Below are 57,671 nucleotides of genomic sequence, written 5' to 3' on the forward strand. Positions count from 1 at the left end.
TTGATCCATATCAGCAGGATAAATTTAAAATATATTCAGAAGCTTGGGGAAAAATAATTCCATCATGTGGAGGTAACCTTATCGGTTATTTTACCCCTAGTGAAGGCACTAATTATGAAGCCTTTGGTATTATTTCATTCTTAGATTCAATTCCGAAGTGCATAACTTAGATTAGTTTGAAAAGTAGTCAGTTGAATATATTATCACTACTTTTCCTCCGACAAGAGATGCAAATAATGAGTTTGATTTCCATCCGGTATTTAAATAAATAAAAAAATTCAATAGCGAAATATCAACAATGAAAATTTACAATCTATGTTTATATCCTTAGTAATAAACAGTTAGAATCTTAAAAATAAGACATAAAAAAACCCCAGAGACTAGCGCCTCTGGGGTTCAAGCTTAGCTAAAAAAAATTATTTCTTAGCAGCTGCTTTTTCTTCTTTTACTTTTTCAATAACGCCTTCAGCAATACTACTTGGACAAGGCATGTAGTGTTTGAACTCCATAGAGAACTGACCACGACCTGATGTCATTGTACGTAGTGAACCGATGTAACCAAACATTTCTGAAAGAGGTACATCCGCTTTAATACGCACACCCGTTACGCCAGCTTCTTGACCTGCGATCATACCACGACGACGACTAAGATCACCGATAACATCACCTACATGAGCATCTGGAGTAAATACATCTACTGCCATGATAGGCTCAAGAAGTTGTGCGCCTGCTTTAGGAATAGACTGACGGAATGCACCACGAGCAGCAAGTTCAAATGCTACTGCAGATGAATCTACAGCATGGTAACCACCATCTGTAAGTGTGATTTCAACATCTAATACTGGGAAACCAGCTAGAACACCTGTATCCATCATGCTCTTAAAGCCTTTCTCAATCGCTGGGAAGAACTCTTTAGGAACGTTACCACCAGTAACCTTTGAAGTAAATACGAAACCAGTACCTGGCTCACCTGGAGTGATTGTGTAATCAATTTTACCAAATTGACCTGAACCACCAGATTGTTTCTTATGTGTGTAGCTATCTTCAATTGTTTGCGTGATAGTTTCACGGTAAGCAACTTGAGGCTCACCAACGATCAAATCAACACCGTAAGTACGACGTAAGATATCTACTTTAATATCTAAGTGAAGCTCACCCATACCAGACAAAATTGTTTCGCCTGAATCGATATCTGTTTCAACTTTAAACGTTGGATCTTCTGCAACCATTTTACCGATAGCAATACCCATTTTTTCAGTTGAACCTTTATCTCTTGGTGTTACAGAAATAGAGATCACTGGATTAGGGAAAACCATTGCTTCTAGAATAATAGGATGTTTTGGATCACATAACGTATGACCTGTTTGTACATTAGTTTTCATACCAACGATAGCGATGATGTCACCCGCTTTTGCAGAAGTAAGCTCATTACGTTGATCTGCTTGCATTTCAACCATACGGCCAACACGCTCAGTTTTACCTGTTGCAGCATTCATAATAGTATCACCTTTCTTAAGTGTACCTGAATAGATACGTACAAAAGTAAGTGCACCGAAACGGTCATCTGTAATTTTAAATGCTAACGCTTTAAAGGTTTCCTTTTCAGAAACGATTGCGTATTCACCCGTAGCTTCACCTTCTTCATCTGTAAGCGGTTGAGGCTCAACTTCATTTGGAGCAGGCAGGTAATCAACAACAGCATCAAGGATGTTTTGTACACCTTTGTTTTTAAATGCAGAACCACAGTACGTAGGGAAGAATTCCAATGTACGTGTACCCTTACGAATACAACGTTTGATATCTTCAATAGAAGGCTCATCACCATCCATGTACGCTTCTAATAAATCATCATCTTGCTCAAGAGCAGTATCTAATAATTTTTCACGGTACTCTTCAACAAGATCAACCATGTCAGCAGGAACATCTTCAATGACATAGTTTTCTGGAAGACCACTATCATCCCATATCCATGCTTTACGAGTAAGCAAATCAACAACACCAACAAACTTATCTTCAATACCGATTGGTAATACCATAATTAATGGATTAGCCGCTAGTACTGTTTCTGTTTGTTTAACAACTCGTAAGAAATCAGCGCCGATACGGTCTAATTTATTAACAAAAATAATACGTGCAACACCAGATTCATTTGCATAGCGCCAGTTAGTTTCTGATTGAGGCTCTACACCACCAGATCCACAGAACACACCAATACCACCATCAAGTACTTTTAATGAACGATATACTTCAACAGTGAAATCCACATGTCCAGGAGTATCGATAACATTTAAACGATGCTCTTTCCAAAAACAACTTACAGCTGCAGACTGAATAGTAATACCGCGCTCAGCTTCCTGTTCCATGAAATCAGTAGTTGATTCGCCATCATGTACTTCACCCGTTTTGTGAATTTGGCCCGTCAATTTAAGGATACGTTCTGTTGTCGTAGTTTTACCCGCATCCACATGCGCGAAAATACCAATATTTCTGTATTTAGTTATGTCTGTCATTTTTTATACTCTGTTAGTAAAAATCGTAGTCAATATTCCGCGCGCATTATACCCAAGCTTAGAGTTAAACAGAACACAGAATTTATAAAAAAGTAAAATATGTTGATTTTTTCAACAGGATTTGTATAAATATGTACAAATAAGTTGAAAAACAAGCAATAAAACTATTTTAGTAGCATACAACCTTTATTGTGGGATCACAGCTAATGCAAATAAAAGTGAAAATACAAATGTTGTTAATGCAGTGTTTTTTAACTGCTCATTAAAAATGAGGCCGTTTTTAGGAATATCTTGCAACGTTCTATGCAATGCGATTGCTGTTTTGATTAAGGGGCTTATCACCAATAAAAAGATATATTGCCAAATATGCGCCGTTTCTAAACTGTAAATATAACCGATTGACAATAATGGCGCCATACAAATTAAAAATAAATGGTATTTAAAAGCAAAATCTCGACCAAACAGCACCACAAGTGTGATTTTATTCGCCATTTTATCTGTTTCAAAGTCGCGCATATTATTAATATTTAATACCGCCGCAGAAAATAAACCAATACTACAAGCCGGGTACAGCGCCATCCAATTAAAACTTAAATCATAAAGGTATAACCCGCCTAATACGCCAAGTAAACCAAAAAAAAGAAACACTGAGATATCGCCCATTGCGCGATATCCATAAGGATAACGTCCCATTGTGTATGTAATAGCGCCAACGATAGCAAGAATGCCGAGTGTTAAAAACAACATCCAGCTAAAAAGGTCATTGCCCAAAGCCAACCATAACAAACTAAAACCTGAAATTAGGGTAATAGATATCGTAATAATAATTGCCTTTTTCATGCTTTTTAATGAGATCTCTCCCTTTTGCATTCCACGCTTAGGACCTAAACGTTGTACAGTATCGGTTCCCGCTTTAACATCGCCATAATCATTCGCTAAATTAGACAAAATTTGCAATAACAAAGCCGTACTAAGCGACAAGATAAAAATAAAAAAATTAAAAATATGCGCCTGCAACGCAAGTGCACCTGAAATTATAATTGAAGAGCTTGCCAGTGGTAATGTTCGTAAGCGCAGTACACTGATCCAAACAGAAAATTTATTCATCTAAATATCCAAAATTAATACGCTAAATTAGCTATAGGGGTATAATCGCGTTACATTAACAAACATCAATCTATAAATATATAAATCCTCTATGCAAAACATTCAACTACATTTTAAATTGTGCATGCAAAACATCCGCAAAGCATTAGAAAACATTGCAATGACGAGAGGAAACATCCCGACAGAAAATATATCAATAGATCTTCAACCCTTACACTTGTTGACCATATTAAAAGCTCAGCATAGTATCTACCCAGCTATTTATTGGCACGATAAAGAACAGCAACAAAGTTTCCTTTGCTTTGGTAGCATCGAGCGCCTCCAACATATTCCAAGTGCTACAGGAGACGCTTTCTATATTGGAGGGTTGGCTTTCCAAAGCGAAGCAACACAGTGGCCCAACTTCCCAAATACCCTTTTTATTCGGCCCGCATTAGTTTTTAAAAAGGAACATAATAAATACACATTAACTTGTCATTTTAATGGCACATTTAGTGTCCAAGAATGTTTACATTTATTAAATAAATTAAAGCAACCATGTGCACTAAAAAAAATAAATAACCACATATTAATGCGCCAAGATATACCCTCAAAAAAACAATGGGGGACACTCGTTAAACATGCAATGCTTTGCCGAGAAGAAATGCCTAAGGTTGTATTATCCAGACAAAGTACCCTACATTGTAAGAATTCAATCAATAGCACTGATTTATTACACCAATATCAACAAGCGAACCCTAATAATTTCCTTTTTAGTTTTCAATTCGCAGAGAAACAGGTGTTTATAGGCTGTTCTCCTGAGCGCCTATTTAGTAAAGAAAAACAACAATTAAAAACAGAAGCCCTCGCGGGAACAGTGCTTAGAGGTGCAACCCCAAGTGACGATTTGCAATTATTACAGCAACTATTAAATGATAAAAAAATAAAACGCGAAAATGAGCTGGTACAACATTATATTGTCTCTGGATTACAACATCTTAATGCTCATATTAAATGTGGCTCACCTTATGTTTTACAATTACACAAAGTGCAGCATCTTTGCGTTCCTATTCAAGCAACTTTATGTAAAAAAACCAGCACAAAAACCTTATTAGAAACTTTACACCCGACCCCCGCCGTTGCAGGATTTCCCAAACAAACGGCCTTACAATTTATTAAAGAGAACGAACCTTACGTTAGAGGCTGGTATGCAGGCACGGTCGGTTATATAAACGCCCAAAAAAGTGATTTTAGTGTCGCGATTCGTAGCGCATTAATTTCGGATAAAAGTATCCAATTATTTGCGGGTGCAGGACTTGTTAAGGGGTCTAAAGCAAGACAAGAATGGCAAGAATTAGATAATAAAATTCAGACTGTTTTAGCCCTTTTATCACATTTAGAAGAGAATTAATGACGCAATTTACACATAACACTTCGAATATAAATTTATTGTGGGCGAAGCTGTGCATCGAAGAGCTGGTTCGCCATGGTGTAACTGAATTTTGTATTGCGCCAGGCTCTCGCTCAACCCCTTTAACCTTAATGGCGGCGTCTCACCCAAAGATAAAAGTACACCTACATTTTGATGAACGTGGTTTGGGTTTTTTTGCCTTAGGCTTAAGCAATGCAAGTAAAAAAAATGTGGCGATTATTAGCACATCAGGCACTGCTGTTGCTAATTTATACCCAGCAATCATTGAAGCAAAGCAAAGCAACATTAACCTTATCGTTTTGTCTGCGGATAGACCTCCTGAATTACTTGATTGTGGTGCGAATCAAGCCATTGACCAACATCGTATATTTTCTCATTACCCGCTTTTCTTTGCTCAAATACCCACGCCGACACTGAGTATAAGTCCGCGTTTCCTATTAACCACAATACATCAAGGCTTACAAGCTCAGCGACAACAACAAGGTCCTATTCATTTTAATTTCCCCTTTGCAGAGCCTCTTTATCCTCAAGATAATAACCTTAATTACGATGCTTATTTAGCTTCTCTACAAGATTGGCTAACACAGACTAAACCGTTAACGCAAACACTCTCGGTGCACAGTAAACTACTTGAACATGTTGAAATAACAAATAAAAAGGTTTTAATCGTTCTAGCGCGTATGCATAACCCAGAAGAAAGCATGCAAATCGCTCAGTTTGCATCCAACATGAACTATCCTTTACTTGCTGACATACAATCATCACACGCTGGAAATATAGAGAATTTACATGCTTATGACCTATTATTAGCCCATAAAAAATGGTCGTTACTTTTAAATGAAGCAGATATAATCATTCAATTTGGAGGACAATTACTCAGTAAAAGTTTGAATGATTTTATTGCATCTTTTCATGGTAAATATTGGCTTGTTTCTTCCGCAATGGGCCGTATTGATGCAATGCATCGAGTAGATCTTCGTTTTCACTGTGATACTATGCAATGGTTAAAAAAGTATATACCTGCAACGAAACAACTTAACCAACATTGGTTAATCAACATAAAGCATAAACATAAACAACTTAATAAACATATTTTACAACCTTTTTTAAAGGATCTGCCCTTTAGTGAAATAAGTATCGTCGCACACTTAGATAAATTGTTAATTAAAAATTCACTCTTATTTATCGGCAATAGTATGTCGATTCGACTTGCAGATATGTTTATGAATCAGCAAAATTGCCAAATTTATAGCAACCGTGGCGCCAGTGGTATTGATGGGCTGATAGCGAGCGCCATCGGTGTTGCTAAACAAAAAAACAAAAGTACGACCTTATTACTCGGAGATACTTCTTTTTTGTACGATTTAAATTCTTTAGCGTTATTAAAAAAACTTGAGCAACCTTTTATCATTATTGTACTCAATAATGATGGTGGTGCTATCTTTAACCTTTTACCAGTACCCAAAGCGCAAAGAAAAGAGTTTTATCAGTTACCTCATGGGCTAGATTTTGCGGCGAGTTGCCAACAATTTTCGATTGATTATTACTGCCCGGATAGTATAAATATATTTATAAAAAATTATCAACGCGCTTTAAAAGGGTCGCTATCACTTATAGAGATCCGAGTTGAAAACGAACAATGCGCCCAACAACTTAAGCAACTTAAGGAGTTAATTTACAATGCCTCTTTTTAGCCAACAATACGGTGACAGTAAAGCACCGACCCTGATTTTTTTACATGGTTTTCTTGGCAATAGCCACGACTGGGAGCCCATTATTGCGCACCTTAAACATCATTTTCATTGTGTTTGCATTGATCTTCCTGGACATGGAAAATCCATCGTACAAGAAAGTGCAGACGGTAATGGTTTTACGCATTCACATCGATTAATTAACGATGTTATAAGCCAACTAAAAATACAAAATTATAGTTTCATTGGTTATTCTATGGGGGGACGTATAGCCCTCGATTATGCCCGAACACAAAAGGATAAACGCCTAAAAAGGCTATTCTTGGAATCAACCCACAACGGGCTAAGCTCTAGTAGTGACAAAGAACAACGTTTCATTCATGATGTTCAATGGGCTAAGCGTTTTGCAACTGACCCACTTAGTCGCACTATAAATAGTTGGTATGAACAAGATATATTTAAAGATCTTAGTCATCAAGAAAAAAAAGTAATGGTACAAAAGCGTATCAATAATTATGGCGTTCCGCTCGCAGCAATGTTATTAGCCACCAGTTTAGGTAAGCAGCAAGATACCTTCGATTTTTTACAAAAAACGCATCTTCCTATTTATTATTTATTTGGTGAAAAAGATACGAAATTCAAAGAAATAAGTTTAAATTTTGCATCGACAAAATATATTAAACGCAAAGAATTTATTGGATCAGGACACAATATTCATTTATATAATCCTCTACAATATGCGAATTTCATCATTCAATGTTTTAACAAAAATAATTAAGCATGGTTTTATAACAGCAAAACGACATACACTTTACGAGTGAACAAATATATACAACTTAAATTAAGACAACAAAGCAGAGACCTCATGACAGATTTAGATTTTTATGCGCCAATTAGTTGGCAAAAAAGTGAATTAAATTTTAGCGATATTCTTTATCATAAAGCCGATGGAATTGCTAAAATAACCATCAATCGCCCACAAGTACGTAATGCTTTTCGCCCTCATACGGTGAATGAAATGATGCAAGCATTACAAGATGCTCGTTACGATGCTTCCATTGGCGTCGTCATTTTAACAGGCCAAGGTCCTCTCGCGTTTTGCTCCGGTGGAGATCAAAGTATTCGAGGCGACAGTGGCTATAAAGATGAACTTGGTGGAGGAATGCACCTTAATGTTTTAGACTTACAACGTCAGATTCGAACTTGTCCTAAACCCATTATTGCGATGGTAGCTGGTTACGCGGTAGGAGGGGGCCATGTTTTACATATGATGTGCGATCTTACTCTCGCTGCAGATAATGCACAATTTGGTCAAACAGGCCCTAAAGTCGGCTCTTTTGATGGTGGATGGGGCGCAAGTTATATGGCACGTATCGTAGGTCAGAAAAAAGCCCGTGAAATTTGGTTCTTATGTCGCATGTACAATGCCCAAGAGGCATTAGACATGGGTTTAGTAAATACTGTCGTACCTTTAGCTGATTTAGAAAAAGAAACTGTAAAATGGTGTCGAGAAATACTACAAAATAGCCCAATGGCACTACGCTGTTTAAAAGCTGCTCTCAATGCAGATTGTGATGGGCAAGCCGGTTTACAAGAATTAGCAGGTAATGCCACGATGCTCTTTTATATGACAGAAGAAGGCCAAGAAGGGCGTAACGCTTTTAATGAAAAACGTAAACCTGATTTTAGCCCTTTTGCTAGAAATCCATAGGAAGTAATTAATTAAAAATCTATTAATAGATAAAAACTATCAAATTAATTGGTTTAAACAATTCGATTCTGCCTATATTTTCCTGCATCATCTTTGTATCAAAATGATGCAACCCTTTTACTAAATAGGAAATTCACATGGTATTAGTAACAAAACAAGCTCCCGACTTCACAGCTGCAGCTGTACTTGGTAATGGCGATATCGTAGATGATTTTAATTTTGCAAAATTTACAAAAGGTAAAGAGGCCGTTATTTTCTTTTACCCTCTCGATTTTACTTTTGTATGTCCTTCTGAATTAATCGCTTTTGACAAACGTTTTGGTGAATTCCAAGCTCGAGGTGTTGAAGTTATTGGTATTTCCATTGATTCTCAATTTACACATAATGCATGGCGCAATACAGCTATCAATGATGGTGGTATTGGTGCGGTTCAGTATCCTCTTATCGCAGATGTAAAACATGAGATTTGTCAAGCATACGGTGTTGAGTTTTCTGATGCTGGTGTTGCATTACGCGGATCGTTCTTAATTGATAAAAAGGGTGTTGTTCGCCATCAAGTTGTTAACGATCTTCCTCTTGGACGTAATATTGATGAAATGTTACGTATGGTTGACGCTCTACAATTCCATGAAGAGCACGGTGAAGTTTGCCCTGCACAATGGACTAAAGATAAAGCAGGTATGGACGCAACCCCACAAGGTGTAGCTAAATATCTAAGTGAAAATGCTGACGCACTATAATTAATTTCTAATTAATCATAGAAACTAAAAATAGCCTAACTAAGGTTATTTTTAGTTTACATATATCTATAATTATCCTGTTTTTCTCTCATATCTTTTCTATCAAAAAAAATCATATTGTAACTTACCTTTTCTCAAATTTCTTTATATACTGCTTTAGCAATAGAGTACTTTATATGTAAGGAAATAACGCTTTATGCAGATAAATTACCATGATCTACAAACAGAAACACTCCACAATCTAATTGAACACTTTATTCTTCGAGAAGGAACTGATTATGGTGAACAAGAGATAAGCTTAGACAAAAAAAAGCAACAAATTTTACATCTACTAGAAAAAGGAGATATTGTTATTCTCTATTCAGAATTACATGAAAGTATTACTCTAATCACGAAAGATGAGCTTAATAAAAAATAACATTACAAAAAAACAGCCTTACTATTTAAATATACAAGGCACCAAAACTTAAAGTAATGTGTACTTTTTATTAAACGATGCAATTAATTCTTACTTTTTTTGTGGTTTTTGACAAAGCTCTAATTTATGCAATAAGAACAAACTATAAATGTTATTTGTAGGGGTGAAAAGAGATATAATCAAGCTTCAGTTAAAATCGCGTTAATCTCTTTCCATAATAATGAGAAATAGCCGTTTAGCTATTCATACCACTAAGGGAATTTTATGATAATTACAAAACCTCAAACCGATCCAACGTTAGAATGGTTTTTATCACACTGTCACACCCATAAATACCCAGCCAAAAGTATGCTTATCCATGCTGGTGAAAAAGCAGATACACTTTACTTTATCGTTAAAGGCTCAGTTGCCGTTGTCATTAAAGATGAAGATGGCAAAGAAATGATTTTATCTTACCTTAATCAAGGTGATTTTTTAGGTGAATTGGGCCTCTTTGATAAAAATCAAGAACCCACCCGTAGTGCATCGGTGAAAGCCAAATCTGCATGTGAAGTCGCCGAGATTTCCTATAAAAAATTCAATCAATTAATAACGGTTAATCCTGAAATCTTAATGCGTCTATCGCAACAAATGGCAAACCGGTTACAAATTACTAGCCAAAAAGTAGGTAATCTTGCTTTCTTAGACGTAACTGGGCGTATTGCCAATACACTTCTTGATCTTGCAAAACAACCTGACGCAATGACTCACCCTGATGGTATGCAAATCAAAATTACACGCCAAGAGATTGGCCAAATTGTGGGCTGTTCACGCGAAACAGTTGGCCGAATATTGAAAATGCTAGAAGAACAAGGGCTTATCTCTGCTCATGGTAAAACTATAGTGGTTTTTGGTACACGCTAGAAATAAAAAGCAGTTATGAGCGATATTTTTCAAACTTTTAACTGCTTTAAACCCTCTCTTGAGATTTTATCTATTCCTACCTAAAGAAAATGACTATCAAATTGGTCAGTGATGAGGATGTAAGGGTGAATTTAATACAGCTAAATAATAGACCGAGAAAGAAACTTTTTTTTAAAACGCCACTTCAAATTATGGCAGAACACATAACCGCACTTGCGGCTTAGCGGTTATGCACTTCAAGGTTGAATCTGCCGCATTAAAGTCTTTAATTTGATTGTGTAATCTTGTTCGCTCCAATTGAGTTGAATACTTAAATTGAGGTGCCTGGCTGGCATCTGGTAAGGTAATTAATAATATATTTTTCGCTCCGGCACCCATTAAACGAATAAGTGCACTACTAAAATCTGCCTGAACATCTTATGGGTTTCGATGATAATTCATAAAATCATTTAAACCAAATTCCAAGGTAAATAATGTGTTTTCTGGATGATAGTTTTTAGCCATTTTCATATAGGTTAAGTAGGATGTTACTGTCCATAGACTCCAGTGAGAGCGATGTATTCATTTTGTCCAGCCGCGCCACCTACAGCCCAATTATATAATGGGATGTTTTTTGCTTTTGCTAAATATTCAGTCCACACAAAACCATTCGTAAAATGTCCCAAAAACCATGCATTACGGTTAGGAAATGTCCATTGAGAGCCATTATAAACGTTTCCCGTATCCGATAAACTATCACCGAATGCAACTATTCTATTTATTTTACGTACATTAGCGACTTCATCATTAGTCCAAATAGAATCATTATATGACACACCATGATCAGCAGCAAAATAAGTGATATCCGCCGCATCATAATCAACATTTAGTGTTTCTTCACAACGTTTTTTAATTTTTTGTTGCGCTTCATTGCTATAGAACATATTTTTTAATGAAAGAGAAGACCACCAATAACCAGAAATCGTATAATAACTACCATCCTTATTAAGCGCCCACTCCCAATCAGTAGCAGGATCATCGTGATCAGTATATGGACGATACCAACAACGAATATATGTATACGTTTCAGAATGCTGAATCTTATACACTTGTGCGTCTGTAATATTTTTAGGTGTTATAACGACTTCCGTTGCAAAAGCACTTGCTGAAAAAATAAATAGCAAGGTAAGTAATATTGTTATCTCTACAAACACCGCGGTAACTCGCGTTACATCCTGTGTCTGTGGGGTCGCATTATAGGGATCTAAATCACATTGGCAAGTGTTTATTTTGGTTACCTATAAATAAAACACTGCTTGATTACTTATCGTACAGAACCATCAAAATATAGTACGTTTTCTATACATTCACCCTAATTAATGCAAGAAAAATTTAATTTGAATCACTTTCTCTTACCTATTAGTGATTTAAATTAAAAATAATACGATAACCAAAGACAAATGGCTCAATTCATATCTTTATTTGCACTAAATTCTGCTTGCATTCTCTCTATTTTTTCTTGAACGTCCATCCACAAAATTTCAACACATTCAAGTTTGTCTTTTATCTCACCCTGCTCTTTTAAAAGAGCCGTTAATTCATTTTTTTTCTGCATTTCATAAAGTGAGCTTTCTACCAACGCATTTTCTATTTCAGTTAAACGTTGCGTATATCTCTCCATATCTTTTTCCGCTACGTTCAATTGTTTCTTACACGGAGTCAATTTTTGACGAAAAGCGGCGTCTAAACGTTTTTGATCTTTTCTACTTATATTATCCACAAGCACTTTCTTGTTATTATTTTCTGCTTGTTTTTGTATGCGTTGCTGATCTGACAACCACTTATGATAATCATCTAAATCGCCCAAAAAAGGCTCTACTTTTTTATTATCAACTAAATAAAGCTCATCAGTTGTGGTGCGTAATAAATGTCTATCATGGGACACAACAACCATGGCTCCCGAAAACTCTTGTAATGCGAGCGTTAAAGCATGGCGCATATCTAAGTCCAAATGGTTAGTTGGCTCATCAAGCAAAAGTAGATTAGGTTTTTGCCACACTAATAAGGCCAAAACTAAGCGCGCTTTTTCACCACCAGAGAAGGGGGCGACTTTATCCAATGCTTTATCACCTTGAAATCCAAAACTACCCAAAAAATTACGTAACGTCAGCTCTTTCTCCCCAGGAGCTAGACGCGCTATATGTTGCAACGGTGTTTCATCTAAGCGTAAGAACTCTAATTGATGTTGTGCGAAATAACCTATTTTAGCGTTAGGATTAATTTCTAACTTTCCTGATACGGGTTGTAATTCATTGGCAAGAAGTTTGATTAAAGTCGATTTTCCCGCACCGTTACGCCCAAGCAAACCTATTCGACTACCCGGTACCAAATTTAATTTAATTTGATCTAAAATTAAAAGATCATCATAGCCAGCACTGACCTTTTCCAAAGTAAGCAGTGGCATAGGTAATGAGTCTGGCTCTCTAAAGGAAAAACTAAATTGATTATCAACATGAGCAGGCAGTAATTGCTCCATCTTTTCTAATGCTTTAATTCGACTTTGTGCTTGTTTTGCCTTGCTTGCTTTATATCTAAAACGGTCAATATAACTCTGCATATGTTGCTTTTGTAGAGCTTGCTTTTCATATGAGGCCTGTTGTTGCGCTAATTTCTCAGCGCGTTGCCGTTCAAAACTTGTATAGTTACCAGTATATTCATGAAATTTATTTTGCTCAATATGAATGATTTTATCTACGATGCAATCGATAAAATCGCGATCGTGAGAGATAAGAATCAGCGTTCCAGAATATTGGCGTAACCATTTTTCCAGCCAAATAACGGCGTCTAAATCCAAATGGTTGGTTGGCTCATCCAATAATAATAAATCAGAAGGGCACAGCAAAGCCTGCGCCAAATTTAAACGCATGCGCCAACCACCTGAAAAGTCGCTCACATTACGTTGTTGGGCCTGCTCTAAAAAACCTAATCCAGCCAGCAACTCGGCTGCGCGTGACTCAATCGTATAACCACCCGCGTTATCGAGCAAACCATGTAATTCTGCGATCTTAGTGCCTGCATTTTCGGCTTCTGCTTTACTTAGCTCTTCTTGTAAACGCCGGAACTCATGATCACCATCAATAACATACTGCAATGCATTTTTATCTAACGCCGGTGTTTCCTGTGCAACACTCGCTAAACGCCATTGTGCTGGAATAGTTAAATCACCACCATCAACTTGTGTTTCTTGTTTTAATAAAGAGAAAAAACTCGATTTTCCACAACCATTAGCGCCCACAAGGCCAACTTTCTGCCGTGGATTAATTGTTGCACTCGCACCTGTAAGTAAAGGTTTACCACCACGCATAAATTCAATGTTATTTGCAACAATCATAAATTAAGTTTCTCGACTAATAAGGATAAAAAAATACAGGGATAATAACGCAAAATAACACGATAACCACTGAAAATAGTTAATGATTTCGTTACCATCAAAATGTTCATCATCAATTCAGAGAATAATATGGCATTATCTAAAAACAAAAAACGTTTTATAGCTGGAGCTCACTGTCCAAAGTGTAATGCACTTGACACGATTGCATTGACATTAGAAAATGCAGTTGAAACGTTGACCTGTGTGTCATGCGCTTTTACACAAACGCAAACTCCAAAACAAGCAACCGCCGCAACACGCCAATTTGAACAGCTAATAGGTGTATTTGATGCAACAGAAGAAAGTGAGAAAAACGAATGAAAATTAAAAAAGATTTAGTGGTATCAATCCATTTTGGCGTCACTGAAGTCGATGGAAATACACTCGACAGTACAGAAAATGGAGCGCCACTTGATTTTATTCAAGGTGCAGGCTACCTTGTTTCTGGTTTAGAAAAAGAACTTGAAGGAAAAATGGTCGGCGATAAATTCGATGTAAAACTAGAGGCAAAAGATGCGTATGGTGAATTCAGAGAAGACTTAGTGCAACAAGTACCTCTTGATCTATTTGAAGGAGACGAAAAAGTTGAAGTCGGCATGTCCTTTCAAGCCGAGACAGATCAAGGCCAACGCACGGTTGAAGTTACAGCTGTCTCTGATGATATGGTAAGTATTGATGCAAATCATCCTCTTGCGGGTATGTCTTTACAATTTGTTGGTGAAGTTGTTGCTATCCGCGAAGCGACTGAAGAAGAGCTTGCACACGGACATATTCATGAAGCAGACTCAAGCTGTTCTAACCACGAGACACAAAATGAACATCAATGTTGCGGTGGAGATCATAGTAAACACACAACAGGTGAACATTGTTGCTCCGATGAGTCGACTAAAGAAGAAAAAAAGAAACACATTCTTGCTGTGGAAACTGCCACTAATTTACGTTTGATGTAAACGTTGCATTTTAAACTGCAACGTTTACACATTGTGCGTAACAGTAGCCTCAGAATAAGGGTTAACGGCATTATGATAGCAAGCTAAAATAACCGTTCTAACCCGTTTAAAGTCATATTTCTTATCTAAGTTTTTATCGCCTTTATCAAATTCAGTTAAACGTTCTCGACGAGAAAAAAAAAGTACACGTCTTTTCTCTGCTTTAATTTGTTCAGAGGAAAGTTGTTTATCTTCTTTTTCAGCCTCTTCTGATTGTACAATCGTTTGCTTTGAGGGGGTTGAGTGCGCACTTTCCTGTTCGTCACGTAATTTTGTATATGCAGATATAAGCTGTGTTTTAGGAATAATCGGCCGCATGACATTATCATGTTGCATCGCTTCGGTCGCCGGATGAAAAGGGATCGCAATTGCAGAAGGCAAGTACGCATTTATATTCGCCATTACGAATTAAACGCTAGTATCTATCAATGTTCCCAACATCTCATCAGCCGTTCGGATAACATTAACAGAGGACTTAGCTTGAAATTCTGCTGTTTTTAAATTTAGCAACTCGTTATTTAAAGAAGAAGATTGTGACCTAGCTATGTCTATTTGTGCAGAAGGTAATGCCCCGCTATTACTTTTTTTTTCTGTAGACTCTCTACTTATTTTAGAACTTGCTTCATTTAATTGCATAGAGGCATTTCGAAGACCTGAAAGACCCGAATAAAAAGCAGACTGAACATGCATAATAAACCCCTTACTTAATAAAAACCAACACGCTTAAAATTGTGTTTTTTACAAAAAACAAAAAGGCATCGTACAAACTTTAACCGATCAGAATGCTTTTATCAAGCGACAAAAATACTCTCTTTCACTAATAAAGGGGGCATGCGCTGATTTTTCAAAAATCACTTGCTGACTATGCGCTAATAAAATTTTAATTTGGGTTATACCTTGCTTAGGGATAAGTGCATCATAGGCACCAAATATAGATAAGCAAGGTTGTTTTATTTGAGTAAAACACTCTCTTAAATCAGTTTCTTGCAGCAAACATAAGCCCCCTAACAAAGCAGCTTCATTAGCAACAAATGAAACGCCTAATGAACCTTTCATAGATCTAATATCTTCTCTTGCCGTACTTGGTCCCTGAGTTTGAAAACTCATAAAGCGCTTTAACGTTTTATCTTTATTTTTTTTTAAATTCATTTTGAAGTTTTCAAAGATAGCGCTATCTACTCCTTCAAACGCGTTTTCACTCACAAACTTTAACGCACTGCACACCTGAATTAATTTTTTAACTTTATGAGGATACGCATAACTAGCATAAGTCGCCAACAAACCACCTAATGACCAACCACACCAAATAGCTTGATCCGGCACGACTTTCACTATCGCCTCTAACATAGACGATAATGTATATGTTGATAATGCGCTACTACTCCCAAAACCCGGCAAATCAATTAAATGCACACGAAAATGCTGCCCGAGTGATAATTCAACTTCTTGCCAAATAAAACTATTTGTACCCCAACCATGCAATAAAACAAGATCTTCGCCTTTACCCAAAATACGACACGCCACAACTTGATCTATACTCACTTTTACTCACTTTTCTGATTAATCTCATTACTCTAATACATAGCATTAAAATAGTAGCCATGACTATTAATCGGTACATTATATAGAGAGAATATGTATATATCTGTACTATATAAAATATTAAATCACCTAAGCGCATACTTTTTACCTGCACAATGCCTCTTATGTCGACTGCCTAGCCAGCACGAATTGTTGTGCCAATATTGCCGAAACTTCTTACTTAAACAGAGATCATATTGCTTACACTGCGCATTACCATTAACACAGACAGAAGCTTATTGTGCTCAATGCATGCACCAAAAAGATACTTTTACACAAATTTATGCCATTAATGACTATAAAAAACCTTATCCCGTATTAATTAAGAATTTTAAATATAAAAAAAATTTATTAAATGGGCAACTATTGGGTCAATTACTGTGTTCATCTATACAACAAAACATAAGTAAAAAGCAAATTTCCCAGATTAACTTTTTAATTCCTATTCCATTACACCATCAACGCCTTCAGCAACGAGGCTTCAACCAAGCCCAGCTATTGGCCGACGTGATTGGAAAGGAATTATGCATTCCTATGCTTACTGAGGCCGTACAACGCATTAAAAATACCACTGCACAAGAAGGCCTTAATGAACGTGAAAGACAAACAAACGTAAAGAATGCCTTTAAATTAAACACTAAATACCAATACGCATTAAAAGATGCTTATGTTGTCATTATCGATGATGTTGTCAGCACCGGATCAACTGTCAAAAGCTTATGCTCTATTCTTTTACAAGGAGGCGTTAAACGCGTCGACATTTGGGCTATTTGTAGAACAGCACGTCAACCTCAAAAATCGAAATAATCTCCACAAATAACATTTATTTTTCTGGTACAGACAAAATAAAGTGCAAATCAAAAAAGTCCTTTTTTACATCTTAAATTTGCATAGGTATAATGCTTGAGTAAATGACTCAAGATTAAGGGTAAAATAATGATAAAGATCACTACTGTTGCACAAATACATTTTAAAAAATTACTCGAAACTCAGAATGAAGGCACTTGTATTCGAGTTTTTGTAATTAACCCAGGCACAGCAAAAGCAGAATGTGGTGTCTCATACTGCCCTGTCGAAGCGATAGAAAGCAGTGACACACGTTTAAATTATGATGGCTTTGATGCTTTAGTCGATAAAATAAGTGTTCCTTTTTTAGAAGATGCTTTTATTGATTTAGTCGAAGAAGATACGGGGACGCAACTTACTTTAAAAGCGCCCAATGCAAAAATGCGTAAAGTTAAAGATGATGCACCTTTACAAGAACGTGTCGAATACGTCATTGAAGTACAAATCAACCCCAAGCTCGCTAGTCATGGTGGTTTTATAAAACTCGTTGAATTGACTGAGGATAACGTCGCAGTCATAGAATTTGGGGGCGGGTGTAATGGTTGCTCTCAAGTAGACCTTACGTTAAAAGATGGGATAGAAAAAGAATTACTCGAAGAGTTTTCTGGTGAACTGCATGCTGTAAGAGATATTACCGAGCATCAAAGCGGAGATCACTCTTTTTATAAATAAGAAAACAAATGAATAATATGCTTTTTTATACATACCCCTAGGGCGCTGACAAGTAAATTAGTACAAAAACAAGGTAATTACCCATTATTTTCTTGTTTTTGTGCTATACCTCAAAATAATACGAGCATTTTATAATCAAATCGAGTAGACTGCGCGTCCCTCGTAACAAGATCCGTATGGATCCTTACGAGACATTCAGATTAAACCTACTACGCAGTAATGGATCATAATTCAAATTTGCGAAATATTAAATAGTTCAACTCCAGTTGCAACTATTGAGGTGACGTAGGTATAGGCTGAATTTAGTGCGTTTATGCACCGCTAAAACGCAGAATTTACACGAAATCATGAGGCCTCAATGTCAGAGTCAAATATCACACAAGAAGAAATCAGTTTTAATCAGTTAAACTTACCTGAAGCACTACTACAAGTTGTGTCCGAAATGGGTTACGAAACGCCTTCTCCTATCCAAGCTAAGTGTATTCCACACTTATTAAAAGGTGAAGATGTTTTAGGTTTAGCACAAACAGGTACCGGTAAAACAGCAGCCTTTGCTTTACCATTACTTGCTAATATCGATCTTTCATTAAATTATCCACAAGTATTAGTATTGACACCAACACGTGAACTTGCAATCCAAGTTGCAGAAGCATTCCAAAGCTACGCACGTCACCTACCAGGTTTCCACGTGATGCCTATCTACGGTGGTCAAAGCTATAACATTCAATTTAAACAATTACGTCGCGGACCGCAAGTTGTTGTGGGTACACCGGGTCGTATTATGGATCATCTTAAACGTAAAACATTAGATTTATCTAAATTAAGTACTCTCGTTTTAGATGAAGCAGATGAAATGCTACGCATGGGATTCATTGATGATGTTGAAACCATCATGAAAGAGATGCCTGAAAAACATCAAACTGCACTTTTCTCTGCAACCATGCCTGATCAAATTAAACGTATTACTAAACGTTACATGAATGCACCGATTGAAGTAAAAATTAAAGCTAAAACATCAACAGTTGAAAATATCGAACAAAAATGTTGGATTGTGCGTGGTGTCAACAAATTAGACGCACTAACTCGTATGCTTGAAACTGAAGAGTATGATGGCGTAATAATTTTTGCACGTACTAAAACAGCAACGGTCGAACTTGCAGAACGCTTAGAAGCTCGTGGTTACCGAAGCTCGCCATTAAATGGTGATATGAATCAACAAACACGTGAACGTACTATTGCACGCATAAAATCAGGTGGCTTAGATATTTTAGTCGCAACAGATGTTGCTGCACGCGGTCTAGATGTTGAACGTATTAGTTTAGTTGTTAACTACGATATTCCAACAGATACAGAATCTTATGTACATCGTATTGGTCGTACAGGCCGAGCTGGGCGTAAAGGTAAAGCGATTTTATTTGTCGCACCACGTGAACGTCGTTTACTAAAAGCAATTGAACGCGCAACGCGCCAAGAAATCGCTATCATGGAATTACCAACACGTGATGAAGTAACACAAACACGTATCGAGAATTTCCAAAAACAATTAATGAATATTTGTGAAAGTGAAGATTTATCTTTCTTCCGTAACTTATTTTCACAAATTGAAAAAAATAGTGAGCTTAGTGAGCTCGATCTTGTTTCTGCATTGTTGTTCATGGCACAAAAAGAAAAACCTTTACAGCCAGTTGAAGAAAAATTTGTAGAGCCCCGCACACATGAACGCAGTTTTGATCGTGATAGTCGTGGACGTGGCAGAGATCGTGGTGATCGCAGCGATCGCAACAGTCGTGGTGATCGCGGTTCTCGCGGTTCTCGCGAACGTAGTACAGATGCTGAACCATCGGCTTATCAGCAATTTTATGCAGTACTTTAGGTAAACGAGAACACATGCGCGTACCTTTACCCGCAGCAAGAATAACAACACTCAGAGACATATTAACAACCTCAAAAAATAAAAGAGAAGATAAAAAACTATTTTAACGGACTTTTAAAGCAGAGCGAATAATAATGTTTAATTTAACTGTCGAAAAGCACGCTTTTTCTGCATAATCTTAACCCTTAGCGGGTAAAAAAGGCATCTTTCATGAAACAAAAAATATTACAAGCAATGCACGTGTTACCAACAATTGATATTAATATGGAAATTAAGCAACGTGTTAACTTTATAAAAATAAAATTACAACAAGCGAAGAGTCATGCTCTCATATTAGGCATCAGTGGTGGTGTTGATTCAAGTTGTGCGGGTCGACTTTGCCAATTAGCTATCAGCGAACTTAACCTAGAATATAAAACAAATGCATATCAATTTATTGCTGTACGTTTGCCCTACGCGCAACAAATTGATGAAAAAGAAGCACAAATTGCTATACAATTTATCCGCCCTACACATTGTGTAACCGTCAACGTTCAAACGGGAACCGATGCTATTCATCAAGAAACGCTCAACAGTTTACGCCACAACAATATTGATATTCAAAGGGTGAACTTAGATTTTGTTAAAGGTAATGTAAAAGCACGCATGCGCATGATAGCCCAATATGAAATTGCAGGCATAATGGGAGGTCTCGTCGTCGGCACCGATCACAGTGCGGAGAACATTACGGGTTTCTATACTAAGCATGGTGATGGTGCTTGCGATCTTGCACCTTTATTTGGCTTAAATAAACGTCAAGTTCGTGCACTTACAAAGCAACTTGGCGCCCCACAAATACTGGTTGAAAAAGTGCCAACCGCAGACTTAGAAGAACAACGACCACTTCTTGAAGATGAAGTCGCATTAGGTATGACCTATCAACAAATAGATGATTTTTTAGAAGGTTTAAGCATTCCTCTCGATATTGAAAATAAACTCATAAAATTATACCTTACAACCGAGCATAAACGCCAAAGCATCCCTACTCTGTACAATTTAATAATACAGCTAAATAATAGACCGAGAAAGAAACTTTTTTTTAAAACGCCACTTCAGATTATGGCAGAACACATAACCGCACTTGCGGCTTAGCGGTTATGCACTTCAAGGTTGAATCTGCCTAGGATAACGAATTTAAAGCAAAGGTTAGACGCTCGTATCAATAGTAGACTTAAACCAATGTAATATATTTAAAATGAAGCAAACAATGTATACGTTCGTATCTGCTTTATATCACGTCTTCATTTAATGAATCGACTTACTTTTATGTTTTTAAAGTCATTTTACTGCAAAATATTTTGTTCTAGACAAAATAATGAGAGTCATTATCAATAAAATTCAGGTTGTATCATTAATTAAAGTAAAAGACTAGCCAGAGTAAACAAGTTAATGCTAGATTGGAAAACATTAAACCTTTTCCACACATTTTATGAGTCTATTTTCTTATACTAACGACATAATAAGAACAACAATAAGAGTGATAAAAGGTAATAACTCAACAATTAAGGATTTAAAAATGATGAAAAAAGTAGGATTAATTGGTTGGCGTGGCATGGTTGGCTCTGTATTGATACAACGAATGTCAGCTGAAAATGACTTCTCAACCATGGAGCCTGTTTTTTTTAGTACATCCCAAGCTGGACTAAAGGCACCCTTGCATGGACAACCAGAAAATATTCTACAAGATGCATATGCACTGAAGAGCCTCAGTGAAATGGATATTATTCTGACCTGCCAAGGTGGAAAATACAGCGATGACATATACCCTAAATTACGTGCTCAAGGATGGAATGGATATTGGATTGATGCGGCATCAACATTACGCATGAACGATGACGCATTGATTGTCCTAGATCCTATCAACAATAAAGCAATACAAGAAGGCCTACAAAACGGCATTAAAACTTATGTAGGTGGTAATTGTACTGTTTCTCTACTGCTGATGGCATTAGGTGGCTTATTTGCTAAAGATCTTATCGAATGGGTTGCACCACAAACGTATCAAGCGGCATCTGGCGCTGGCGCGCGTAATATGCGTGAATTAATCGCTCAAATGGGCTCTATTAATCAATGTGTTGCCGAGCAGCTGGCCGATCCTGCTTCTGCTATTTTAGAGATAGATAGAAAAGTAGCACAGCACCTACGTAGTGACCTTTTACCTACAGAACAATTTGGTAGCCCTCTTGCAGGTAGTTTGATCCCTTGGATAGATGTTGAAATGCCATCTGGTCAAAGTAAAGAAGAATGGAAAGCACAAGTAGAAGCGAATAAAATTTTAGGTAAAAATAAAGACATCATTCCTATTGATGGTTTATGCGTACGTATTGGGGCGATGCGATGCCATAGCCAAGCTATCACAATGAAGTTGAGAAAAGATATCTCAATATCTACCATTGAAAAAATACTCGCCGAACACAATGAATGGGTAAAAGTAATTCCTAACACTCGAGAAGCATCGATTAAAGAATTATCTCCAGCGGCGGTTACCGGAACATTAAATGTACCTGTCGGGCGTATAAGAAAATTAAGTATGGGCGCACAATATGTGAGTGCTTTTACCGTCGGAGACCAATTATTATGGGGAGCGGCAGAGCCTCTACGACGCATGCTCAATATATTATTAAATCAATAACATAAAATATAAAAAAGCTCCTGATCATTAAGGAGCCTTTAAATAGGTGTTTTTAACTTTCACCTGTTTTAGCGCGAGCTAATAAATCTACCGCAGCGGCTTTAACTGCTTTTCCTTGATACAGTACATAATAAATTTGTTCACAAATTGGCATTTCAATCTGTAAATTCTTCGCTAAATTATATACTTCTTCAGTATTACGATATCCTTCAACCACTTGCCCGATTTCTTGCTGTGCTTCAATAATACCTTTACCTTTCCCAAGTGCTAAACCAAAGCGACGATTTCGAGATTGATTATCCGTACAAGTTAACACCAAATCACCTAAACCAGCCATCCCCATAAAAGAAGCCTCTTTAGCTCCAAGTGCTACACCTAATCGCGTTAATTCAACTAAACCTCGCGTTATCAACGCAGTGCGAGCATTCGCACCAAAACCAAGTCCATCGGCTAATCCCGCACCGATAGCAATAACATTCTTAACCGCGCCACCTAGTTGCACAGCAATAAAGTCATCGGAAACATAAGCTCTAAAATTACTTTTATTATGTAATAAATCTGCGATTTCTTGAGTGAATTTAGTTTGAGATCCCGCAACAGCTACCGCTGTCGGTAATCCTTTTGCTACCTCAAGAGCAAAAGTCGGCCCTGAAATAACGGCTAAAGGGTAATCGTGACCTAATACATCATTAGCCACTTTTTGTAATAATCGACCCGTTTTAGCCTCTAACCCCTTCGTTGCCCAAGCAATACGATGCTGAGCAGTTAAAAAGGGTTTGATCTGCTCTAAAACCAAACCAAATACATGGCTAGGAACAACCAATAAAACGGTCTTCGTCGACATCAAACACTTTTCTAAACTCTCTTCAACCGTTAATAATTCAGGAAAAGAAATTCCAGCAAGAAAAGCCTTATTTTCTCTATCTTTTTGTAAACGATGAACATGAGTGGCCTCATGCCCCCAGAGTGATACTAAATGTCCGTTTCTAGCCAAACATACAGCAAGAGCAGTACCGTACGATCCTGCCCCTAAGACTGTAATGGCTTTCTGATTTGCCATGAATACCTACTTATTAAATTAAGAGTCTAATTTAGTACTTTCTGCCGTTTCTGCTTGTTTTTGAGCAATCGCATTTTGAAATAACGCATCAAAATTAACGGGCGCTAAATTCAATTGAGGGAACGTGCCACGAGTCACTAAATTTGCAATAGCTTCACGAGCATAAGGGAATAAAATATTAGGACAAAATGCATTTAAACAATGTGCCATTTGAGCGCCTTCTAGATGTCCTACTGTGAAAATACCCGCCTGTTGGACTTCACACAAGAAAGCGACATCATCACCAATTTTCGCTGTTGTCGTCAGAGTTAATACAACTTCATAGACATTGTCTTCTAGTTTTACATTTTTTGTATCAATATCCATTGAAACTTCAGGCGCCCATTCTTTTTTAAACATCACAGGAGAGTTTGGACACTCAAAAGAAATATCTTTGATATATACACGCTGGATAGTAAATTCAATTTGTCCTGCTTTTTCTTCTTTTTGATCTGACATGTTCATCCCTTATTTATTTTAATTATTAAATTTTAATATTATTAAACACAATAATAGACTTCACTTTTACGTTGAGATGTACAGTGACAAGCCTCGCAAATGTAGTAAAATCAACATCATTAATATTTTATTTTTATCTAAAGAGGATTTATATGTTAATTGCTAAAAAACCACTTTTATTATTAATCATGGATGGTTGGGGATATCGCCCAGACATGCCCGATAACGCAGTAGCAAATGCTCGAACCCCTGTCCTTGATAAGCTTTGCAAAGACTATGCAAACACCCAAATATCAGCTTCGGGAATGGATGTTGGCTTACCTGATGGACAAATGGGAAATTCAGAAGTAGGTCACACAAATATTGGTGCAGGTCGCACGGTTTACCAAAATTTAACCAAAGTGACGAAATCAATTAAAGATGGTGATTTTTTTACAAATGACGTATTAGTTTCTGCTATTGATAAAGCCGTACAGTCCAACAAAGCAGTACATATTATGGCTCTTGCCTCTCCAGGTGGTGTACATAGCTTTGACGAACATATTTTAGCGGCGATTGAACTAAGTGCAAAACAAGGTGCTAAAAAAATATTTGTACATGCCTTTTTAGATGGCCGCGATACGCCACCGCGCAGTGCAGCCTCTACTTTACAAAAATTTGAAGATAAATATAAAGCACTTGGTGTAGGTCGCACCGCAACATTAATTGGCCGTTACTACGCATTAGATCGAGATACACGCTGGGATAGAGTGCAAGAAGCTTATGATCTATTAACGTTATCAAAAGCCGATTTCCATGCTGAAAATGCATTGCTGGGTCTAGAAAATGCATACACTCGCGATGAAAATGATGAATTTGTTAAAGCGACTGTTATTGGTGAAAAAGCCGCCATTGAAGATGGCGATACATTATTATTTTTAAATTTCAGAGCGGATCGTGCGCGTGAAATATCGTATGCATTTTGTGATGCCAATTTCAATGGATTTAAACGCGAAGCTACGCCTAATATCACCTTTGCCACACTCACAGAATACGCAAAAAATATTCTAGCGCCTGCGGCATACCCAAGTGAGTCGTTACAAAATACTTTAGGTGAATGGTTAGCCGATCATAATAAAACGCAACTGCGTATTTCAGAAACAGAAAAATATGCACACGTTACCTTTTTCTTCAATGGTGGCATTGAAGATGAGTTTAAAGGCGAAGATCGCATACTCATAAAATCACCAGCCGTGGCAACTTATGATCTGCAACCTGAAATGAGTTCAGAAGAGCTAACTGAAAAATTAACAAAAGCTATACGTAGCCAAAAATATGATGTTATTATTTGTAACTATCCAAATGGTGACATGGTTGGTCACACCGGTGTCTATGAAGCTGCAGTGAAAGCTTGTGAAGCCGTTGACCATTGTATCGGTCAAGTGATTGAAGCATTAAAAGAGGTCGATGGTGAATGTTTAATCACTGCGGATCATGGCAATGCTGAACAAATGATAGATCCTAATACGGGCGGAATACACACAGCGCACACTAACTTACCGGTTCCATTTATTTATGTGGGTCGTAAAGCCAGTATGACTGAAAATGGTCGCTTATGTGATATTGCACCGACCATGCTCAAATTATTGGACTTAGAGATCCCAACTGAAATGACTGGTAAAGCACTTATTTCATTAATATAAACCTGACAACACAGTATTTAGTTATTTTACTCAACTTATTAAAAAAACTTGTTAAAATTTCTAGATACTGACTTTTTATTGGATAAGTGTATAACATTAATGATTGATCTACGCTCTCAAAATTCTTTGCAAACAAAAACAATATCTTATATTCATTTGTTTTTATTTTTGTTTTTATTTTTATCCACACCCCAAACCTGTGCGAATCCCATCCCCACCCGTGCTCTTCGCGCAGCAGATTCGATTCGAGCTCGGTACCCGGGGATCCTCTAGAGATTTAATATTAAATATATTGAGCCTGCGTTCCTGCTGGCACTCGACAGACAGCCCGAACTGATCACCGAAGCGCTGAAAAATAACATTATGCTGGTCAGCCCCACCACGCTACTGGTGGCGTTACGTACCATTGCCAACCTGTGGCGCTATGAGCACCAAAGCCGTAACGCGCAGCAGATTGCCGATCGCGCCAGCAAGCTGTACGACAAAATGCGGCTGTTTGTGGACGATATGTCCTCGGTGGGGCAAAGCCTGGATCGCGCGCAGGATAACTACCGCCAGGCGATGAAAAAACTCTCCTCCGGGCGTGGCAATTTGCTGGCGCAGGCGGAGGCGTTTCGCAGCCTGGGGGTGGAAGTTAAACGCGAGATTAATCCGGAACTGGTGGAGCAGGCTACCGCTCAGGACGAAGAGTTTCGTCTGCGTGAAGGCGACGGTAAGCAAAATAGCCGCAATGAAGACAACGATTTAGCGGCGAGTTTATCCCCCGAAGCGCAGCCGGCGCGTTTCTTTCACGGTGGTTGAAACGTAGGGCAAATGCGCCCAATCTGTTACACTTCACGAACATTTGACTGATTAGCAGGCTCAATATATTTAATATTAAATCGTCGACCTGCAGGCATGCAAGCTTGGCACTGGCCGTCGTTTTACAACGTCGTGACTGGGAAAACCCTGGCGTTACCCAACTTAATCGCCTTGCAGCACATCCCCCTTTCGCCAGCTGGCGTAATAGCGAAGAGGCCCGCACCGATCGCCCTTCCCAACAGTTGCGCAGCCTGAATGGCGAATGGCGCCTGATGCGGTATTTTCTCCTTACGCATCTGTGCGGTATTTCACACCGCATATGGGTGCACTCTCAGTACAATCTGCTCTGATGCCGCATAGTTTAAGCCAGCCCCCGACACCCGCCAACACCCGCTGACGCCGCCCTGGACGGACTTGTCTGCCTCCCGGCATCCGCTTTACAGAACAGCTTTTAATAAAAGATTTCGCCAAAAATAAGACAACAATAGCGCGTGTCCTTTTTACTCTGCAACCAATGTCTCTATACGATAAAAACCTTTCTCTTCTTTCGCTAATAATTTTGCTAGATAAGGGAGAGATTGGCGCATATCTGCCATTAATGTCCATGGTGGATTAATAACAATCATGCCACTTGATGTCATCCCAGTTTCGCCTTTATCAGCTTCGATACCTAATTCAAAAAGCTGTATATTTTTAATTCCAGACCCTTTTAATTCTCTTTCCATTGCTTTTATCGCAATACGGTTTACAACGGGATACCAAAGAGCATAAGTTCCTGTAGAAAAGCGTTTGGTTGCTTTTATTAATGTTTCTACAACGTCCTGATAATCTGTTTTTATTTCATAGGAAGGATCAATCAAAATAAAAGCACGACGTTCTTTAGGTGGGATATTCGCAATTAAACCTTGTAAACCATCTTGTTTCGCCATTTTGATGCGTCGATCTGAGACAAAATTTTCACTCATATTTGTAAATTCGTTGGGATGTAACTCAAATAAGAACAATCGGTCCTCATCACGTAACATTTGTTGTGCAATACTCGGCGAGCCAGGATAGTGTTTCAGATCTTTTTGGGCATTAAATTCAATAACTTGCTCCATATAGTTACTAACTGCTGGAGGCAAATCTTGACGTTCCCATAAACGCTTAATGCCGTTATTTGCTTCTTTAGTTTTAAGAGCTTGTTCTGAATACAGGGAATATGCACCACAGCCAGCATGCGTATCCAGATATAAGAAAGGTTTATCCTTTTTCAATAAATGATTAAAAATAGCAACAGAAACAGTATGTTTTAAAACATCTGCAAAGTTTCCTGCATGAAAAGAGTGACGATAGCTGAGCATAGATCATTTCCAAAATTGATAAGTATAATGCTTTTTCCTTGTTTACACTAAAATAAAAGCGTCTTAATGTAAGCGACATGTTATTCTTCTTCCTCTATTTATTTTCCATTCGGTGGACTCCAATGCGACCTGAAACTTTGAACCCCATAGAAAAACGCACCGCAATATCACTATCTCTCGTCTTTGCCTTACGTATGCTTGGGCTTTTTATGATCATGCCAGTTTTTGCTATTTATGGACAACACCTGACGGGGTACTCCCCAATATGGGTTGGCTTTGCCATTGGAGCCTATGGTTTAACACAAGCTCTATTACAAATTCCGGCTGGTATGTTATCCGATAAATTTGGACGCCGTCCGATTATTTATGGTGGACTATGCCTATTTGCATTAGGCAGTTTAGTCGCGGGGTTTTCAGATAGTGTTTATGGTGTTACAGCTGGTCGAGCACTACAAGGCGCAGGGGCTATCGCAAGCGCGATTTTAGCACTCGCTGCTGACGTTACTCGCGCAGAACAACGCCCAAAAGTAATGGCTATGATTGGCGTCAGCATTGGCATATCTTTTGCAGTTTCTATGGTCGCTGGCCCTATACTCGCACCTATCATTGGCTTGCAAGGTTTATTTTTCATTACCGCAGCAGGTGCATTATGTGGTATTGCTATTGTACACTTCATGGTACCAAATATTATTAATAAGGCACCACGAGGCGAGACAGTTGCTATCCCTCAACAATTAAAAGCCTTAATTAAAGACCCTCAATTACTACGTCTTAATTTAGGTATTTTAATTCTACATATGACATTAACGGCTATGTTTATTACATTACCGTTACAATTACAAACGATGCTATTAGCACCGGCAGATCACTGGCATCTTTATTTGCCCGCTTTATTGTTCTCTTTCTTATTAATTATTCCGATGTTAATCATATCCGCTCGAAAAGATATGAATCGTCAATTTTTTCTGTTTTCTATTCTATTAATGGCGGGTAGTTTAATGGCAATGGGTAGCACAACTAATTCATTATTTGCTATGTTTTTATGCGTGATGTGTTATTTTACCGCCTTCAATTTTTTAGAAGCATCACTTCCTTCATTTATATCAATGCTTGCTCCTGCAGGAGCAAAAGGTAGTGCCATGGGAATTTATAGTACTTTTCAATTTTCAGGAGCATTTTTAGGGGGGATTTTAGGAGGTATTTCCTATAAACTATTAGGTAGTAGCGGTTTGTTTTATTGCTTGTCAATATTAATACTACTCTGGTTTTTTATTGCTTGGGGTATGCTTAATCCAAGCAAAATTCGTACCCATAGCTATACTACTGATATTAAAGATAATGATCATGCTAACGCCCTCAGTGAAAAACTTGTAACACTACCAGGGGTATTAGAAGTCGTATTTTTTATCGAAGAACAAACAGTTTATATTAAAGTGAATAATACAAAATTCAATAGTGATAAAGCCAAAGAAATTTTAGTTAACTAGCATAAGAGCGGAGAAAGAAAATGTTTAACCGTAGCATCAACAAAGTAATTTTAGTGGGTAATCTTGGTAAAGATCCTGAAATGCGTTACATGCCCAACGGTAATGCAGTCGCAAACTTAACGTTAGCAACAACAGAAAGCTGGAAAGACAAGCAAAGTGGTGAACGTAAAGAACACACAGAGTGGCATAATCTTACTGTATTTGGACGTTTAGGTGAAATGTGTGGTGAGTATCTTAAAAAAGGTGCCAAAATTTATGTTGAAGGCCGTTTAAAAACAGATAAATGGCAGGATCAAAATGGCCAAGCGCGTTATACAACAAAAATTACGGTATCTGAAATTCAAATGATGGATTCACGAAACCAACAAGGCACACAAGCCTTCCAAAGTAATACTATGCAACAAGATCAAGATCAACCGGCGCAAAAAAGTTGGGGCAATGCACCACAACAACCGCCAGCACAACAAGTGGCTCCAAAAATGGCTCCTACATATCAGCCACAACAAGCACCACAACAATATTCAACTGACTACTTTTCAAACTAATCTAAGTTATGCACTTCGGAATTGAATCTAAGTATTTAAAAAAACAATTGCACGATAATTAGTATTATTAGTGTAGGGCAAATGTATTTTACGTAGAAGGGCCATATTTTCCAAAATAAAGAGTTATTATCAACGCCATCTTGTGCATAGATATCATCTAAAAGGTCTTTACGATTCCACACCCAGCCTAAATAAATCGCAATACCTAAAGCTATTAAAGGCTGTGCTCTTTCTGTGGTTAAAGTGATCATAAAATTAAAAAGAGCGTCAAAGTAAAAAACAACAATCAATGACAATACTAAAATTAAAGTGCCAACCATTAAACTCGCATTATTACGATTAATCTTTGTTTTTTCAACAAGGTAGCTCGTAGGGACTTCGACAATCGAAATCGTTGAAGTTAAACCAGCAATTGCCATTAAACTAAAGAAAATAAAACCAAGAATATATTGTAATTGCCCCCCAATACTATCAAATAAATGTGGAAGTACAGTGAAAACAAGCGTCGATGAATTAAGTAATTGTCCATTATCATCAAAAATAACCACACCATTATGTTGAGCAACATACATAGCAGGAATAATCATCATCGCAGCTAGAAATGCCACAACAGTATCCATCAGAGTTACATATGCAGTTAACTTAGCTATATTCTCTTTTTTATTAATATATGATCCATAGACCATCATAGCTCCAGTACCAATCGTCAAAGAGAAAAATGTTTGCCCTAATGCTCCCATTAATACCTTTGTCTCGAAAACCCGTGAAAAATCAGGTGTAAATAAGATAGATAATCCCTGCATCGCACCAGGTAAGGTTAAAATATAAATGGCACCACCCAGTAAAATCACCAATAATAATGGCATAAGTCTTTTAGACCATTTTTCGATACCGTCTTGTACCCCTTGGCGAATAATAAAAATAGACATCACAATTAATAAACTCGTGAAAACAACATTTCGAGAAACTGAAAAATCAGTAAGCCACAATGATAATTGTTCCAAGCCCATACCGCGCACAATAGAAGCGACAGCAAAACTAACAAACCAGCCCGATAGGATCGTATAAAAACTACAAATCAATATAGCCGTAATTATAGAAGAAAAGCCAATCGCCTTACCCACTGAGCGGCTCCACTTATTGCGCCCTAATTTAGCCATTGCATCGGCAGGATTTGTTTGTCCGTGTCTACCAATCATTAATTCAGCCATTAACATGGGATAACCGAGTATAAAAATTAAAATCACGTAAACCAGTAAAAATGCACCTCCACCATTGGATGCGGCTTGTGTTGGAAAGCCCCAAATATTACCAACACCTACCGCAGATCCAGCGGCTGCCATGATAAAACCTAAGCGAGAACTAAATTGATTTGATTTTGTATTCTTCATTATTGCAACTCATTAACTGATATTAGCTTACATCATAAGTATTTAACCAGAAAGTATCAACGACACAAACAACCAACCATAATGCATATAAAAGTAAAAACCTCCAACATATATTAATTTTTAGCAACAAATCATCTAAAAAGCGATAGATTTAGCAATAACAAGAACTTAGTCGTCATCTTTTTTTATACTGAGCAATAATATGTTTTTTCATATTTGTTAATTTTTATTTTACACCCGACAATAACGTACAATTTTTAAGCTCCTTTGCAATGTACTGGTTATATTTTGATTATACCGTAAAATAAAGGTTCTTTATTGAGAGCCGTATTTCGCTTAATTTAATTAGTAAAAATAATACATATATTTATAATTTAAAAAATATCAAAGACTCCCAATTCAACATAAGTAAAAGCACTTGTTAGCACGTTAATCTGTATTATCTATTTACATCATTTACTTAAATACTTTAATATCGCACAGTATAGAGCAATATTTTTTTAATGAAGTTCCCTCAAAAAGGCAATTAACCCTATGTTTCGCTTGTATTACTTTCAAAACTTACGTATTGCACAGGCTTTCTCTGACCACTTAAATACGCTTGATATTGATAATAATATTGAAAACGATGAATTTAATTATGTGCTTATTCTTTTAAAAAATAGCCAGCAAGCACAGGCTCAAACTGAGCTAGATGCTTTTCTACAAAACCCCAATGCACCAAAATATTTATCTGCAAGCTGGAGCACCGGTAGCATACAGCAAGGCCATAACAGTGCTTATGAGACTAATGAGAGCTTGCTTGATAACTTTGTGCACCATGCAGGCCCCTTCACGCATGGTATTCTCGGTTTTTGCGTGCTGGTTTATCTCTTAATGAATATCGGTTTTGCCGAATCTACATTTACTGCCTTATCTTTTTTTACAAATCAGCCCTTTAATCTTTCTCAAAGTTGGCGCTTTATTAGTCCAGCTTTCTTGCATTTTAGCGTGTTACACATTGTATTTAATTTATTATGGTGGTGGCAACTTGCGGGTGTCATTGAGAAAAACCAAGGTACCGCTCGATTAGTTATACTCTTTGTGTTTGCCGCCATTGCATCTAATTTAGCGCAATATTTTTTAGTTAGCCCTTACTTTGGGGGGCTGAGTGGGGTCGTTTATGCTTTGGTGGGATACTGCTGGTTAAATGGGAAATTAGATAAAACAAGCTCAGTGACTTTACCTCAATCTTACTTTTTCTTTTTGCTGTTTTGGCTTATTTTAGGCTTTGTTAATATCTTGCCTGTTAATGTGGCTAATTACGCACATTTAATTGGCTTATTCGCAGGTATGATAATGGCAATACTCTGCCATTACTTATTTCAGAAGCCAAAACAAGGCAAGTAAGTGGGCGCTCACTTGCCTTTTAAGCTACTGCTTATTTTTTTCTAAAGTTACTCAGCCCAGGGGGCGTACCCATGCCTCCCATACCGCCCATGCCCGGTGGTAACATACCTTGCATGCTCGACATCATTTTGCGCATGCCGCCTTTTCCTGACATTTTCTTCATCATTTTTTGCATCTGCGTAAACTGTTTTAATAACTTATTCACATCTTGAATTTGAGTGCCTGAGCCTGTTGCAATACGACGTTTACGTCCACCTTTAATGATTTCAGGCTTCGCACGCTCTTTTTTAGTCATGGAGTTAATGATCACTTCCATTTGATCCGTCGCTTTATCGTTTACTTGGCCTTTCATCGCAGCTGACATTTGCCCCATTCCAGGCAATTTCTCCATCATGCTCGTCATGCCACCCATGCTTTTCATTTGTACTAATTGGTCACGAAAATCCTCGAGATCAAAACCTTTACCTTTTTTTAATTTTTTAGCGAGTTTTTCCGCTTTTTTCTTGTCTATTTTTTGCTCAAGATCTTCTATTAAGCTAAGTACATCACCCATACCTAATATACGTGATGCGATCCGATCCGGATGGAAGGCCTCAAGCGCATCTACTTTCTCGCCCATACCAATAAACTTGATAGGTTTACCGGTAATATGGCGAATAGATAGTGCAGCACCCCCTCGTGCATCCCCGTCCGCTTTGGTTAAGATGATACCGGTTAACGGTAACATTTCATTAAATGCCTTAGCGGTATTGGCGGCATCTTGTCCTGTCATAGCATCTACAACAAACAAGGTTTCAATCGGTGAAATCGCAGCATGTAAATCTTGGATCTCTTTCATCATGTCAGTATCAACATGTAAACGACCTGCCGTATCGACTATCACCACATCAATAAATTTCTTTTTTGCATGCTGTATGGCGGCATTAGCTATATCAATCGGTTTTTGACTAATATCACTCGGGAAAAACTCAACCTCAACCTCTGTGGCTAATGTTTCCAACTGTTTAATGGCGGCAGGTCGATAAATATCCACACTGACCACTAATACTGATTTTTTTTCTTTATTCTTTAATAGTCGCGCTAATTTAGCAACAGAGGTCGTTTTACCTGCACCTTGTAAGCCTGCCATTAATAATACGGCGGGGGGTTGTGTTGCCAAATTGAGCGATTCATTCACCTCGCCCATCGCCAGTTCAAGTTCAGATTGGACTATTTTTAAAAAAGCTTGTCCTGGATTTAATGTTTTTTGAACTTCACGACCCACTGCACGCTTCTTAACCGCTTTAATAAACTCTTTAACAACCGGTAAAGCCACATCCGCTTCTAATAAAGCCATTCGCACTTCACGTAAGGTAGACTTAATATTGTCTTCCGTTAAACGCCCTTTTCCACTGATATTTTTCAGGGTTTTCGATAGTCGCTCAGTTAAATTTTCAAACATCAGAGATCTCACTGCTAAATTAAAAGAATAATTAATGATTATACCTGTTAGCCTTGTATATGTAAAAATCAGCAGTCATCCTTTTAATGCGTCACATCATAAAAAAATTTAAGGATTGCATTATTATGGCGGCCTATCTTTATTCATACGTATTGAGTCTTCACAGCCATTCGTCTGAGTTTTTGAATAGAATCAAAAATAAAACGACATATAACTGGAACCGTCTATGGATTATTATGCATTAAGCAGTAGTTTTTTTTACTTAGTGGCAAGTGTCATTGTAAGTAAACGCCTGTTTTCAAATACGATAACTTACCGCATACATTTTTCAGTGTGCATAAGTCTCGCATTTTGCACGCATATTATTTGGTTATATCAAAATATATTGTTAGTGAACGGTCAAAATTTACCCATGTTAAATGTGCTTTCGATGGTTACGTTTATTATTGCGTTACTCTCGACACTTGCCAATAAACGTTTTAATACTGGGGTGTTGTTACCGGTTGTTTATGCTTTCTCAATATTAACCTTTATCTCTATCGCATATCTTCCGAGCCATTATATTACGCATTTAGATACTCATCCGTTAATCGGTACACACATTCTTTTTGCTTTATTAGCCTATTCGATATTAACCATTGCCAGTCTTTTTGCCTTACAACTTGCTTATTTAAATCATTATTTAAAACGCCCTCAACTGATTAAAACCAAATTAAACCTTCCCCCTTTAATGACGCTGGAGAAAAGTTTATTTCAATTTGTTTTGATAGGTTTTATTTTATTAACCTGTACCTTAATTACCGGTTTTTTCTTTCTCGATCATATTTTTTATAAAGAGAACGCTCATAAAGTTATCCTCACGCTACTTGCGTGGATAATTTACGCCGTATTATTATGGGGACACTTTAAACGAGGCTGGCGTGGCAGAATGACCATTTACATTACCATCGCCGCATCGTCATTACTCACTCTTGCCTATTTTGGAAGCCGTTTTGTGCGTGAAATAATATTATCTTGATAAATAGCTAATAATGGTTTTCCTGCGCGCATAAATGGTAGTAGATCACATAAATAAATATTTCTTGAACTTGAAAAAGTCACCGTGGATGAAATAATGATACCTCGTAATGAAATCGATGGTATTGATATTAATCTCGATTGGGAAAGCATATTAAAACAGCTACAACATCGAACACATACTATGACACTGCTCTATCGAGATAGTATTGATGACGCGATTGGCTTTATACATGCTCGAGATTGTTTAAATATTTTATTAAAAGAAGATTTCTCTAAAACCACGTTGCTACGCAGCGTCAGAGAACTTTATTTTATCCCTGAAGGCACGCCTCTCAATACACAATTAAGTAAATTTCAATATAATAAAGAGCGCATTGGTTTAGTTGTTGATGAATATGGTGATATTCAAGGCTTGGTTACTTTGGCTGATATATTAGAAGAAATTGTCGGTGATTTTACCACCACACGTGAGCCGAGTAGCTCAGAAGAGATTCGAAAACAGCAAGATGACTCCTATATTATGGAAGGCAGTCTTGGTATTCGAGATATTAATAAAGAGATGGGCTGGAAACTGCCAACCAATGGGCCACGCACCTTAAACGGCTTGATTTTAGAGCACCTTGAAGAGATCCCCAATAATAATATCAGTGCGCGTATTTGTGGTTACCCGATGGAGATTTTAGAAGTTGAGAATAATACGGTTAAACTCGTTAAAGTAATGCCCGCCTTATACCAAGAAGAGAAGCGTTAAACATAGACTGATACGCGACGATGCATCTTACATCGTCGCGTATCTTTTTTTAATCAAAAAACAAACGCCATAGCCAACTTGAATCTAAGTTTTCACGGCAACCGCGCAACTGCGTTGCATATTTCTTAGCTCGGTTATTGACTCGCCAAGCCACTTTCGTTAACCATGGCTTTTTCTTATAAGATTTATTTTTATAACCACCCCAACCTTCGTGGTAGTTTAAATATTGCGCATAAGCATTCCATTTAGAAACGCCATTAATTTTATACGTTTTAGCCGTAAACCAACCCATAAAATCAACCGCATCATCAAAGTCATCTCTGTCTGCCCAGCTATTGCCAGTTTCACGCTTATAATCACCCCAAGTCATCGTTTTAGCTTGAGCATAACCATAAGCATCACTGGCGCGCCCAATTGGAATGAACCAGAAATACTGCATAGGTGGCCGTGCATCATGCTTAAAGCTACTTTCTTGGTACATCATAGCAAGAGGCACCTGAATCGGCGTACCCCATGTTTCTTGCATGTCTTTCGATGCATCATACCACTCCCGGTGTTCAAAAAAGATAGAGCAAATGTTATCTGGATTTTTGGGTGGGGGGGTCGCACAAGCCGTTAAATATAAACAGCTCATTAAAACAATAAAACACTTTTTAACCTGCATACACACAGAGCCTTCTTTTAATTAAACGCACGGATGGAATACTTTTTTAGACTTAGCAATACGCCCCACAAGACATCCTATTTGATGAATGCCTTTGGGTTCGCTTTCTCCTATTATTTTTTAGCATCAGTAAAATATTTATGTAAATAATCATCAAAACTAAGCGTGTCTGATTTCTCTTTTAAAGCTTGTTTCTTTAAAGATAATTCCTGTTGTTGCTCAAAATAAGCATCTGAATAACAGCGATAATCTTGCTCTATCAACTGCTTTTTATACTCTTTAGACAACTCTAAAGCAAGCGAACACTTACTGCGACTTTGCCCAGTCAAACCCGATAACACACGTGCGGAGCTGGTAAGCTCTGTCTGGCTAAAACGCCCTGAAATATGTTTTATCGCTTCACTATAATGATTGCCCGTTGTATTTTTATCAAGGACAAACGCTAATTGTTGCAATTCAGCACTTAACATTGCGCCCCATTCTGCAATACTTTTACGGCTGCCTTCAATCTCTAATTGTAAGTCAGGTTTGCGCCCTTCGAGTACGACGCTATTAAAATTAGCATTGTAATGTAGCGCTTGCTCGGTATTTAAAGAAGCGGATGGACGCATGACACACCAAATTAAAAACAGATCCAGAAAGTGAATTTGCTCTTCGCTTATGCCTATCGTCTCGAAAGGGTTAACATCTAATGAGCGAATTTCAACATACTCAATACCTCGAGAATCTAAGGCTTGAGATGGCGTTTCTCCCTCTTGTAAAACACGTTTAGGCCGAATAGATGCATAGAGTTCATTCTCTATTTGTAAAATATGGTCGTTAAGCTGTACATATTTACCTGCCTTTTTAACACCTAAACTTTTAAAAGCTGGAGATTTTTTTTGCAACGCAGCGCGCACTGAAGTGATGTATTCGGGCAAACTATTGTAAACAATGTTTAAGGATGCTTGCTCACTACTGGTATAGCCTAAATCACTTAACCGTAAGGAGGTTGCGTAAGGCAGATAAATGCTTTCATCACCCAAGGTTTTGAAATTTAGAAGTGTTTTTTTACCCTGAACAAAAGATTTGCAAATAGCAGGCGAGGCACCAAACAGAAAAGGAATAACCCAGCCATAGCGTAAATAATTACGAATTAAGCCTAAATACCCCTCTGATTGGAGATCTTTACCTTCTAATTCTGACTCATGTATTTCAGCCCAAACAGCCCAAAAATCGTCAGGCAATGAAAAGTTATAATGCACGCCGGAGATTATTTGCATCATGCTACCATAACGCTGACTCAAACCATGTCGATACGTTGTTTTCATTAAACCTACATTCGACGTACCATATTGCGCCAGTTCAACCTTACTTTCATCATCCACATAACAAGGCATGCTTATTGGCCAAAGGGTTTCATTAGCATCTAAATTCTTAGCAACGTAATGATGTATGTCATTTAAATAGTCTAATAATTGAGGAACCGTTCGCGCGACAGGTGTTATAAACTCTAATAAACTTTCTGCATAATCGGTCGTAATTGATGTATGGCAAAGTGCACTACCAAAAGCATAAGGATGTGATTTTTGTGAAAGATGACCATTTTCATCGACACGTAACGCTTCACGTTCAATGCCTCGGCCAAGGCCTGTTAATGATTGTGGTTTTTTTTCTATAGCAGCTAAACGTTGTTTAAAAGTACGAGACACGAGATACCTCAATAAAATCTATTCTAAACAAGTAGATTACCTAATTTGTGAACTTATAACTTTTTAAAATTTACGCCGAATTGATATTACAAATGGGAGATACATATCCTGAATTGTTAAAACAGCGTGATTTTGTTGAAAAAACATTACGTCTTGAAGAAGAGCAGTTTGCCAAAACATTAGAGCGTGGCTTACAGATCCTTGATAATGCCTTAGATAAATTACAAGGAAAAGTCATATCAGGAGCAACCGTTTTTAAACTTTATGATACTTATGGTTTTCCTGCAGATTTAACGGCAGATATTGCCCGTGAACGAGGCTTAACTATCGACATCGAGGGTTTTGATAAATCAATGGCAGAGCAAAGAACGCGTGCGCAACAAGCGAATAACTTTGGTGTTGATTATAATAAAGGTCTTAAGTTTGATGAAAAAACCCAATTTTTGGGTTATGGGTATTTACAACACGGCGCCATTGTTAGCATATTAGTACAAGACGGTAAGTTAGTACCTTGTTTAAAAGAAGGTGATAAAGGTCAAGTTGTTTTAAATCAAACACCTTTTTATGCTGAGTCTGGTGGGCAGGTTGGTGATGGTGGTATTCTTGTTTTAAAAGAGGGCATATTTACCGTTACGGATACTAAAAAATCAGGTGACACATATTTACATATTGGCTATGTCAGCAGAGGCTCTATTAACGTACTGGATAATGTCCATGCAGAAGTTGATAGTGAACAACGTAAAGAGATAGCATTACATCACTCGGCAACACATTTATTGCACGCAGCATTACGTCTGGTCTTGGGTGAGCATGTTGTTCAAAAAGGCAGTTTATGTGATGCGAATAAATTACGTTTTGATTTTTCACATACTGAAGCTTTATCTAATGAAACATTAGAGAAAGTCAATTATTTAGTGAATAATGCAATTCGTGAGAATTCGAGTGTATTAACTAATTTAACTTCTATCGATGATGCAAAGGCCGCGGGTGCAATGGCATTATTCGGTGAAAAATATGATGAGATTGTACGAGTTGTAAGCATGGGTGAATTTTCAACCGAACTGTGTGGAGGTACTCATACGACGCGAACGGGTAATATGGGTTAACACCGCGGTAACTCGCGTTACATCCTGTGTCTGTGGGGTCGCATTATAGGGATCTAAATCACATTGGCAAGCGTTTATTTACAAAAAAACAATATAACAAGCACAACGCTCAATTAGCCATCATTTTGTGTGTTTTGTCACCTTTTAAAGTATAAACCCACCGAATGCCTAGCTTAACTCACCACGTAGATTTGTTGTCAATAACTCAGCAACAACACTAATAGGTAAATCTTGGCTTAATAAGTAATATAGTTTTGTTATCACCGTTTCTATCGTCATATCCAAACCACTGATAACTCCCGCCTCCAACAAAGAATTTCCCGTTGCATAGCCACCCATATTAACTTTACCTTTTAAACATTGACTACAGTTAACAATTAACACTCCGCGCTCAGTGGCGCTTTTTAAGATATTCAATAATTTATCATCTTGCTGGGCATTACCTACACCATACGTGAGCAACACTAATGCTTGTAGTGGACTCTCTAATAGCATCTCAAGAATATTCCAATCAATACCCGGAAAAAGAGGCAAGATAACCACTGATTGCTCTCTTATTTCACTCACATTTAAACGTGTATTGAGCAATGCTTGTTTACTACCTGCAATATTCTTTATTTGAATACCCGCTTCTAATAGTGCCGGATAATTTGGAGAAACGAATGCATCAAAACCATCAGCATCTTGTTTACTGCTACGATTACCCCGAAAAAGTTGATTGTTAAAAAACAAACTGACTTCATTAATTGGATGATAAGCTGCAATATATAAAGCATTTAATAAATTAATTCGCGCATCAGTGCGTAATTGAGACAACGGTATTTGCGAACCTGTGATGATGACAGGTTTAGATAAGTTTTCAAAAACAAAAGAAAGCGCAGAAGCCGTATAAGACATTGTATCGGTGCCATGTAATATAATAAAACCATCAAAGTCATGATAGCGAGCTTGGATATCTAATGCTAACGTTTGCCAAATTTTCGGAGATACATTGGCAGAATCAATTAAGGGATCATATTCAAAAATTTCAAAATCAGGCATATCATCATGGAAAAATTCAGGCATGTCCGCAATGGTCTGCGATAAATATCCAGCAACAGGAACAAAACCTTCTTTTGAAGGCTTCATTCCGATAGTGCCGCCTGTATAAGCTATATAAATACGTTTTTTCTTGGTCATTTTACTCTCATCACTTAGATTGATTTTTTTGTACTTTATACGGATTCTATTTGCAGATGCAACTTTCAACACGCATTCTTCAAATAAGGATACATTATACCTTTTTGTTTATGCCTTCATGTGTGCTTCTACCCATTTTTTTACTTGTGCAAAACGATATTGACTGAACTGTGCAAAGGCAGAAAATTTACGAACTTTTAAACGCTTAAAAATAGGCGTGTTTAAACCACAAAAAAATCGAGCTATTAAAGTCGCACTGTTCTGCAATCCTAATTCTTTTTGAATATCTTGGCTCAAAGTGTAAAAATCAAATTCATTAAGCAGGCATAACTTATCTTGTTCGGGCATGAGCGCAATATTCCCTGCACAAACACTACAATGCAAGCATGCACCTTTTAATTTAGGATCGGAGAAATATTCAGCCAGCTGTAAATTTAAACAACGCTCACTTGAAAAGAAATCAATTAAAAAATGTATACGCTGTATCTCGCTTTGCTCTTTTTCAAGAAAACGCTGTAACAATCGCCGTTTTAAATCATTATCAATTGTTTTTTCCGTAACATGATAAACCAATGTCATCTGCTTATTTTGTAACTCTATAAATCCTTGCTGGGCTAAATAATCGATAGCAGTGATCACTCTGCTACGTGGACTATGATATAAAACACTTAATTTTTCAAAATTAAGGCTTGCCCACGTTCGTGCTTTATCTGAGCTGTGTAAAATTGCTTGGATAAAACTTAATCGTTCACCTTTAAAACGTGCTAACAATTGATTTTCTGAGACTAATAATTTATAACGATACTCGGCATAATAGCTATATGCAGGACGTAACACCCCTTCTAATTCTAAGTAAACTAATAATGTTTTTAGTGCCAATAAACGTATGTTAGAACGATCTGAAAGACTATTCATTAACACCTCCCATTGCGATCCCGATTTCGTCATTTCACTCAAAATAAAATCGATGCCAAATGCTTCAGGCGTATCACTATAAACAAAATTTTCTAACACATTAATATTACTTATATTCGCCAGCAACAAACAGTGACTTCGGTGCCCGTCACGTCCTGCTCGACCAATTTCTTGTGCATAATTTTCAATTGATTTAGGCAGGTCATAATGCACTACAAAACGAATGTTACTTTTATCAATACCCATGCCAAAAGCGATTGTTGCCACAATTAATGATAACTCCCCTGACATGAAACGTTGCTGAATAGCGATGCGCTTATCACTATTCATCCCAGCATGATAAGCTTCTGCGGGGATGCCCGCTCGGGTTAATGACTGTGCGACATATTGCGCAGTGTGTTGTAAAGTCACATAAACTATCCCGGATTCAGCGGCGTGGCAGGCTAACCACGGAAATAATATCTTTAATTTGTTAGCTTCGCTTACGCCGAGGACTTCTAAGTTTAAATTACTCCGATACGACCCCGTTTGGGTAATGTTTTCAGGTAGAATCGAAAACTTATTTGCCATATCTGCAATCACTTTTGATGTGGCAGTTGCGGTTAACAATAAAACTTGAGGAATATTAAATTCCGCACGATATTGCGCCAGCTTTAAATAATCAGGGCGAAAGTTATGCCCCCATTCAGAAATGCAATGGGCTTCATCAACCACTAACAATGAAATGGGAATCGTTTTTAAAAACAATCTAAAACGCTCACTATTCAAACGCTCAACAGAAATAAATAAAATTTTGATTTTACCTTCAGTCACTTGCCGATACACATCTGCCGATTCTTTTGCACTCTGCATCGACTGAATGCTATCAGCGGCGATCCCTTTTTGATGTAGAAAATCAAGTTGGTCTTGAATTAAGGCAAGTAAGGGTGACACCACTAAAGTTAAATGAGGTAGGCATAATGCAGGTAATTGATAACATAAAGACTTACCTGAACCCGTAGGAAAGATAGCGGCCGCACTTTGCGCATTTAACAGCGTGCGGATAACCGATTCTTGGCCTTCTCGAAAAGATTCAAAACCAAAATATTGTTGTAATTTTTGATACATTTATTAACCGCCTTTCAATTCTCAATACACAGCACAACATAAAATATGTCTAATATAGTACCAAGCAGGTTATTCAATACACAGCACAACATAAAATATGTCTAATATAGTACCAAGCAGGTTATAATAGTGTTTTATTTTTTTAGTAAATATTTTTTATGCGAATTCATGCCCTACATAAACTTTACCAACAACGCTTAGCACGCTCTACTCGACCTTTTTTAGCACGAGGAGGTCGTATTAAACGCTGTATAAATTGTATGTTGCTACCAAATTTATGTATTTGCTCTATAAAAAAAACCGTACATTCACGATGTGCCTTTTTAATCTTAATGTACGATGATAAGATATTAAAACCAAGTAATACAGGTCGACTTATTGCAGATCTTATCCCGGATACCTTTGCTTATATTTGGTCAAGAACAGAACCGGAAATTAAAATGCTTACCTTACTAAAAGACCCTCAATGGCAGCCTATTGTGATCTTCCCTGAAGAATACTGCTCGCCAGAAAATCTTTTACAATACAATGGCATAAGTGCAAACAAACGGCCGTTATTCATTTTGCTCGATGGCAGCTGGGCACAAGCCAAAAAAATGTTCCGTAAAAGCCCTTACCTTAATGACTTTCCGGTACTGTCTTTTACGCCAAAAAACACTTCACAATATTTAGTGCGCAAGGCAAGTAAAAGTAATCAATTAGCAACGGCTGAAGTCGCAGCCTGCGCACTAGAATTTATCAATGAAACAAACAATGCAAACCTGCTAAATCTATTTTTTGAAACCTTCAAAGAAAACTACCTTTTAGGTAAAGAACGCAAAAATTTACCTAAAAATGCAACTCAATTTGAATTAATACAAAAAATGTTTGAGCTTTAAATCATCCCCCTAATATGAAATAAGATATTTATTCACAATCCGTATTACGTTCCGATGAGTTATCAATAATAATTTGTGAACTTTTATGTGCATAAAATTTAACTTGAAATTGAGTGTTTTCAGTTAGAAACTCAACTTTATGCCAATATTCTGGCGCAGATACCGCAATTTCTCCACGGTGAATAATAAGCTCTTTCTCTATTATTCCTCTGCGCTCACTAAAGCCATAAAATTTTAAAGATCCAGCTAGAACACATATTTCACCATAAACGCCAGCTTTGGTATTATGTTCAAATAAAAACAATTTAGGAACGTTATTTTTATTCATGATCAAGCTACTTTTATAATGAACAAAATCTTTTGGTATAAGCATTCAATGATTTCCTTATTCAGATTTATTTCAATGTTATTCTATTTTTTATAGATCCTATCCAGTCAATGATAAATATTTTTATTTGCTCAACATCATTAATATTTAATACGGGCACAGTATGCTTTTGCGTCGAGGTATCCAACGCTAACGCAATTATCCATGGATCATTAAGATAAAGAAAAGGTTTATTAAGAAGACAGCGATGTAACTCGATTTTAACAAATTTCTCATCCCTATAACCTTCAACTAGCACCAGATCTAATTCATCTGTCTGTAATAAATTTAATTGATCTATTAACTTTTTCTCTGTCTTTTGTACATACTCTTTAAATAAGATAGATCGCCGAGGACCCGCTAACACCAATTGAGAGAGGCCCGCTTTACGTAATCTAAAACTATCTTTTCCTGGTTCATCTAGTTCTATATCATGATGACTATGTTTAATTAATGCAATTCGAAGGCCACGATCGTTTAACATAGGGATCAATTTTTCCAACAACGTGGTTTTTCCGGTGCCACTAAACGCTGCAAAACCTAATACCGGAAGAGGAAAGTTAATGAATCCAGACATAATTTAACCTTGTATAATTGTGATCGAATACGCTATTGTAGCCTAACCTTTTGTAACAAAAGTTTTTATCCATGCCATATTTACATGAATTTTTAATGATCACTATTATACATCTCTTAGCGGTGATGAGCCCTGGCCCTGATTTTGCAATCGTAGTTAACCAAAGCCTCCGTTTTGGACGTAAAACTGCCATTATCACCAGCCTAGGAATTGGCGCAGGAATATCTGTTCATGTCGCTTATACCTTACTCGGAATTGGCTTCATTATCACTCAATCACGGCCTATTTTTATAGGGATCCAAATTATTGGCGCTCTTTATCTCACTTACCTAGGTCTTAGTTTATTGTTTAATAAAAAAAATATAGGCGTCAATGAAGAACAATTAGAAAATGTTAGCGTAGGGGAAAGTCATCATAAAAAAGCCTTTTTATTAGGCTTTCTTACCAATCTTTTAAATCCAAAAGCGGCTTTCTTTTTTTTAGCTATTTTCACAACTATTGTCAGCGTTAACACCCCCTTTATGGTGCAATCTATATATGGGGTATGGATAATTTCAAGCACTATATTATGGTTTACTCTGGTGTCCTTTTTATTCACACAAGAACGTATTCGATCTAAATTTATTAGGTATAGTGTTGTATTTGAACGAATAATGGGTGTTGTTTTACTTCTTTTTGCAGTGCGTCTTGCCCTTGAGTTTATATAGTTTAAGCTTTAAATTATTACGATTTATATGCTTTCATCGTTTGACGTAATAGCCCAAGACATTTTAATCTTGGGCTATTATTTACCACAAAATATCTAAGCTCCTGCAAACTTATAGGTTACATCCGTATTATGGGTTAGCTTAGTAAAGAGTTCATTGGTTAATTTATCAGTTAAAACGAAAACTTTATCCGTTATTTTTTCTTCGAACTGATTAATCATCATCTGCGCTTTCTTTGGGTTTTTCTTGTACGTCGCTAAATACACTTTCTCAAGTTGGCGTTGCTGCGCTGTCGTTTCAACTTCAAATTGATGATATGCCTTTATCACAATCGGTGAAAATTCATTCCAGTTAGTCATAGTTAAAGTCTGTAACTTTCTGAACTTCCAGCTGGCAGATTGGTTATCGGCATCATATGAGCCAAGATTATAACTATCAGGTATTTTTGTCATGCCTTGATAAAAGGGAATATAAACACCAATTGAGGTCATACCCCAAGAAATATATTGCACTTCACCAATGGCTTGCGGTAATTTTGGCTGAACTTGCATAATATGCGACTGCTGTGTACGGAAAACAGCAATCGGACGATATTTCTCTTTAGGGTTTGCGCTTGTATAAGGATCATGTTTAGTGCTTTCAAAACGATTACGTAAACCTTCTTTAACATCCTCTATCGATAATTTATGCGTTGGTGTTAAAAATACAGGATAATTGCCACCGGCATCAATTTTAGTCGTCAATCCTTCAGTATATAAGTTCTGTAGCGTCCAAACTCGAGGGTAATTATAATAATTATCATTGTCTACATTTCGTGAATATGATTTATGAAAATCTAAGCTACCGTCTTTATTAAATTTAGCCAACCCATTGTCTTTTGCAAAGGAGATTAAAGTCGGAGAGGCTAAGTAATCTGAATTACCTGAAATATATGTTTGTAAGCGACCTTGGTTCGCCGATACTAAATATTTATCTTTCGGTATTTTTCGAGCCATCCATTGGTGACCACTGCCAGTTTCAAGATACCAGATTTCATTTTTATCGACAAAAGCAACACCAAAACCTTCCGCCACACCTTGCTCTTCTATGATTTCACCTAAAACTTCCGCACCCTCTTTAGCACTGTGTATCCGGGGTAGAACCACGTTAAGCATCGCATCTTCATTAATCCCATCTTGCAATAAATAAGGGTCAATTTTAAGCACTGCATCATTATTGAAAACGGTTTCAGTAGATGTCATGCCTACACCGGCTGAATTAAATCCATTTGAACCATGCCCTTGATTATTAGTATCTGAATCTGCAATAAACGTAAATTGTAAACCCTGCTCTGGATTAGGATAACTGAAATTATTTTTTACCGAACGATAAATACTGGTATCTCCCTGCGTTGCAGGGTGACTAATAAAACGTTTCGCCATATTCGCAGAGTGATCTTCATTTCTCGCAATAATATATGAGCCATCCGTTGTCGCTTGTGAACCCACTAAAATAGTTGTACATGCTATTGCATTTCCACTAAGAATACTGGCTATCATCGTTGCGAGTAAAGATATCTTTTTCATACTAACCTCTTGAGTTTGAATAACTTGCAACACAATATACCTACAACGTAGTATCTTCTGCGTGGCGAGTCACAAAGAGTTTTTTATTTATTATATTGTGACTTATTTTACTTTTAGATGATTATTTTTTTATGACCGAGCAAAATAATAATGGGACTTATTATTTTAAATAATCGCCTAAAATCCTTTTATTTTGAACGATTATTTACAAAGAGCTTATGCTCCTGCAAATTTATAGGTTACATCCATATTATGGGTCAGCTTAGTAAATAGCTCATTGGTTAATTTATCCGTTAATACGAGGACTTTATCCGTTATTTTTTGCTCGAATTGATTAATGAGCATCCGAGCTTTATTTGGGTTTTTCTTATACATCACTAAATATGCTTTTTCAAGTTGGCGTTGCTGCACTGTTGTTTCAACTTCAAATTGATGGTATGCCTTTATCACAATTAGAGAAAATATTTTCCAGTTAGTCCTCGTTAAACTCTGTAATTTTCTGAATTTCCTATTGGCAGACTGATTATCTGCGGTAGAAGCACCTATTTTATAGTTCTCTGGAATTTTTGTCATGCCTTGATAAAAAGGAATATACACCCCGATGGAAGCCATTCCCCAAGCGACATATTGCACTTCACCAATTGCTTGTGGTAATTTTGGCTGAACTTGTAAAGTATGTGATTGCATCGACCGGAAAACTGAAATTAGACGATATTTTTCTTTAGGGTTTTCGCTTGTATAAGGATCATGCTTAGTGCCTTCAAAGCGATTACGTAAACCTGCTACTCTATCGATAATTTATGCGTTGGTGTTAAAAATAGAGGATAATTGCCACTGGCATCAATTTTAGTTGTTAAACCCTCAGCCTAGAGATTTTGTAGCGTCCAAACTCGAGGGTAATTATCATTGTCTACATTTCGTGAATAAGATTGATGAAATCTAAGCAACCGTCTTTATTGAATTTAGCAAGCCCAATGCCTTTCTAAAATAAAATTAAAGTCGGTAAGGCTAAGTAATCTGAATCACCTGAAATATTTATCTTTCGGTATTTTTCGATCATCTATTGGTGACCACTGCCTGTTTCAAGGTACCATATTTCATTTTTATCAACAAAAGCAACACCAAATCCTTCCGCAGCACCTTGTTCTTCTACTATTTCACCTAGTAATTCAACACCTTCTTTAGGGTTGTGTATTCGACGTAAAACGACCATTTCAAGCAAATCTTCATTAATTCCATCTTTTAGCACATAAGGATCTATTTTAAGCACAGCCTCATTATTATAAACGGTTTCAGTAGATGTCATGCCCACCCCGCCGAATTAAAGCCTGATGAACCATTACCATTATCGTTACTATCGGAGTCGACAATAGATGTAAATTGTAAGCCCTGCTCTGGATTAGGATAACTGAATTCATTTAGAATAGAGTGATAAACGCTTTTATCTCCTTGCGTTGCAGGATTGCTAATAAAATGCTTCGCCACAAACGTTTTTTGAATTGTGAACTTAATCGACTTTTAGAGTAAATAAATTAACATCTCAAATGTTTAATCATAGTGACTGACTGTTACATCAAGTTCTCTGCTGCTCATTGATGAAGGATAAAAAGCAACAATGTATCGTTTTTATCCTTCACTAACACTAATAGAATAAATATTTAAGCAATCGCATGCCCTTTAGATGCTTGTAAAATTCGATACCACTGCTCGGTGGTCATTTGTAAGTCTAACGCCCTTAATGTGAGTTTAACTCGTGATATATTACCCGAGCCAACTAACGCAACCGGATTTGAAGGGTGTTTTAATATCCACGCAAAAATAACTTGCGTGATAGAGTCCGCCTCTAATTCTTGTGCAATCTGCAGAAAAGCAGCCTGTAAGCGCGACCCTTTCTCTGTATGTTCATTAAAAATTTCTCCACCTGCTAGGCATGACCATGCCATCGGACGGATGTGTAGTTGTTGTAATAAATCCGTTGTTCCATCTTCAAAAGCAGAAAACCTCAAAGGATTTATCTCTACCTGATTCGTTATCAAGGGCTTGTCTAAACAGGATTGTAATAATGAAAATTGAGAATTGCTAAAATTAGAAACACCAAAGTGCTGTACTTTTCCACTTTTCTTTAATTCACAAAATGCATCTGCAACTTGCTCTGCATCCATTAAAAAATCAGGCCTATGTACTAATAAAGCATCTAGTTGCTCGATACCCAAACGTTGCAAAGAGTTCTCTACCGACTTTAAAATATTTTTTTTACCGCTCGCGTAATGCGCGACATACTTAACATCTGCATCAGCTTTCACGCCGTTAATACCAAATTTAGATACTATTTGAATCTGCTCTCGCATGCCGGGTGCAAGTTTTAAAGCTTCACCAAATAAACGTTCGCTATCACCATAAATAGCGGCATTATCAACCGTAGTGATCCCCATTTCCACATGCTGTTTAAGAAATGTCAAACGCGCTTGAGGTGTCATTCCCCATGATCCTAAACGCCAATATCCTTGCACTATTTGAGAAAAATTAGGTCCTTGGGGGGCCATTAATACTTTTTTAACGCAACTCATAAGTAACTCCAAATAAACAACTTATGGCTACACTAACATTTTGCCTACTAAAAAATAAGAATTACATGACGAAGGGCATTGAGCAATAAATTTAGACGCCATAAGGCGATTTAGATAGATAAGAACGATAAAACGAAAAAAACCGCTTAGTTAATAATAACTAAGCGGTTTTTTCTAAATGTGGTCGGTGATAGAGGATTCGAACCTCTGACCCTCTGGTCCCAAACCAGATGCGCTACCAAGCTGCGCTAATCACCGAGTATTTTATTTAGTGTTTATTATAAAATTCAACTTTACATAAACCCATGGAGATGTACTAATCAACTGTACTTACCACCAAGTAAATTTTACATCTTAAAAGATGGGGCGAATGACGAGGCTTGAACTCGCGACAACCGGAATCACAATCCGGGGCTCTACCAACTGAGCTACATCCGTACAATTTTAGCTAAAATTGAATAAATAAGATGATTTTTTTGTTTTCAGATATACTTTAATATACTTACTTATTAAGGCCTTCATTATGATCCAAGATCCACATCAGCAACGAGAAGCAGAAACATACGAACATCCCGTGCCGAGTCGTGAATTTATTTTAGAATTTATGCAAACTCAAGCAAAACCCATTAGTCGAGATGCACTATTTAATGCATTCTCACTTAACAGCGAAGAAGAGGCGGAGGGTTTACGTCGGCGTTTAAAAGCAATGGAGCGCGACGGACAATTAATTTGGTGCCGTAATGCGACTTATGCTTTGCCTGATAAACTGAATTTGATGCAAGGAACAGTGATTGGTCATAAAGATGGTTTCGGCTTTTTAAAGTGCGCTCAAGGAAAAGATCTTTTTTTACCCGCGCATCAAATGCGCTTTCTTTTCCATGGTGATGAAATATTAGCACAACCAGTTAAAGTCGATCATAGAGGTCGAACAGAAGCGCGTTTTGTGCGCTTATTAAAAGCACGCGGCGCATGTATTGTCGGACGCTACTTTGTCGAAGATGGCATTGCAATGGTTATCCCTGACGACCCGCGCATTAACCAACAAATCCTTATCAAAAAAGAATCTAATGGCGGTGCTCGCCATGGGCAAATCGTCGTAGTTGAAATTAGTGATCGTCCTAAAGCTCGTATTAATGCGATGGGTAAAATAACCGAAGTGCTGGGCCAAGAGATGCAACCTGGAATGGAAGTTGAAATCGCATTACGCACACATGACATACCCCATACTTGGCCTGAAGGCTTAGACAAAGAATTAAAACAGTTTAGCGAAAACGTCCCTGAAAGTGCCTTTGCTGGTAGAGTTGATCTTCGCGACTTACCTCTGGTCACCATTGATGGTGAAGATGCACGTGATTTTGATGATGCAATATTCTGCCAAGCAGAAAGTCATGGAGGTTGGCGTTTATGGGTCGCTATTGCTGATGTCAGTTACTATGTTCGCAATGAGACTATCTTAGATAAAGAAGCGATTAAACGCGGTAATTCAGTTTATTTCCCAGACCAAGTTATACCTATGCTCCCTGAAATACTTTCTAATGGTTTATGCTCACTCAACCCGCAAGTAAATCGCTTATGTATGGTCAGTGAAATGCTGATTGACCAAAATGGTCATCTTAAAGAGCATAAATTTTATGAAGCTGTAATGAAATCACACGCTCGCTTTACTTATAGCAAAGTAGCTAAAATCCTTGTGGATAAGGATCCAGAGCTTCGCGAGCAGTATAAAATATTAGTACCTCATTTAGAAACGCTCAACGATTTATACAAAGCATTGAAAAAAGCACGCCATCATCGTGGTGGAATGGAGTTTGAAACATTAGAAACTCGCTTTATTTTTGATGAAAATCGTAAAATAGCGTCTATCGAACCATTAGTACGTAATGATGCACATAAAATCATCGAAGAATGTATGATCCAAGCCAATGTGGCTGCCGCGCGCTTTATTGCACAAGCCGATGCGGCTGCATTATACCGTGTGCATGAAACACCTAGCGAAGAAAAGCTGACTAACTTCCGCTCATTCTTATCAGAGTTAGGCTTAAGCTTGACAGGTGGAGATAAACCAGCGCCAAGAGATTACGCAGATTTAGCAGAAAAGTTTTTAAGACGAGATGATCAAGAACTTTTACAAACTATGCTCTTACGCTCAATGAAGCAAGCGGTTTATCAAGATGAGAATTTAGGTCATTTTGGTCTTGCATTAGAAGAATACGCCCATTTCACTTCACCTATTCGACGTTACCCAGATTTAATATTGCACCGCGCAATAAAATCACTTTTAGGTAAACAAAAATCAAAATGGACGAAAACAGGTGGCTACCATTATCAGCATAGTGAAATGACGAAACTTGGAGAGCATTGCTCAATGACTGAACGTCGTGCGGATGATGCAACACGTGATGTAAGCGACGCTTTAAAATGTGAATATATGCAAGATCATGTCGGTGATATCATGTCAGGCACCATCGTTGCAGTCACTAATTTTGGTTTCTTTGTGCGCTTAAAAGAACTGCAAATTGATGGTCTTGTCCACGTCACAGGCCTACTTAGTGACTATTATATTTTTGATGCAGGTAAACAAACGCTAAAAGGTGAGCGCACAGGGCGCACTTATCGAATTGGTGACGCACTTGAAGTGAAAGTGTTATCTGTGAATTTAGAAGACAAAAAAATCGATTTTGAGTTAAATGACGAAGCGACGGCAGGCGATCGTAAACGCGCGCCAAAAAACAATGACAGAAAAAAGAACCGTCCTATTGATAAACGAGCTAAAAACAAAAAATCTCGTAATAAGCACGACGAACAACCACTGATCAAAGCCATTAATCAAGATACTGAAAAACAACTATCTAAAAAAGAAAAAAAGAAACCTAAATACAAAGTAAAACAAGGTGAGAAAAATACCGCCTCATCAAAGAAAAAGAAAAAAACAAAGAAAAATACACGCTTAGGTCGCACTGCTCGCGCAAAAGCAAAAGTTTCCAATAATAATGCGTGATCTGAAAGTTCATATAAGTAAAAAATAACAAACGTTTAACCTATCTAAGCAGAGAGAATAGAATGAGTAAAAGTGAAATAATTTACGGTATACATGCCGTTGATGCACTACTAGAAAGAGAGCCTGAAAGAGTCATTGAAATATACACATTAAAAGGCAGAGATGATCAACGCTTAACGAACATCACTGAAAAAGCACAACAATGGGGTATCTCTGTACAAGAAATGCAGCGTAAGTGTTTAGATGAAAAAGCACAAGGCGAGCAACACCAAGGTATGCTCGCTCGTATAAAAATAGCGAAAGTATTGCATGACAATGATTTATATAGCCTTTTAGATAATTTAAACGAAAAGCCTTTTTTACTTATCTTAGATGGTGTTACTGATCCACATAATTTAGGTGCGTGCTTGCGTAGTGCTGATGCTGCGGGCGTGCATGCGGTGATAATCCCTAAAGATAATTCAGCTAGCTTAACGCCTGTAGCGCGTAAAGTTGCCTGTGGAGCTGCCGAGTCCGTTCCTCTTATTCAAATAACTAACTTAGCGCGATGCATGCGCAGCCTACAAGAAAAGGGTATCTGGATATACGGAGCCGCTGGTGAAGCAACTAACAGTATCTACGACTGTCAATTCTCTGGAGGCGTTGCGATTGCCATGGGCGCTGAAGGTAAGGGTTTACGACGCCTAACACGTGAGCATTGCGATGAATTAATTAAACTGCCAATGGCAGGCAGCGTAACTAGCTTAAATGTTTCTGTTGCGACTGGTATCTGTCTTTTTGAAGTCGTTCGCCAACGCACCTAAAATGCATACATAAGTTTAATACCGGTTGAAACTTCTTTATTGCTCGTCTCAATCGGTACATTTTCTGTGTATTTATAATTTATATCAAAATTAAGATACAACTCTCTATAAACTTTATTTTGCGCTCTAAATGTTAATGCATAAGTACTATTCTCTGAACCTAACTCTAATACGGTGTCCACTATAACTTGTAATGATTCAGATATTACACGCTCATAATTAAGCCTCGTACGCACAATAAATTCATCGATAGAAACCGAATCTTCTCCGAAATTTGGCACCGCCATCCGATAACCCGGCCCTAGCTCAATTTTAAATAGATTTTTTGTTGTCTCAATAAGAGTACGACCATACCCTATTGTGTAAACATCTTCTTGATCATAACTAGAGAATTTACTACGCTGTAAATCAGTTCGTAAAAACAAGAGGTTCTGTTTATCTAAAAAGTAATCACCTTGCAATTGCCACCGATATTGTTCAGTACTTACTTCGTCATCTTCTGATTCTACTTCTATTTTTAAATCGTTATGAACGCTATATATTTCATTATAGTTATAATCTAAAATCAAACTCGCATAGATGTTCTTGGTAATGTTATTGGTATGCTCATAATTGAAACCAAATTCAACCGCACCTGATATAGCATTTGTTTTCAACAATATCACACTAGAATCTGCTACCGCGCTTTCAAACAAATCAGGCTGCACTTCTATCTCATCTTGTAAATCTTCACTGCTTGATGCTAATAGACTCGTGGTGTGCTGATTTTTTATTGGTACTTGCAAAGACAAATAGCGTGACTGTTGCACGACTTTAAGTTGTAATTGCCCAATCATTTTTTGATGTTTTTTATTTGATTGTTCCGCTAAATTTAGTCGTTTGCGCAACCATTTATTTTCTTGTGAAAGCTTTAGCAATTTCGCTTGCTGAGACTGAGATTTATCTTCTTTTTTAAGAGAATTCTCGCCGAATGTTGATGCCGTTTTTAATACATATACATAAGAAGTAGGTTTTATATAAAGAAAACGGTTAAATGCAATAGAGGTATTATCTTTTTTAGCGGGGTCGGTGCGAACATATGCTTCACCCTCGCTTAGACCAAGCCAACCGTTACATGCCAATAGGATAAAATTTAAAAAAACCACAAATGATACGATAGCGCTATCCAAAATATACTCAATAACAAACAATATAAGTATGATTCTAAACCACAATACCAATATAAAAAAATAAAAAAGATAATAAATAAATTCTCTTTCTGTGCCTAGCGTCATCGGTAAACAAAGCTCACTGCCAATAATCACTCAAGCCACTTTTCATAACCAGCACAATTTAATATATCAATTTATTAACAAAGCTTGCACCTTTCTGCACTAAACTGTATAATTTGCCACCTTAATTCAGCCACTCTTTTTGTTCCTTGCTTCTATTTGGTCCGGCTGATCCAATTTAAGAAGCTACTAACCCGTAAGGAGCGATTTTTATATGCGTCATTATGAAATCGTATTTATGGTTCACCCAGATCAGAGTGAACAAGTTAATGGTATGATCGAACGTTATACTAATTCTATTACAGAAGCTGGCGGCACGATCCACCGTTTAGAAGACTGGGGCCGTCGTCAATTAGCGTACCCAATCAATAAACTACACAAAGCACACTATGTTCTTATGAACATTGAAGCAGAGCAAAAAGTAATCGATGATTTGGAAAATGCTTTCCGTTTCAACGATGCTGTGATCCGTAATATGATCATGCGTACTAAAAATGCTGTGACTGAAGCATCTGTAGTGGCAAAAGCAAGAGAAGAGCGTTCTGAACGTACTCCTCGTGCTCCTCGCCCAGAAGCTAGAACAGAAACAACTGCATAAGAACCCTAGTGACTGAAAACTTTTTGCGCTTATCAGGCTGTATTACTGAAAAACCTACGTTTAAAGTAAGCCCGAGTGGTGTTGGACATTGCTATTTTACACTTGAGCATCGTTCTGTGCAAAAAGAAGCCGAGCTACCACGCAACGTATATTGTTATATGCATATCGTTATTAGTGGAACACTCGCTACTCAGTTAAAAAATAAATTATCGAAAGGGATGCAACTAAGGATAAGTGGCTTTATCGCTTATCAGAAAAGTGCCAATAATATTGGTAAACTAGTGTTGCATGCTCAGTACATAGAACAAATTTGAGGAACTACCATGGCTCGTTACTTCCGCCGTCGTAAATTCTGTCGCTTCACTGCTGAAGGTGTTAGCGAAATTGATTACAAAGACGTACCTACGTTAAAAAATTACATTACTGAAAGTGGTAAAATCGTACCAAGCCGTATTACTGGCACATGTGCGAAATACCAACGTCAACTAGCGCGCGCTATCAAACGTGCACGTTACTTGTCACTTATCCCATACACAGATTTACACAAGTAAATAGGAGCTATATATTATGGAAATTATCCTACAAGATACAGTTGCTAACCTTGGTAAACTTGGCGATAAAGTAAATGTTAAATCAGGTTACGCTCGTAACTTCCTTTTTCCACAGCAAAAAGCGGTTCCTGCAAACAAAGCTAACTTAGAAGCTTTTGAAGCACGCCGTGCTGATCTAGAAGCGAAGCAAGCGGCAAACTTAACTGCAGCGACAGAACGTGGCGCAAGCATTGATGCATTAGAAGTGATAACTATCACATCTAAAGCTGGTGATGAAGGCAAACTGTTCGGTTCAATCGGTACACGTGATATTGCTAATGCAATCACAGCTGCTGGCATTGCTGTTGTTAAGAGTGAAGTTCGTCTTCCTGAAGGCGCTTTACGTCACACTGGTACTTATGATGTTACAATTTTTGTACATTCAGAGGTTACTAGCATTGTGAATATTGAAGTGGTTGCAGCAGCTAAATAGCTCGCAGTTATATACTTTAATCAAAGTACCTGCCTTTGTGCAGGTATTTTTTTATCGAAAAAACGAGAATATAAACTGAATATAATGTTTCGTTGAAGATATAAACTTATTAGCAGAGCACACCCAGTGCCATCTACCCCACTCATCAAGTTATTTTAAGATAAGCACGCATAAATTCAAAAAAACACCATCTCTGCGCACAACGATAATTCTAATTTTAACCTCGACCTTATGCACTCAAATAAATAAGTCACACTGCCCGATTTGTGGTGCGATACACGAGCAGCAGTGCCTTAATATAATTTCAATTATATTTCTAATTGCACACCTATTTCAACTAAGCGACTCGTTGGTATTTTAAGATATTCCGATAAACTTAACGTGTTTTTTCTTAGAAACACAAATGCTTTTGCTTTGACATCATGAAATAGGTTTATTTTTGATATTTTAATTCTTTCCAAAGAAACAAAGAAAACCGTTTCATGCACGTGGATATATAACTTACTCAAGCTACATGCATGCAAGGCACTTTCAATATCTGGCTCTTCCTGATATCCATAATATGCCGTTACAAGCCAAAAAGAATCGGATAATTTTTTTACTTTAACTCGCTTCATAGGGTGCACGGTTGGCTTTTCATCACCGACACAAGTAAGAAATATCACTCGATCATGAAGCACTTTATTGTGATGTATATTGTTAAGAAAAGATTGAGGCACACAGCCTTCCGCTCTCGAAAGATAGACAGCCGTCCCTTTTACCCTTGAAGTGAACTTCCTTTCTACCGACAGAGCAACCGCTTCAGCAGAAGGACTCATTTTAGCTTTATTTGATAGTTAACTTCTTTAACGCGTCGAATATTTTCAGCAAAGGAGTAATGCGAAGCATCAATCATTACAGAGCGAATACCTGCATTTGCTTTATTTTTTATATCAGAAAATTCTTCGTGATGATCTAAGTGTAATGCAATAGGTAACTGATAACGTTTTGCAGCAGCCTTACAAATTGCCACCAAATAATCAACGCCAGCATGTTTATAAGTGCCTGGTGTACCAGCTAAAATGATAGGGGTGCGTAATTCAGCCGCCGCTTCAACAACAACTTGCACAGTTTCTAGATTATGAATATTGAAAGCAGGAACCGCATAACCATTTTTTTGTGCATCTTTTAACATTTCGTGTGTTGGGATTAAATACATAATATCTCCGTGCAATCAAGCTCTCTTGATCACCTATAATTTCAAATAGACATAACCTTGTCTATATAGGACGTTTGCATGTAGATATATCTTGCTATATCTTCAGTAAAAAACTTAAATTCCATCTTCATCTGTTTTTTGGGGTTCTTTTGATTTTTTTAATTCATCCTTTAGACAAGTCATACCGCGATGGCCTGATGCCAGTGAAAAATCTTGAAAATTAGTTATAGTCAACTCGTCTCGTTCTAATAAGCTTTCTAAAATCATTTGTAAATTACAACCGGTTATGACTTCAACTTTCTGTTTTGCTAGAGCAATCATAGATGCGGTTCTAAAAGGTGTTCCGCCTAATAAATCAGTTAAAAAAATGACGCCATCGCCACTATCTACCTCTGTAAATGCCTTTTTAAATTGGCACTCTAATAATTCACTTGTTGATTCTTCAGGAAAATCAATAGCTTTAACTTGCTCTTGCTGACCAACGATTTGTAACATGGCTTTTTCCATCCCACTGGCA

56 protein-coding genes, 1 tRNA gene and 3 pseudogenes (2 of these 60 only partly in view) are annotated in these 57,671 nt (G+C 37.4%); 31 read left to right on the top strand and 29 right to left on the bottom strand.

The features are described 5' to 3' along the window. A protein-coding gene (locus tag B8W84_RS06840) for an NIPSNAP family protein (RefSeq protein ID WP_094752519.1) crosses the window boundary here: on the top strand, positions 1 to 170 show its 3' portion. Its footprint begins 31 nt before the window's first position; 170 of the gene's 201 nt are visible here — the last part of the coding sequence; its start codon lies off the left edge, out of view; it ends in the stop codon at positions 168 to 170. Between the two features lie 246 nt (positions 171 to 416). On the opposite strand, the gene fusA is transcribed toward B8W84_RS06840, so the two are convergent. Both fusA and menA read right to left on the bottom strand, forming a co-directional pair. Further along, positions 417 to 2,510, bottom strand: coding sequence for an elongation factor G (gene fusA, locus B8W84_RS06845; RefSeq protein WP_094752520.1), 2,094 nt, complete (start codon positions 2,508 to 2,510; stop codon positions 417 to 419). 186 nt (positions 2,511 to 2,696) lie between these two features. Beyond that, the gene (menA, locus tag B8W84_RS06850; protein ID WP_094752521.1) at positions 2,697 to 3,617 is read right to left on the bottom strand and encodes a 1,4-dihydroxy-2-naphthoate octaprenyltransferase; all 921 of its coding nucleotides are present in this window, start codon (positions 3,615 to 3,617) and stop codon (positions 2,697 to 2,699) included. Between the two features lie 91 nt (positions 3,618 to 3,708). Between menA and B8W84_RS06855 the strand changes: the two genes are divergently transcribed. From B8W84_RS06855 to crp, 7 genes are all read left to right on the top strand, one after another. Next, positions 3,709 to 5,007: an isochorismate synthase gene (locus tag B8W84_RS06855; RefSeq protein WP_257797929.1), complete on the top strand. Its 1,299-nt coding sequence runs from the start codon at positions 3,709 to 3,711 to the stop codon at positions 5,005 to 5,007. Then, a complete protein-coding gene (menD, locus tag B8W84_RS06860; RefSeq protein ID WP_094752522.1) occupies positions 5,007 to 6,722 on the top strand; it encodes a 2-succinyl-5-enolpyruvyl-6-hydroxy-3-cyclohexene-1-carboxylic-acid synthase in 1,716 nt (571 codons plus the stop codon). The genes B8W84_RS06855 and menD overlap by 1 nt, the downstream gene beginning before the upstream one ends. Continuing rightward, entirely contained in the window at positions 6,709 to 7,497 is a 789-nt protein-coding gene (gene menH, locus B8W84_RS06865) for a 2-succinyl-6-hydroxy-2,4-cyclohexadiene-1-carboxylate synthase (protein ID WP_094752523.1), read from the top strand. Before menD ends, menH begins: the two co-directional genes overlap by 14 nt. Before the next feature lie 87 nt (positions 7,498 to 7,584). Next, positions 7,585 to 8,430 (top strand): 1,4-dihydroxy-2-naphthoyl-CoA synthase, encoded by an 846-nt coding sequence (gene menB, locus B8W84_RS06870; RefSeq protein WP_094752524.1) that lies wholly within the window; start codon positions 7,585 to 7,587, stop codon positions 8,428 to 8,430. 137 nt (positions 8,431 to 8,567) lie between these two features. After that, positions 8,568 to 9,170, top strand: coding sequence for a peroxiredoxin C (locus B8W84_RS06875; RefSeq protein WP_094752525.1), 603 nt, complete (start codon positions 8,568 to 8,570; stop codon positions 9,168 to 9,170). A gap of 196 nt (positions 9,171 to 9,366) precedes the next feature. Beyond that, positions 9,367 to 9,588: a YheU family protein gene (locus tag B8W84_RS06880; protein WP_094752526.1), complete on the top strand. Its 222-nt coding sequence runs from the start codon at positions 9,367 to 9,369 to the stop codon at positions 9,586 to 9,588. 264 nt (positions 9,589 to 9,852) lie between these two features. After that, the gene (gene crp / locus B8W84_RS06885) at positions 9,853 to 10,491 is read left to right on the top strand and encodes a cAMP-activated global transcriptional regulator CRP (protein ID WP_094752527.1); all 639 of its coding nucleotides are present in this window, start codon (positions 9,853 to 9,855) and stop codon (positions 10,489 to 10,491) included. A gap of 527 nt (positions 10,492 to 11,018) precedes the next feature. Here the strand turns inward: crp and B8W84_RS06890 are convergent. Beyond that, complete coding sequence (locus B8W84_RS06890) at positions 11,019 to 11,684, bottom strand: SGNH/GDSL hydrolase family protein (protein WP_308293002.1); 666 nt, start codon at positions 11,682 to 11,684, stop codon at positions 11,019 to 11,021. Between the two features lie 251 nt (positions 11,685 to 11,935). Beyond that, on the bottom strand, positions 11,936 to 13,861 hold the full coding sequence (locus B8W84_RS06895) for an ABC transporter ATP-binding protein (RefSeq protein WP_094752528.1): 1,926 nt from the start codon (positions 13,859 to 13,861) through the stop codon (positions 11,936 to 11,938). A gap of 129 nt (positions 13,862 to 13,990) precedes the next feature. Between B8W84_RS06895 and B8W84_RS06900 the strand changes: the two genes are divergently transcribed. Both B8W84_RS06900 and slyD read left to right on the top strand, forming a co-directional pair. After that, positions 13,991 to 14,221, top strand: a complete 231-nt coding sequence (locus tag B8W84_RS06900; protein WP_094752529.1) for a YheV family putative zinc ribbon protein — start codon at positions 13,991 to 13,993, stop codon at positions 14,219 to 14,221. Beyond that, positions 14,218 to 14,850, top strand: coding sequence for a peptidylprolyl isomerase (gene slyD, locus B8W84_RS06905; protein ID WP_094752530.1), 633 nt, complete (start codon positions 14,218 to 14,220; stop codon positions 14,848 to 14,850). The genes B8W84_RS06900 and slyD overlap by 4 nt, the downstream gene beginning before the upstream one ends. A gap of 24 nt (positions 14,851 to 14,874) precedes the next feature. Here the strand turns inward: slyD and B8W84_RS06910 are convergent, their stop codons facing one another. The 3 genes from B8W84_RS06910 to bioH form a co-directional block, all read right to left on the bottom strand. Next, positions 14,875 to 15,291, bottom strand: a complete 417-nt coding sequence (locus B8W84_RS06910) for a hypothetical protein (RefSeq protein WP_094752531.1) — start codon at positions 15,289 to 15,291, stop codon at positions 14,875 to 14,877. 6 nt (positions 15,292 to 15,297) lie between these two features. Continuing rightward, entirely contained in the window at positions 15,298 to 15,579 is a 282-nt protein-coding gene (locus tag B8W84_RS06915) for a hypothetical protein (RefSeq protein WP_094752532.1), read from the bottom strand. A gap of 87 nt (positions 15,580 to 15,666) precedes the next feature. Then, positions 15,667 to 16,431 carry a pimeloyl-ACP methyl ester esterase BioH gene (gene bioH / locus B8W84_RS06920; protein WP_094752533.1) on the bottom strand — a complete coding sequence of 255 codons (765 nt, stop codon included), beginning with the start codon at positions 16,429 to 16,431 and terminating at the stop codon, positions 15,667 to 15,669. Positions 16,432 to 16,524: 93 nt separating this feature from the next. On the opposite strand from bioH, the gene B8W84_RS06925 reads away from it, so the two are divergent. From B8W84_RS06925 to B8W84_RS06935, 3 genes are all read left to right on the top strand, one after another. Continuing rightward, entirely contained in the window at positions 16,525 to 17,277 is a 753-nt protein-coding gene (locus tag B8W84_RS06925; protein WP_143522286.1) for a ComF family protein, read from the top strand. Positions 17,278 to 17,406: 129 nt separating this feature from the next. Beyond that, a complete protein-coding gene (gene nfuA, locus B8W84_RS06930) occupies positions 17,407 to 17,988 on the top strand; it encodes a Fe-S biogenesis protein NfuA (RefSeq protein ID WP_094752534.1) in 582 nt (193 codons plus the stop codon). Between the two features lie 358 nt (positions 17,989 to 18,346). Further along, a complete protein-coding gene (locus B8W84_RS06935) occupies positions 18,347 to 19,861 on the top strand; it encodes a DEAD/DEAH box helicase (RefSeq protein WP_308293003.1) in 1,515 nt (504 codons plus the stop codon). On the opposite strand, the pseudogene B8W84_RS07985 reads toward B8W84_RS06935, so the two are convergent. Further along, positions 19,815 to 19,922: pseudogene (locus B8W84_RS07985) on the bottom strand (NTP transferase domain-containing protein); the annotation flags it as partial. The gene B8W84_RS06935 and the pseudogene B8W84_RS07985 sit on opposite strands and share 47 nt — an antisense overlap. A gap of 149 nt (positions 19,923 to 20,071) precedes the next feature. Here B8W84_RS07985 and nadE point away from each other — a divergent pair. Then, on the top strand, positions 20,072 to 20,992 hold the full coding sequence (gene nadE, locus B8W84_RS06940) for an ammonia-dependent NAD(+) synthetase (RefSeq protein ID WP_094752535.1): 921 nt from the start codon (positions 20,072 to 20,074) through the stop codon (positions 20,990 to 20,992). Positions 20,993 to 21,419: 427 nt separating this feature from the next. Further along, on the top strand, positions 21,420 to 22,532 hold the full coding sequence (gene asd, locus B8W84_RS06945) for an aspartate-semialdehyde dehydrogenase (RefSeq protein WP_094752763.1): 1,113 nt from the start codon (positions 21,420 to 21,422) through the stop codon (positions 22,530 to 22,532). A 52-nt stretch (positions 22,533 to 22,584) separates the two neighbouring features. Here the strand turns inward: asd and gpsA are convergent, their stop codons facing one another. Both gpsA and secB read right to left on the bottom strand, forming a co-directional pair. Continuing rightward, complete coding sequence (gpsA, locus tag B8W84_RS06950) at positions 22,585 to 23,592, bottom strand: NAD(P)H-dependent glycerol-3-phosphate dehydrogenase (RefSeq protein WP_094752536.1); 1,008 nt, start codon at positions 23,590 to 23,592, stop codon at positions 22,585 to 22,587. An 18-nt stretch (positions 23,593 to 23,610) separates the two neighbouring features. Further along, positions 23,611 to 24,090, bottom strand: a complete 480-nt coding sequence (gene secB / locus B8W84_RS06955) for a protein-export chaperone SecB (protein WP_094752537.1) — start codon at positions 24,088 to 24,090, stop codon at positions 23,611 to 23,613. A 152-nt stretch (positions 24,091 to 24,242) separates the two neighbouring features. On the opposite strand from secB, the gene gpmM reads away from it, so the two are divergent. Both gpmM and rmuC read left to right on the top strand, forming a co-directional pair. Beyond that, a complete protein-coding gene (gpmM, locus tag B8W84_RS06960) occupies positions 24,243 to 25,772 on the top strand; it encodes a 2,3-bisphosphoglycerate-independent phosphoglycerate mutase (protein WP_094752538.1) in 1,530 nt (509 codons plus the stop codon). Positions 25,773 to 26,120: 348 nt separating this feature from the next. Then, positions 26,121 to 26,573 carry a DNA recombination protein RmuC gene (gene rmuC, locus B8W84_RS06970; RefSeq protein ID WP_374220151.1) on the top strand — a complete coding sequence of 151 codons (453 nt, stop codon included), beginning with the start codon at positions 26,121 to 26,123 and terminating at the stop codon, positions 26,571 to 26,573. Positions 26,574 to 26,861: 288 nt separating this feature from the next. Here the strand turns inward: rmuC and B8W84_RS08015 are convergent, their stop codons facing one another. Then, positions 26,862 to 27,005 carry a hypothetical protein gene (locus B8W84_RS08015; RefSeq protein ID WP_180706014.1) on the bottom strand — a complete coding sequence of 48 codons (144 nt, stop codon included), beginning with the start codon at positions 27,003 to 27,005 and terminating at the stop codon, positions 26,862 to 26,864. 68 nt (positions 27,006 to 27,073) lie between these two features. Next, positions 27,074 to 27,916, bottom strand: a complete 843-nt coding sequence (locus B8W84_RS06980) for a 23S rRNA (adenine(2030)-N(6))-methyltransferase RlmJ (RefSeq protein ID WP_094752541.1) — start codon at positions 27,914 to 27,916, stop codon at positions 27,074 to 27,076. Between the two features lie 122 nt (positions 27,917 to 28,038). Here B8W84_RS06980 and B8W84_RS06985 point away from each other — a divergent pair, with 122 nt between their 5' ends. Then, positions 28,039 to 29,403 (top strand): MFS transporter, encoded by a 1,365-nt coding sequence (locus tag B8W84_RS06985; protein ID WP_094752542.1) that lies wholly within the window; start codon positions 28,039 to 28,041, stop codon positions 29,401 to 29,403. 20 nt (positions 29,404 to 29,423) lie between these two features. Continuing rightward, positions 29,424 to 29,948 carry a single-stranded DNA-binding protein gene (gene ssb / locus B8W84_RS06990; protein ID WP_180706039.1) on the top strand — a complete coding sequence of 175 codons (525 nt, stop codon included), beginning with the start codon at positions 29,424 to 29,426 and terminating at the stop codon, positions 29,946 to 29,948. A gap of 35 nt (positions 29,949 to 29,983) precedes the next feature. Here the strand turns inward: ssb and B8W84_RS06995 are convergent, their stop codons facing one another. After that, complete coding sequence (locus B8W84_RS06995) at positions 29,984 to 31,339, bottom strand: sodium-dependent transporter (protein ID WP_094752543.1); 1,356 nt, start codon at positions 31,337 to 31,339, stop codon at positions 29,984 to 29,986. Between the two features lie 534 nt (positions 31,340 to 31,873). On the opposite strand from B8W84_RS06995, the gene glpG reads away from it, so the two are divergent. Beyond that, a complete protein-coding gene (gene glpG, locus B8W84_RS07000; RefSeq protein WP_094752544.1) occupies positions 31,874 to 32,728 on the top strand; it encodes a rhomboid family intramembrane serine protease GlpG in 855 nt (284 codons plus the stop codon). A 31-nt stretch (positions 32,729 to 32,759) separates the two neighbouring features. Here glpG and ffh read toward each other — a convergent pair whose 3' ends face one another. After that, the gene (ffh, locus tag B8W84_RS07005) at positions 32,760 to 34,169 is read right to left on the bottom strand and encodes a signal recognition particle protein (protein WP_094752545.1); all 1,410 of its coding nucleotides are present in this window, start codon (positions 34,167 to 34,169) and stop codon (positions 32,760 to 32,762) included. Between the two features lie 226 nt (positions 34,170 to 34,395). Here ffh and B8W84_RS07010 point away from each other — a divergent pair, with 226 nt between their 5' ends. Both B8W84_RS07010 and B8W84_RS07015 read left to right on the top strand, forming a co-directional pair. Then, positions 34,396 to 35,187, top strand: coding sequence for a cytochrome C assembly family protein (locus B8W84_RS07010; RefSeq protein WP_094752546.1), 792 nt, complete (start codon positions 34,396 to 34,398; stop codon positions 35,185 to 35,187). Between the two features lie 63 nt (positions 35,188 to 35,250). Then, positions 35,251 to 35,940: pseudogene (locus B8W84_RS07015) on the top strand (transporter associated domain-containing protein); the annotation flags it as partial. 49 nt (positions 35,941 to 35,989) lie between these two features. On the opposite strand, the gene B8W84_RS07020 reads toward B8W84_RS07015, so the two are convergent. Both B8W84_RS07020 and gshA read right to left on the bottom strand, forming a co-directional pair. Beyond that, a complete protein-coding gene (locus tag B8W84_RS07020; RefSeq protein WP_094752547.1) occupies positions 35,990 to 36,604 on the bottom strand; it encodes a transglycosylase SLT domain-containing protein in 615 nt (204 codons plus the stop codon). 113 nt (positions 36,605 to 36,717) lie between these two features. Continuing rightward, positions 36,718 to 38,295, bottom strand: a complete 1,578-nt coding sequence (gshA, locus tag B8W84_RS07025) for a glutamate--cysteine ligase (protein WP_094752548.1) — start codon at positions 38,293 to 38,295, stop codon at positions 36,718 to 36,720. Positions 38,296 to 38,363: 68 nt separating this feature from the next. Between gshA and B8W84_RS07030 the strand changes: the two genes are divergently transcribed. Beyond that, positions 38,364 to 39,401: an alanine--tRNA ligase-related protein gene (locus B8W84_RS07030; RefSeq protein ID WP_308293006.1), complete on the top strand. Its 1,038-nt coding sequence runs from the start codon at positions 38,364 to 38,366 to the stop codon at positions 39,399 to 39,401. Between the two features lie 168 nt (positions 39,402 to 39,569). Here the strand turns inward: B8W84_RS07030 and ansA are convergent, their stop codons facing one another. Both ansA and B8W84_RS07040 read right to left on the bottom strand, forming a co-directional pair. Then, positions 39,570 to 40,580 carry an asparaginase gene (ansA, locus tag B8W84_RS07035; RefSeq protein ID WP_094752550.1) on the bottom strand — a complete coding sequence of 337 codons (1,011 nt, stop codon included), beginning with the start codon at positions 40,578 to 40,580 and terminating at the stop codon, positions 39,570 to 39,572. 108 nt (positions 40,581 to 40,688) lie between these two features. Next, complete coding sequence (locus tag B8W84_RS07040) at positions 40,689 to 42,602, bottom strand: RecQ family ATP-dependent DNA helicase (RefSeq protein ID WP_094752551.1); 1,914 nt, start codon at positions 42,600 to 42,602, stop codon at positions 40,689 to 40,691. Between the two features lie 158 nt (positions 42,603 to 42,760). Here B8W84_RS07040 and B8W84_RS07045 point away from each other — a divergent pair, with 158 nt between their 5' ends. Next, entirely contained in the window at positions 42,761 to 43,480 is a 720-nt protein-coding gene (locus B8W84_RS07045; protein WP_094752552.1) for a tRNA-uridine aminocarboxypropyltransferase, read from the top strand. A 28-nt stretch (positions 43,481 to 43,508) separates the two neighbouring features. On the opposite strand, the gene B8W84_RS07050 is transcribed toward B8W84_RS07045, so the two are convergent. After that, positions 43,509 to 43,853, bottom strand: a complete 345-nt coding sequence (locus B8W84_RS07050; RefSeq protein WP_094752553.1) for a DUF1971 domain-containing protein — start codon at positions 43,851 to 43,853, stop codon at positions 43,509 to 43,511. 22 nt (positions 43,854 to 43,875) lie between these two features. Then, positions 43,876 to 44,424: a molybdopterin-guanine dinucleotide biosynthesis protein B gene (gene mobB / locus B8W84_RS07055; protein WP_094752554.1), complete on the bottom strand. Its 549-nt coding sequence runs from the start codon at positions 44,422 to 44,424 to the stop codon at positions 43,876 to 43,878. 71 nt (positions 44,425 to 44,495) lie between these two features. Between mobB and B8W84_RS07060 the strand changes: the two genes are divergently transcribed. Continuing rightward, on the top strand, positions 44,496 to 45,131 hold the full coding sequence (locus tag B8W84_RS07060; protein WP_094752555.1) for a LysE family translocator: 636 nt from the start codon (positions 44,496 to 44,498) through the stop codon (positions 45,129 to 45,131). 95 nt (positions 45,132 to 45,226) lie between these two features. Here B8W84_RS07060 and B8W84_RS07065 read toward each other — a convergent pair whose 3' ends face one another. The 5 genes and pseudogenes from B8W84_RS07065 to B8W84_RS07090 form a co-directional block, all read right to left on the bottom strand. Continuing rightward, the gene (locus B8W84_RS07065; protein WP_094752556.1) at positions 45,227 to 46,696 is read right to left on the bottom strand and encodes a C69 family dipeptidase; all 1,470 of its coding nucleotides are present in this window, start codon (positions 46,694 to 46,696) and stop codon (positions 45,227 to 45,229) included. Between the two features lie 216 nt (positions 46,697 to 46,912). Next, positions 46,913 to 47,494, bottom strand: a complete 582-nt coding sequence (locus tag B8W84_RS07070; RefSeq protein ID WP_094752557.1) for a C69 family dipeptidase — start codon at positions 47,492 to 47,494, stop codon at positions 46,913 to 46,915. 262 nt (positions 47,495 to 47,756) lie between these two features. Further along, positions 47,757 to 48,181 (bottom strand): annotated as a pseudogene (locus tag B8W84_RS08245) (C69 family dipeptidase). Positions 48,182 to 48,354: 173 nt separating this feature from the next. Continuing rightward, positions 48,355 to 49,263, bottom strand: coding sequence for an aldo/keto reductase (locus B8W84_RS07085; protein WP_094752560.1), 909 nt, complete (start codon positions 49,261 to 49,263; stop codon positions 48,355 to 48,357). A 181-nt stretch (positions 49,264 to 49,444) separates the two neighbouring features. Beyond that, positions 49,445 to 49,521, bottom strand: a tRNA-Pro gene (locus tag B8W84_RS07090). Between the two features lie 265 nt (positions 49,522 to 49,786). Here B8W84_RS07090 and rnr point away from each other — a divergent pair. Next, positions 49,787 to 52,261, top strand: coding sequence for a ribonuclease R (rnr, locus tag B8W84_RS07100; protein ID WP_094752561.1), 2,475 nt, complete (start codon positions 49,787 to 49,789; stop codon positions 52,259 to 52,261). 62 nt (positions 52,262 to 52,323) lie between these two features. Continuing rightward, on the top strand, positions 52,324 to 53,064 hold the full coding sequence (gene rlmB / locus B8W84_RS07105) for a 23S rRNA (guanosine(2251)-2'-O)-methyltransferase RlmB (RefSeq protein ID WP_094752562.1): 741 nt from the start codon (positions 52,324 to 52,326) through the stop codon (positions 53,062 to 53,064). Here rlmB and B8W84_RS07110 read toward each other — a convergent pair. After that, the gene (locus B8W84_RS07110) at positions 53,061 to 54,368 is read right to left on the bottom strand and encodes a DUF481 domain-containing protein (RefSeq protein WP_094752563.1); all 1,308 of its coding nucleotides are present in this window, start codon (positions 54,366 to 54,368) and stop codon (positions 53,061 to 53,063) included. The two genes, rlmB and B8W84_RS07110, sit on opposite strands and share 4 nt — an antisense overlap. Before the next feature lie 181 nt (positions 54,369 to 54,549). On the opposite strand from B8W84_RS07110, the gene rpsF reads away from it, so the two are divergent. The 4 genes from rpsF to rplI are packed head-to-tail and all read left to right on the top strand — an operon-like array spanning position 54,550 to position 55,956. Further along, entirely contained in the window at positions 54,550 to 54,933 is a 384-nt protein-coding gene (rpsF, locus tag B8W84_RS07115; protein WP_094752564.1) for a 30S ribosomal protein S6, read from the top strand. A gap of 8 nt (positions 54,934 to 54,941) precedes the next feature. Further along, positions 54,942 to 55,247, top strand: coding sequence for a primosomal replication protein N (gene priB / locus B8W84_RS07120; RefSeq protein ID WP_094752565.1), 306 nt, complete (start codon positions 54,942 to 54,944; stop codon positions 55,245 to 55,247). Between the two features lie 9 nt (positions 55,248 to 55,256). Further along, positions 55,257 to 55,484 (top strand): 30S ribosomal protein S18, encoded by a 228-nt coding sequence (rpsR, locus tag B8W84_RS07125; protein ID WP_094752566.1) that lies wholly within the window; start codon positions 55,257 to 55,259, stop codon positions 55,482 to 55,484. Positions 55,485 to 55,500: 16 nt separating this feature from the next. Next, on the top strand, positions 55,501 to 55,956 hold the full coding sequence (gene rplI, locus B8W84_RS07130) for a 50S ribosomal protein L9 (protein WP_094752567.1): 456 nt from the start codon (positions 55,501 to 55,503) through the stop codon (positions 55,954 to 55,956). A 308-nt stretch (positions 55,957 to 56,264) separates the two neighbouring features. On the opposite strand, the gene B8W84_RS07135 is transcribed toward rplI, so the two are convergent. The 3 genes from B8W84_RS07135 to agaF form a co-directional block, all read right to left on the bottom strand. Further along, on the bottom strand, positions 56,265 to 56,774 hold the full coding sequence (locus B8W84_RS07135; protein WP_094752568.1) for a KUP/HAK/KT family potassium transporter: 510 nt from the start codon (positions 56,772 to 56,774) through the stop codon (positions 56,265 to 56,267). Then, on the bottom strand, positions 56,771 to 57,154 hold the full coding sequence (locus B8W84_RS07140) for a class II fructose-bisphosphate aldolase (RefSeq protein WP_094752569.1): 384 nt from the start codon (positions 57,152 to 57,154) through the stop codon (positions 56,771 to 56,773). The genes B8W84_RS07135 and B8W84_RS07140 overlap by 4 nt, the downstream gene beginning before the upstream one ends. Positions 57,155 to 57,268: 114 nt before the next feature. Beyond that, on the bottom strand, positions 57,269 to 57,671 hold the 3' portion of the coding sequence (gene agaF / locus B8W84_RS07145; RefSeq protein WP_094752570.1) for a PTS galactosamine/N-acetylgalactosamine transporter subunit IIA. Its footprint extends 35 nt past the window's final position; the window shows 403 of its 438 coding nt (coding positions 36–438); the start codon falls outside the window, past its right edge; its stop codon occupies positions 57,269 to 57,271.

The sequence above is a fragment of the Psychromonas sp. CD1 genome, assembly GCF_002239585.1.
Taxonomy (GTDB): Bacteria; Pseudomonadota; Gammaproteobacteria; order Enterobacterales; family Psychromonadaceae; genus Psychromonas.

Excerpts from the sequence above, each read along its gene's own strand:
- B8W84_RS07065 (WP_094752556.1), bottom strand. The coding sequence starts at position 46,696 with ATGAAAAAGATATCTTTACTCGCAACGATGATAGCCAGTATTCTTAGT.
- B8W84_RS06915 (WP_094752532.1), bottom strand. The coding sequence starts at position 15,579 with ATGCATGTTCAGTCTGCTTTTTATTCGGGTCTTTCAGGTCTTCGAAAT.
- B8W84_RS07085 (WP_094752560.1), bottom strand. The coding sequence starts at position 49,263 with ATGAGTTGCGTTAAAAAAGTATTAATGGCCCCCCAAGGACCTAATTTT.
- rplI (WP_094752567.1), top strand. The coding sequence starts at position 55,501 with ATGGAAATTATCCTACAAGATACAGTTGCTAACCTTGGTAAACTTGGC.
- nadE (WP_094752535.1), top strand. The coding sequence starts at position 20,072 with ATGAAACAAAAAATATTACAAGCAATGCACGTGTTACCAACAATTGAT.
- B8W84_RS06880 (WP_094752526.1), top strand. The coding sequence starts at position 9,367 with ATGCAGATAAATTACCATGATCTACAAACAGAAACACTCCACAATCTA.
- rnr (WP_094752561.1), top strand. The coding sequence starts at position 49,787 with ATGATCCAAGATCCACATCAGCAACGAGAAGCAGAAACATACGAACAT.
- B8W84_RS07135 (WP_094752568.1), bottom strand. The coding sequence starts at position 56,774 with ATGAGTCCTTCTGCTGAAGCGGTTGCTCTGTCGGTAGAAAGGAAGTTC.
- gpsA (WP_094752536.1), bottom strand. The coding sequence starts at position 23,592 with ATGGCAAATCAGAAAGCCATTACAGTCTTAGGGGCAGGATCGTACGGT.
- slyD (WP_094752530.1), top strand. The coding sequence starts at position 14,218 with ATGAAAATTAAAAAAGATTTAGTGGTATCAATCCATTTTGGCGTCACT.
- B8W84_RS06910 (WP_094752531.1), bottom strand. The coding sequence starts at position 15,291 with ATGGCGAATATAAATGCGTACTTGCCTTCTGCAATTGCGATCCCTTTT.
- ssb (WP_180706039.1), top strand. The coding sequence starts at position 29,424 with ATGTTTAACCGTAGCATCAACAAAGTAATTTTAGTGGGTAATCTTGGT.
- B8W84_RS07060 (WP_094752555.1), top strand. The coding sequence starts at position 44,496 with ATGCCATATTTACATGAATTTTTAATGATCACTATTATACATCTCTTA.
- glpG (WP_094752544.1), top strand. The coding sequence starts at position 31,874 with ATGTTTCGCTTGTATTACTTTCAAAACTTACGTATTGCACAGGCTTTC.
- B8W84_RS06855 (WP_257797929.1), top strand. The coding sequence starts at position 3,709 with ATGCAAAACATTCAACTACATTTTAAATTGTGCATGCAAAACATCCGC.
- rpsF (WP_094752564.1), top strand. The coding sequence starts at position 54,550 with ATGCGTCATTATGAAATCGTATTTATGGTTCACCCAGATCAGAGTGAA.
- crp (WP_094752527.1), top strand. The coding sequence starts at position 9,853 with ATGATAATTACAAAACCTCAAACCGATCCAACGTTAGAATGGTTTTTA.
- B8W84_RS06985 (WP_094752542.1), top strand. The coding sequence starts at position 28,039 with ATGCGACCTGAAACTTTGAACCCCATAGAAAAACGCACCGCAATATCA.
- B8W84_RS06900 (WP_094752529.1), top strand. The coding sequence starts at position 13,991 with ATGGCATTATCTAAAAACAAAAAACGTTTTATAGCTGGAGCTCACTGT.
- nfuA (WP_094752534.1), top strand. The coding sequence starts at position 17,407 with ATGATAAAGATCACTACTGTTGCACAAATACATTTTAAAAAATTACTC.
- menD (WP_094752522.1), top strand. The coding sequence starts at position 5,007 with ATGACGCAATTTACACATAACACTTCGAATATAAATTTATTGTGGGCG.
- B8W84_RS08015 (WP_180706014.1), bottom strand. The coding sequence starts at position 27,005 with ATGCCGGGAGGCAGACAAGTCCGTCCAGGGCGGCGTCAGCGGGTGTTG.
- asd (WP_094752763.1), top strand. The coding sequence starts at position 21,420 with ATGAAAAAAGTAGGATTAATTGGTTGGCGTGGCATGGTTGGCTCTGTA.
- B8W84_RS07010 (WP_094752546.1), top strand. The coding sequence starts at position 34,396 with ATGGATTATTATGCATTAAGCAGTAGTTTTTTTTACTTAGTGGCAAGT.
- rlmB (WP_094752562.1), top strand. The coding sequence starts at position 52,324 with ATGAGTAAAAGTGAAATAATTTACGGTATACATGCCGTTGATGCACTA.
- B8W84_RS06875 (WP_094752525.1), top strand. The coding sequence starts at position 8,568 with ATGGTATTAGTAACAAAACAAGCTCCCGACTTCACAGCTGCAGCTGTA.
- B8W84_RS07140 (WP_094752569.1), bottom strand. The coding sequence starts at position 57,154 with ATGTATTTAATCCCAACACACGAAATGTTAAAAGATGCACAAAAAAAT.
- B8W84_RS07020 (WP_094752547.1), bottom strand. The coding sequence starts at position 36,604 with ATGCAGGTTAAAAAGTGTTTTATTGTTTTAATGAGCTGTTTATATTTA.
- fusA (WP_094752520.1), bottom strand. The coding sequence starts at position 2,510 with ATGACAGACATAACTAAATACAGAAATATTGGTATTTTCGCGCATGTG.
- B8W84_RS07040 (WP_094752551.1), bottom strand. The coding sequence starts at position 42,602 with ATGTATCAAAAATTACAACAATATTTTGGTTTTGAATCTTTTCGAGAA.
- rpsR (WP_094752566.1), top strand. The coding sequence starts at position 55,257 with ATGGCTCGTTACTTCCGCCGTCGTAAATTCTGTCGCTTCACTGCTGAA.
- B8W84_RS06980 (WP_094752541.1), bottom strand. The coding sequence starts at position 27,916 with ATGCTCAGCTATCGTCACTCTTTTCATGCAGGAAACTTTGCAGATGTT.
- gpmM (WP_094752538.1), top strand. The coding sequence starts at position 24,243 with ATGTTAATTGCTAAAAAACCACTTTTATTATTAATCATGGATGGTTGG.
- menB (WP_094752524.1), top strand. The coding sequence starts at position 7,585 with ATGACAGATTTAGATTTTTATGCGCCAATTAGTTGGCAAAAAAGTGAA.
- B8W84_RS06925 (WP_143522286.1), top strand. The coding sequence starts at position 16,525 with ATGTATATATCTGTACTATATAAAATATTAAATCACCTAAGCGCATAC.
- mobB (WP_094752554.1), bottom strand. The coding sequence starts at position 44,424 with ATGTCTGGATTCATTAACTTTCCTCTTCCGGTATTAGGTTTTGCAGCG.
- ansA (WP_094752550.1), bottom strand. The coding sequence starts at position 40,580 with ATGACCAAGAAAAAACGTATTTATATAGCTTATACAGGCGGCACTATC.
- secB (WP_094752537.1), bottom strand. The coding sequence starts at position 24,090 with ATGTCAGATCAAAAAGAAGAAAAAGCAGGACAAATTGAATTTACTATC.
- B8W84_RS07050 (WP_094752553.1), bottom strand. The coding sequence starts at position 43,853 with ATGCTTATACCAAAAGATTTTGTTCATTATAAAAGTAGCTTGATCATG.
- B8W84_RS06895 (WP_094752528.1), bottom strand. The coding sequence starts at position 13,861 with ATGATTGTTGCAAATAACATTGAATTTATGCGTGGTGGTAAACCTTTA.
- B8W84_RS06995 (WP_094752543.1), bottom strand. The coding sequence starts at position 31,339 with ATGAAGAATACAAAATCAAATCAATTTAGTTCTCGCTTAGGTTTTATC.
- B8W84_RS07045 (WP_094752552.1), top strand. The coding sequence starts at position 42,761 with ATGCGAATTCATGCCCTACATAAACTTTACCAACAACGCTTAGCACGC.
- menA (WP_094752521.1), bottom strand. The coding sequence starts at position 3,617 with ATGAATAAATTTTCTGTTTGGATCAGTGTACTGCGCTTACGAACATTA.
- ffh (WP_094752545.1), bottom strand. The coding sequence starts at position 34,169 with ATGTTTGAAAATTTAACTGAGCGACTATCGAAAACCCTGAAAAATATC.
- B8W84_RS06935 (WP_308293003.1), top strand. The coding sequence starts at position 18,347 with ATGTCAGAGTCAAATATCACACAAGAAGAAATCAGTTTTAATCAGTTA.
- menH (WP_094752523.1), top strand. The coding sequence starts at position 6,709 with ATGCCTCTTTTTAGCCAACAATACGGTGACAGTAAAGCACCGACCCTG.